Origin of the sequence: Bradyrhizobium sp. LTSP849 (assembly GCF_000938255.1) — a bacterium.
Lineage (GTDB): Bacteria > Pseudomonadota > Alphaproteobacteria > Rhizobiales > Xanthobacteraceae > Bradyrhizobium.
Map to the genome: position 1 here is coordinate 1 of NZ_JYMR01000055.1, position 43,994 is coordinate 43,994.

Genomic DNA, 43,994 nt, shown 5'->3' on the forward strand with positions numbered 1-43,994 from the left:
GTAAGCGCTGTTTTCAGGCCACAGCTCTGAGGTCGTGACGGCAATAGGCCCACGGAAGCAACTGATCGATCTCGCTATTCGGATGACCATTGACGATCCTGGTGAGGACGTCGGTCAGGTAGGCAAGCGGATCGAGGTCGTTCAGCTTACAGGTTTCGACCAGGGAGGCGATGGTGGCCCAGTGCTCGGCACCGCCGTCGGAGCCTGCGAACAGCGCATTTTTACGGTTCAACGTGATCGGACGGATCGAGCGCTCGACGGCGTTATTGTCGAGCTCGATACGGCCATCATCGATGAAGCGCGTCAGGCCATCCCAGCGTGAGAGCGCATAACGGATGGCGTCTGCCAGCTTGCCCTTTTGGCTGATCAACGCGAGCTTTGCGCGGAGCCACAGCTCGAAGGCTTCCGCCAGCGGCCGGCTTTTCTGTTGTCGAACGAGACGACGTTCCTCGGCGCTGCGGCCGCGGATGTCCTTCTCGATGGCATAGAACTCGGCGATATGCTTGAGCGCCTCGCTCGCAATAGGCGCAGGACCGGGGGTGGCAAGTTCGTAGAAGTTACGCCGCATGTGCGACCAGCAGAATGCAAGCTGAACGTTGCCACGCTCGGCGAGCCTGCCATAGCCGGCATAGCCGTCGACCTGCAGGATCCCCTTGAAGCCTGCCAGATGAGCGATCGGTCGGTCGGCCTTGCGGTCGGGCGCATAGACATAGGCGACGCCCGGCGGATCGGCACCGCCCCATGGCCGGTCGTCCGCCGCATAGGCCCAGAGCTGACCGGTCTTGGTGCGCCCGCGGCCGGGATCGAGCACCGGCATCGTCGTCTCGTCGGCGAACAGCTTTGGCCGCTGCCTGAGCTTGCCAAGGAGCCGCTCATGCAACGGGCGCAGATGGAAGGCTGCCTGTCCCACCCAGTCCGCCAGCGTCGAACGATCAAGCTCAATGCCCTGGCGGGCGTAAATCTGCGCCTGCCGGTAGAGTGGCAGGTGATCGGCATATTTGGAGACCAGGACCTGGGCGACGGTGGCCTCGGTCGGCAGACCACCCTCGATCAGCCGGGCCGGGGCCGGCGCCTGCATGACACCGTCCTCGCAAGCCCGGCAGGCGTATTTGGGACGCCGGGTGACGAGGATCCGGAACTGCGCCGGGACCAGGTCCAGCCGCTCACTTCTATCCTCGCCGATCCGGTGCAACTCGCCCTGGCAACAGGAGCAGATCTTATTGTCGATATCGACGACGACCTCGATCCGCCGCAAGTGCGCTGGCAAGGCGCCACGGTTGATCCGGCGCTTGCGAGCCCGAGCCTCACGGCTTTCAGGTGCGCTGACGTCCTGCGCCGTCTCGCTGTACGCTGCGACCTGCTCGACATCTTCCAGGCCCAGCAGCATCTGATCTTCAGGCAAGGTCTCTGCCCGCCGGCCGAACCGATGCCGCTGCAATTCCTTGATGATCTGACGCAGCCGTTCGCTCTCGCACCGCTCGGCAAGCAGCATCGCTTTCAGCGTCTCGGGATCGTCAGGCAGGGCGTCGCTCACACGCAATTCAGAGCATATTCGCCGCCATCTGGCGACGCGCTCGATGCCCCTGATTCACTTCGCCGCAGCGCTGCCAACAACTATCCGGCTTGCGTTGGCGCTGGCGTCTCCCGTACCTCGTGGACACGCCGCCAGTCGAGCCCTTCCAACAGCGCCGACAATTGCGCCGCCGACAGACGCATCACGCCGTCCTCGATCTTCGGCCAGCGGAAGATCCCATCCTCAAGCCGTTTGGCGAACAGGCACAGACCCGTTCCGTCCCAGAACACCAGCTTGATCCGATCCGCCCGCTTGGCACGGAACACATAGACAGCTCCCGAGAATGGGTCAGCCCCCATGCTCTCGCGCACCAGGGTCGCAAGCCCTTCCATCCCCTTGCGGAAGTCCACCGGTTTGGTCGCCACCATCACCCGGACCGCACCCGACGGACCGATCACCGGCTCGCCTTCAGCGCCTGGACGATCGACGCAATCATTGCCGTGTCCGCACCACGACCGGCCCGGATCGTGATGCCGTCGACTTCGATCTCGATGATCCCGGCATCGCAACGGCAAGTTCGGACATCCGGTTTGGGTTTGCAGCGCGCCACTTTGCGCTCCCGGCCAAGAGCAGGCGCCGGCACTGCGACATCCACCACCGCCGGCACAAACTGCACTTCTTCTATTTCGGAATGACCGCCTGCTGCCTCTCGCAACTGACGTCGCCAGCCAAACAACTGCTGCGGTGACAATCCATGCCGTCGGGCTACCGAACAGACCGAGTCGCCGCTCGCCACAATCTCCGCGACGATCCGCGCCTTGTCCTCGTCGCTCCACTTCCGCCGACGGCCGGCGCCGGTGAAGACCTCAAGCCGCCGTACCGGCTCCGTGATAGCAGTATGCACTGTGTCCATTCTAAGCCTAACGGTCCAAATCGAACCGCAGACTCGCAGATCACCCCATCATCCGGTAGGTGGCCGCTGAACAGCGCTTACCCTGCTACAGCATCGGGCATCGATTGATCGTGTGCTGGCGCTAGTGACATGAAAGAAACCTTGGCGGGTCAGCGGGCGCCATTTTCATACGGACCCAAGCTTACTCCGCGCTTATCTCGACCTCGATCGACGAGGTGCCTGAGATGCGCATCGACGTTCCCGTGATGCTCAGCTTGAAGAAGTCGCTTCCGCGCGCACCAGGATTCGACAAGTAGCGAAACGACGGTCCTTGAATGACGATCTGCCCTGATTTGGGCATCTCCGTGATGGCGACATTATCGATCATGATCGTCGACCAGCGCAAGCCCTGGATACATTGACCACCCGAGGCGATTTTGATCGACCAATGGACCGTATCGGATTGGAGCTTGAATGGTTCTGGATGCAAGAGGCACGTTCCGCCGGCCAGCGCCGACGAAGATGACAACACAAGAAGAACCGTGGTTTGAAGTCCGATACGAAACATTTTGCACCTTGAAGTAGAGATCGTGACACGCGGCACTCCAGTCTCCGTCAGCAGTGCGTTCACCGCATGCAGTCGAAAGCGACGCCACTGACCAACACTCGAGAATAGCCCGGGATTTCGCGGAATTAACGATATGGAAGCAGGCAACTGCCGGCAGGCGCAAACATACCCGATATCGGGCTGACACAGGTTAGAGGAACATCTCATGTTAGCTATGCGGGGAAAAACGTCTTGCTCGGATTTTGCGAAGACATGGCTTCAAGAGCGGGCGGTATTTCTTTACTCCGAAGACGGCAACCAGAACACCGTTGGACTCCAGGGAGTTTGCCATAGAGCTGCCTTTCGGAATGACCTCATACCGGATCTGACAGAGCTGTCCTCTTCTGCGTCGACAGCAGTGGCGGAAATTTCGAAAAAGCGAAGTCAGAAATTGCTTGAAGAACTAGAGAAATTCGCCGGAGACGAAAAGAGGGGCCGGCTGCTGCTCGGCTTCCATTTCGACCCCGTCGTGTTTTTTGGTCGAGAAGACGCTATCGATTTGCTCTGGGGGAATGCCACCCCCTCACATGAAACCCGCTTTACTCGCGGCGAGATGTGGGTTCATCCGCTTAAAGATCACTAGCGTGAATACACTCGCTTCAAACCCCGCTGTAAGCCGGCTTATAGGTGGGGCCGCCGTCATAAATGGCGCCCCTCAGATGCTTCATGGTCAAAATATCGAGATGGCCCGGGTTGTTGATGCTCTTACTCGCAGGGAGGGGACACACGCAAACGCCCGGTTGATTGTGCGGCGCAACCCGCAGTAGCCTGCGGACTTTCACGGGGCCGCTTTTATGTTTTTCAATAATTGGGACAGGAAATTCCCAGATCACGAACTCATCTGGCACGAATGCAGAGCGCCAATCATCCCGCGACGAACTGTCGATGGCGGGTGGACATCGTCAGCGCTAAATCCAAGTAAGACCTGGCGCCGGCGAGGTCACGGTGGTCGCTGGGAATATCAACAAGACCCGCAGTCCGCAGACGATTGGGCCAACGATCAGTGGTGAGGCCGAACCCTCTCAGGCAGCCTTAAACCCTGCGGCCAAAGCAGGCACGATAAAATTCGCGATGGCAGTATATCCGGCCGTATTGCAGTGCTTAGTGTCGAACATTAGCGAAGCCTGATATGTGCCGCCGAAAACGCCGTTCCACACGTCAATAAATGGAATGTTATTGCTGTAGGCCAGCGACTTCATTTGCGCGACATACTGGGCTTGAGTAGCATAGGCGATGCCGGGTTGGCCTACGGGCGGCGATACCATGATCGCACTGCCACTCAGCTTTGCTGCGGTAATTTGCGCCTGTAAATTGGAAAGGCTCGTCGCGAGAGGGATGGCCTGTAGCCAATCGTTAACGACGCCACCTTCGATCAAGGTCAAGTCTGGCGCGATGAACTTCATAGAGTTAATCGGCGAATAAGCGAGGGTCGTCGAAATCAACTGAGTGGAGTTTAGCCCGGCACAACCACTAGTTAGCACTGTCGTTTCTTTGACAGCGGAATTGTATACTCGCAAGTAGCCAAGATTGACATTGCTCCCGCTAGATAGCGTCACTGTAAACGTATGGACGCCCAAACCACCGGGCAGCGTGACGATATTTTCGCGCATTGAGTCGGCAGCGTTTTGGTTTAAGGTAGCAAGCGTATTGTTGCTCTCGTCCTTGACGACCATCACGCCGTTGGTTGCGTGGGTGCCCCAGCCAATTACCAGCGTGTCGCACTGCGTTGCTGGCGCCCAAACCAACGTGTTTGTGTTGACTACGGTCGTGTTTAGGTAATAGCCCAACGTCTTGCCGTTGGTGTTGGCTACCCACGTTCCGGTCACGGTGGGATCAAAAATGTAGACCGTCTCTCCTGCAATAGAAGAGATATAGTTGTCGCCGAACACGCTGGTTGCGCTTCCACCAGACAATAGTCCGGCCAAGATGCTAGGCCACGACCCTACTTTCCCATTCACAACCCCATTTGCCCCCGTCCCGGCGCCGACGCCAGCAACGGTGCTGTCTCCATAAGGAAGCATCACGGAATTGCGCGTTCCGGCGTTCTTCGCTGCCTGCGCAGACAACCACTGACTGAGATTCGAGCCGGTGAAATTGTTATAGTTCGGCACCACGGGTAGTGGCGTACTCGCTCTCCCAAGGACAGCGTCCACGGTCAACGCCGCCGTAAGCGGCTGCGTCAGCTCGCGGCTAATCGCTTGCGCAGCCTTAACCACTAAAAAGCCCGCAGGCATCAACGCTGGCAACGCGGCTAAACCGATATGTGCCGGCTGCGACGAGCTGCACTGCACGGCGGCGATAATCGAGCGTATCGACCGTAAAATACTGGCCGGCATCGTCCTTGAGCAGGATATCGACCCGCGCCGTCACGCCGACATCGGGACCAGCCGAATCCTTCAAGCACACTGTCAGGGTCGATCCGGCTGCAACAACTTGATCGCCGGAATTTGTGGCGGTGGTTCCGACCGCCAGAATTTCGCTCGGCATCTCAAAATCCCCTTCGTCAGATCATTGTTTCCCCGGATGTCGGCACGACATCCGGAGGACTAATTGCCATCTCCAAGGCTCCGAAGGCGCAGCGTGCGACCTGAGGGCGACTAGCCTTTTTTGAGGCACCCGTCAAGGTTGACCAGCGGCCCTCCACGGCCACGGAGCCTCGTTTGACCCTTTGTGCAGATCAGTTCGAGGCCATGACTTCGACCAGCGCTTCCGGCCGCTTGCAGATGGCGAGCGGGTTGGACTGCGGCTTCAGCTCGACGCCCTCGCCATGCTTGAGGATCTCCGGCGAAATCCAGATTTCCTGACCGGGCTGGTTGACCGCACGGATGTCGTTCGCCGGCGCATCCCAGGTCTCGAACGTGTCCATGGTGCCGGCGGGATAGGCATAGCCGTAGTCAACCGGCACGAACGGGGTCAGCGTGCGCGTGGTGCCGATCGGCGCCTGCCCGTTGTACTCGCGGAACAAGATCTGCTGGAACACGAAGGAACGTCCCAGCGCGGTCGGCTGGCCGTTGCGGTCGATCGGGCCGGTGCCGGGCGCAAAGGCCGGCTGTGCCAGCGCCTGTGCTCCCTGCCAGTTCAGCCAGAATTTCTCGACCTTGGCGTGCTGGATGAGCTTGTTGAAAAACGACGTCGAGACGATGACCTCGACCGACGACATGACCTCGCCTTTCAAATTGTTGGCGATCGAGGTGCGCAATTGCGTGCACTTGTCGATGATGTCGGTACCGGCGCCGCCGAGCAGGAAGTCGATGGTGACCTTGGTGATGCCGAAGGTGGCATAGAGGTCGACCAGCGTCGCACCATTGCCGTCCGTCACCAAGCCCTTCAGCGCACCCATGCGCAGCCACTCGCGGGTGATGGTGTGCTTGTTGCGGATGTTGAACAGGCGCTTGGCCACCTCATCACCGAGCGTCCGCACGCCCTTGGTCCCGTTGACGATGGAGATCATGTTCTGCAAATCACGCGGCGTGATCAAATCCTCGGCCGGGAAATGCGGGCACTCGATGAACGTCGACTTGCGGCCGCCACGATCGCCAGGCGTCGCCGCCGAGCCGCGCTCCTTGGCCGGCAACACGCGAATGGCGCCATCCTCGATCACGATCTCGATGATGGTCGAGATCGAGCCCTCCGACGGAAACAGATTGAGCGCATTCAGCAGCCCGTAATTGATCGGGATGCGGTTGATCGATCCCGAGAGCTGGATCGAGGTGAATGGAAAATTGACGGTATCGAGACTGTCGACCATGGGGTCAAATCCTCAGGGTTTGCGCGCCAGGCCGAGCCGGCGTCGTCGGGGTGAAGGGAAGTCGCAACAAGGAACGGCGCCCCGCGATGGCTCACGGGACGCGGGGAAAGTGCTTACGACGAGCGCGGCACGATGCCGTTCGCCATCAACTGCTCGCTTGCGGCTGCGATCTGATCCGCCGTCGCACCGGACAGCCAAATCAGGAAACGGGAATCGACGATGGAGGGGCCACGCCGCGGCGCCACAATGGTCTGATCGGCGCCGCCGTTGAGCGCGGTTTTCTTCGACAGCCACACCTCCAGGGCGTTCTGGCTGCCGTCCGTCGCGGCGAAGTTCAGCGGCCAGACCTTATAGGACACGCTGACGGCGGTCACCGGCAACGTGAAATTGTCGCCGGCGAGGAAGTCGGTGGCGCCGTCCGCGATGGTGAACTTAACCTAACCCCAGGCGGGTGAGCCAATCGCGCTGCACAATGGGGAATGATGGCAGCTCTGCCGATCAGGTGCACTTTGTCCCTGGGCGGACACGGAAGGGAGTGCGGCATGATTGAAGCGTCGCAGATAAACTTCGCGTTGCGGGGAATGATCACCTGCGCCGCACTCAAGTCCAGTTTACTGTTAAATTGAGTAGCCTCACGGCGTGGTGCGCTCTCTTCAAGGGCGGAACGCGGGTAAGGCAAGGACGTCCGCTCTCTTGGACCGTGGACGCGACGAATATCACGCTGACGTTCTCGACTGCTCCGGCCGCGGGACTTGTCAGTACGCATTGAGGTATCTGTCGTCAGCCTTTCATTGTGGTCTTCATCAAGCCGCGGTAGGCGCCGTTCAGTCCCGCATTGATGTGTCTTTCAACCAGGAGATAGACGGCGGTCCCGAGAGCGACTGCAACGATAGAAAGACCGATGAGGAGAGCATCGCCTGAAAGTGCGGCCAGCCGCGGCGTGCTTTTCACGATTATGTCTCTGAGCTGGTATACGAAGTACACGTGAAGCAAGTAAATGGAGTACGAGGCGTTTCCAATCACAAGCAGCCAATGCGGCCAACGGAGATGAGCCTTCTCGAATTGGAGGAAAGAGATCAGCAGAAGTGACGCTGGCACACCCCAGATCAAAAATCTTAGATCTTCGGGCATGCCAAACGGCAAAGAGGTGGCAAATCCAGCGACACCGAAGCCAAGCGTCACAAATCGGAGACGTGAGTGAAGCGCATCGCGTTGAAATAAGAGGCCGACTGCGCAGCCAAAAAGAAATTCGATTATGATCGTGTCACTAAGAAAAGTCAGGATTGCGCTGTCCTTTGCTCCGATTGCGCGCGTGACTATGAGGGTGGTCCCAAAGGTCGCGACTAGCGGCAGCAGCAGATGGCGTTTCGAGAACGTCAACACGATGGTAAAGCACAAATAAAAAAACATCTCGTAAAAGAGAGTCCATCCTTGCCCCAAAATCGGTTGGACTAGCCCCTTTTCGTTGAACGAAGGAATAAAGGCTAATGCATCGATGATCCTGGCCGCTGAGAAGGAAAACGCCTCGTCACGATGACGATAAAAATGTACTGCGGCCATGGCGACCAAAGACAAGGTGGTGAGTGCGTACATCGGGTAGATGCGGATGAGACGCCTTATCAGAAAATCGCGCGGTGGCTTTGCTCCGGATCTGTACGGCGACGACACGAGAACCATGATGAAGCCGCTGATCACGAAGAATATATCGACGCCCACAGCTCCTATTGCGATTAGGCTCTCGGAGCTGAATAACCACAATGACGGCTTAGGCCACTGAGTGGGCCAATGTACCGTGACGGCACGTCCGGCGTGATGCATCACCACCAAAACGGCCGCGATTCCGCGTAAAACCTGTACGGAGAGAAGGGACGCATTTTGTCGCGCGGGTTCGGCGATCAACGTTTGCATGAATAAACCCCACAAAGGGGGACCTTGCCTCGCACGCTCGCGAGAGTCGAATCTATTGTCCACTCCATCAGGGGCAGTGAGTTCGCGCGCTTCAGGACTGAGTGTTCCTGAAGGCTCGGACCCCGGCAATCGTCGATAGCAGTTTCCGTCCTCTCAGTCTGCATCTTCGCTGCGCTCTAATCGTGATGGATCGCTTGCCGGCTAAGCCCGTCAACTTTTTCTAGGGAAGATCAGTCGCCTTCGATGGCTCTCGGCACGGCCTTAGCTTCATCGACTTCGAAAGCAGCCAGGTTGGTATCGGAGGGGACAACGGCGAAAGTTTGGACGGAATCCTGCGCCTGATGTTTGGCGACTATCGCCGTGGTCAGGCAAAAAATTCCACTTGTCGTCTTGTTCAGATTTCCGGGATCGGCTCTCAACCTCGTCAACGGCCGCGGTTGCAGCCGGTCCAAATCAAGTTGCGCGCATCATACATCACCGCGAAACCAACTCGGTGGAAGCGGGGTATCCGGATAGCTGGGATCATTTTTGGCATCCAGTGGATGCGGAAAAGACTGCGAGTAACGCTTCGATTTAACTCGATCTTTCCTGATCAAGGTCATCTCAAGAACCCGCGGAATTACAATTTGACCACAACGAACATTACGGCCGTAGTTGTTTGGATGATTGTGGACGACATAAAAATTCTCAAGCAGCCTTTCAAAGACCGCCTTAATAATTTGAAAGGCCTGCTTGTCCATTAATCGCTCCATATCGTGAAATTCAATCACAATAATTCGGAATCGACGAAGCGTTTTGTTGCTTACATTAAGCAACACTGGCCATTCTGCCCCCTCAATGTCCATCTGCAGTAAAAGATCATCATCGCCCGGCCTATTTTCTTCAACCCAATTATCAAGCGTGATGGTCTCTGGAGTATTAGTCACTCCAATGAATTTCTTGACGAAGTGAACCATCGGCCCGTCAATTGGAGGCCCTGAGACCGAAGCATCCGCCATAAAACAAGGAATGCTGCGATCGATCATATCTTGTTCAAAGCTTGCCCGATCGTCTACGCCCGGAGAAAAGCAAGCCGAAATTCCTACAAAGTCATCTGGCGCAAGATAGCCACCATCACCTCGACTTCCGAGGCGAACAAGATCCCTCTCCGTCGAAAACGGATGGAGTCGCGAAATAAGATTCCTTACTGCCGATCGATCAGACTGCTTGGCGACCGAGATGCCGGCTGTAAGGCACGCGCTCACAATTGCATGCTTCATTTTCAGTGGTTCCCATTGCGCCAACAACCGGCGCGCTCCGCCAATTGAAATACTAACAATCTCACTAACACAAGCTGGCCGGACAACAAAAGCGCCCGACATAAGGTACAGATACCCTTTTAAGCGAAACGAGGGACCGAACTCAAAGCCCCTAAATTTTCTATGCGGTTCTAGAGGCCGCTAGAAACGAAACCGCTCGATCAAATAGATCACGCCGCTTAGACATGGGCAGCGGAATGGTTGACTGAATGCAAATCCCGATCATGCGCGGATCAATCGAATTAATGAAGTTCGTTTCATCATCGACACTCAAGAATGCATCAGTCCAACGAGTATGACAGAGCGATTTTGGCGCAATTGAGAGCTTTGCATCTTCAAGACCCATCACTCGCTCCGCAAATACACCGTACAAAATATATTCAGAAAAATGCTTTGTTCTGCCGAGAATCACCTGCCAATCAACTTTTGCAACGCCCTCAATGCGCTCAATCATCTTATGGACGACGGACCGCCGCCACAGGACTATCGAGTCTACGTATTCACCGTCGTGAAACTCATCCGCGGGAAGACCCAACAACTTACTAGCTGATAGATGCCATAAGCGATGGGAGTTTGCATTCGCGGACGCTTGCCGATAGAGCCTCGCACGGTCCACATGAGGAAAAAGCTCGCTAACGGACAACTGACGCACAAACAAAATATCGCTGTCGATGTGCAAGACAATCTCATTAGATGATTGTGCTGCCGCAGCTATTTTCATCATTTGCTGAGCGATCCACCCCCTGACAGGCAAACTATAGGGCGTTAGGTAAAAATTCCTCCGAGGCAACAAAAGCCGACGACGCCACTGCGAGCTAGGCAGCGGCAATTTCCAGAACCAGCGCGGAAGTAGCGCATCTTCTGAAACAATTGATCTTCTGCTATTCGCGAGAGGCTCAAACAGAGCCAAATCCGATTCGGGAACATACACTGTGTGTTTTATCGGTTCAGGAACAAACCGATCGATGCTCTCGCACAGCATAGAACATATCTCATAGTCACCACGAAACGAGCACGTAATCATGCTCGTATCAGGAAACCCTGCAACCCGCTCATCGAGCCCATTCATTCTTTTCAATCCGTTGTTTAGCCGGAGAATTCAGCGAGCACCGGCGGGTATCGTCGCACATGAGCTATTTTCACTCATGATAGCAATGCGTCAAGCGCCTCCGCCGGCGTCTTCCAGACTGGTCTGATTCTCGGTCGGGCATTGAGGGCGTCTGCCGCAGCGGATATCTCGTTGGCGCCGTGGATGCCCAGGTCTGCGCCCTTCGGGAAATAGTGGCAGCAACCGGTTGGTGTCCTTGTTAGTGCGCGCTGGCAAGGGCTTTGCGGGTCGCAGAAGTAGACCTGGATACCCGCATCGATCTTGAGACGATCGTGTTGGGCCATTTCGGCTCCCTGATCCCAGGTCAGCAGGCGACGCAGTTCTTCGGGCAAGGTGATGACGGTGCGCGTTATCGTCTCGCGCACCGCTTCGGCCCCGTGTCCCGCGAGCGCAGGCCCGTTCTTCGCGCGCGGAGCTTCGCCATATGCCCCGCCAACCGGGGAAGGTGCAATAGCATCGTGAAGCGCGTCGTGCGCTCGACCAGCGTGCCGATTGGCCCACGCTGAAAACCGGACGACGGAGCGCAAAGCCTATCGCACCAGGAACGAGGCCAGAGCAGATGTGTTCGACTACACCGAGCGGTTCTATAACGCGGTCCGGCGTCATTCGACGATCGGGTATCTCAGCCCTGTTGAGTTCAAGCGCAAGGTGGGATTAGCTTAACCCGGTGTCCATCAAACCGGCAGCAGCTCACTGCGACAACAGAGGTGTAGAAAGAACTTCGATAAAATTGGTGTAAGAATAAGAAACATCGCAAAAAAGCTTTCGATCAAACTACGCATCGAAGCGCCTCGTCAAATAGCTCCCCCAACTTCGCGGCTTCGATGTCCACGTCGTGCCGATCAAGTGATCGAGTCCGCCCTATCGCGCCCATCTCTCCGATTTTCTCGTCGGACGCCGTCAAGCAACTTCTGATAGCGTCGCAAAGCTCCTGGACTGAACCTGCAGGCACCAGCCAGCCGGTTTGTTCGTTCACGACTAACTCTGGATGCCCTGCAACATACGTTGTAATTACCGGGCGACCGAGCGCCATGGCCTCCATGAGTACCACTGGTAAACCTTCCGCAAAGCTAGGAAGCACTAACGCTCGGGAAGAAACAATCTCTTGGCGAACTGTGGTGGCGTCGGCCCATCCAAAAATCGAAACCATACTACCGAGCTCATGCGTCTGTATCAAACGCTCCAACGCTTGCCGCTGCGCTCCGTCCCCAACGAACACCAATTCGAAGTGTAGTCCTTCATCCCGAAGTGCCGCGGCAGCAGCGATGAGTAGAGCTTGCCCCTTCTGTTCAGACAAGCGGCCGACGCAAACCAGGCGATTGCAATTGGTTGCAAGTTTTGGAGCACTACCTTTGAAGACGCCATCAATACCGCAGTGGACGACTTTGATCTTTGGCCACTGTAGGTAGTCAACCGCTCTATATAGCTGACTCCTTCCGAATGAACTAATTGCAACAACAAAACTCGACTGGCGTATCTTTTCAGCGAGGTGAAGACCTACTACTTTATCAAATTCCTCAGGGCCGTGGACCGTGAAACTAAACGAAACACCGGAAATTCGGCTTGCGAGCATCGCCACCTCAGCTGGGTTTGAGCCGAAGTGAGCGTGAAGATGTCCTATTTCGCTCTTCAGCAAACGCCTGGAAAGCCAGCAAGCTTCGATAAAATATATAAGATGAAGGAGAGCAGATCGATCTGAGCGCCTGACCATTCTGAGAGCGAGCGATGCCGCTTGCGAGAATTTTGCAGGCCTTGATGCAGCTAAAACCAAAACTGACACAAACAGAGAGGCGATGCCCTGTTTCAAAACATACGTTGTTACATCACGCTCAATCAAGTCAGCCGCATCGACTAACTGATCGTTCCACCCTCGAATAGCAAAACGAACAATATTCCAACCCAGCTTCTCAAGAGCAACTATTTCTCGCCGAATGAAGCTGTGACTGATCTTAGGGTACTCACTAACGATATAGGCGATCTTTTTTCGTCCACGAGCCTTTTGGATTTTCTTAGAGGTCGAGAAATTCCACATGTGGGATTCTTTGCATCTTTTCGATGAGGTTCTTTTGCATTCTGACCACCAATCGGTCCGCCAACTCAATCGACATGCGAGCTGCCCCTACCCTATAATTGGTAAAAGGACGTAACACAAAACTTGCACTTGGACCATATCCATAAGCTCTGGACAAGATAGACTAACTTTCTAGGCTATAAAATAGAAGGTGAAGACGCATTCGTAGGGGATGGGGAAATCTTTTCTACGCAGCGCCTTCGATATTTTCGGATCGGTAGGCGGGACACCGGCCATTACCGCGATCGATGTGAAGTCGCTTCATGCCAAGATCGGAGGGCTGACGGACATGGAGAACGATTTTCTAGAATGCGCGCTCACCAAGGCGGATTGCTGAGCGCAAAGGGATGATCGACCGTGAGCACCAGCTGTCGATCGCCAAGCAGGCCGAGATTTTGAAGATCAGCCGGGGCCGCGTTTATTATCCACGGCCCGCTTCGTCCGCCGACCTCACTATCATGCGACAGCTCGATCGGCTGCACCTGGAGTTCCCTCTCGCCGGTTCGCGTTGCGCGGCCTGCTGGCTTCGCAGGGTGCACGATCGGCCGCCGTCATGTGAAGACGCTGATTCGGCAGATGGGGATAAAAGCGCTGTATCGCCGTCCGCGCACCACCAAGCCCGCGCCTGGCCACACGATCCATCCGTATCTGCTGCGCGCCTAGAGATTGCGCACCCGAACCAAGTCTGGGCCATGGACATCACGTGTATTCCAATGGCGCAAGGCATTATCTATCTCGCCGTGGTGTGCTGGACGGAACGACACGTCCTGTCCTGGTGGCTGTCGATCACGATGGAGGCGGCCTTTTGCGTCGAGACATTAGACGATGCTCTCACGCGTCATGGCAAAGGGGCATGGCGAGACAACGTGTTCGTTGAGAGGCTGTGGAAGAGCGTCAAATACGAGGAGGTCTATCGGGCGCGAAGCTCGATTGGCCGGTATCTCGACTTCTACACTTATCGACGCGGAGATTCTGTTCAAACAACCAGGATCAGCTCTAATCAAGATCTCGAGGCCTAGTCCGCCGCTCATTTTGAGCGCTGTCAGTCGCCCTTAAGGAGGCGGCCTTCCCGCCACCGCCGTTCCTGCCTACAGGGCCCTCGGTTGCTTCGGTAGGTTGTGGCAATCGCATGCTGTTCCGCGCCGCGGATGACGATTTGCTTCCGGTCCGGAGCGGTTAAGGTCTATTCTGCGAACAGCAGCGTGCCCTAATGTTGGGCGTGCGGGCAGATTTGGAAATGCAATGAGATATTCAGTGGACATCGCCGTTAACTAAGAGGACTTCTTCATGCGCATCGCCATGATCGGCACAGGCCGTTCCGGTCGGCACCGGCGACGAGGTCGAGCGCATCATCCGCGAGGCCAATCCCCTGGCTGACGTCGTCGTCGCGTCGACGCCCGAATTCTTGCGCGAGGGCGCGGCGATCCGCGACTTCATGTTCCCGGATCGTGTCGTCGTCGGCACCTCCGACGCGCGCGGCCGCAAGGTGAGTGTGCGACGTTTGTCGGCCGCTGTCGCTGAATCAGGCGCCACTGATGTTCACGGAGGGCGCACCGCGGAGATGATCAAATACGCGGCGAACGCGTTCCTGGCGACCAAGATCACGTTCATCAACGAGATTGCGGACCTTTCCGGGAAAGTTGGCGCCAATGTGCAGGAAGTCGCGCGTGGCATTGGCCTCGACAACCGCATCGGCACCAAGTTCCTGCACGCCGGTCCGGGTTTTGGCGGCTCCTGCTTCCCGAAGGACACCAACGCGCTAATCAAGATCGCGCAAAGACTACGACGTATCCTGACGCATCGTCGAATCAGTGCTTGCGGTCAAAGAGAACCGCAAGCGCGCGATGGCGCGCAAGGTGAGCCAGCCGCTCGGCGGTTCGTTGCGCGGCAAGACCATCGCCGTGCTCGGCCTCACCTTCAAGCCGGACACCACGGCAGCAACGAGTACGCAAATGTGAATGTTCGTATGACGCACAGTTCAGTTTGCAACGTTACCGCTTTCCGAAAATGCCATCGATATACTTCCGACGGCGGGACCTTCGAACGAAGGGGTCGACGAGTCGACCTTTGAGTTTCTGTCGAAGAGAACCCGGGAGGTGTGTTGCCGTCCGAACTCTGGATTTCAGGCTTTCATTTCTCTCGAAAATGCAATGGGCGTACTCCACTTCTCGCCATACAGAGATCATTCTAAAATATGTCATACTTAATCCAGCAAGCGCGGCTTCTTGAGCTAGCGTTTGCGGCGGGATTTGATTGTCAATAATTTGCAGCTCTGAGGGTTCCTCTTGCGCTTGGTACTCCAAATTGCAGGCCGTCGGAAATGTCAGCATCACTTTTAACGAGGGGCCTCCAAGAGCTGAAAGCTTTCGGAAGAGCGCGGTCCTCTGGCTTTCGGGTATGTGCTCAATTACATCGCAAAGGGTGATTATGGACGGAGGAGCGTCCAACGGGAGCTTGACGGCTTCATCAAGGACGTCGGCTGACACAAAACGGAGATTTGGCATCGAAACCGACTGTGTGGCGTACCATATATTTTGATCGCTGATGTCAACGCCAAGGACGGAACCCTGGGTCCGTGAAGCCATGGCTTCTGTCGCAATGCCTATACCGCAGCCAATATCAAGGACGCTGTCGTTCGGTTCGATTGAAGAGCAGAAGAACGCGATCGCCTTCTCAATTCGCAAGTTGCCATCCACGCGGTATCTAAGCATGCGATCGGTAGAAAAAGCATCATAGTATGCTTTGACTTGGTCTGGGGTGGGCGAGGCTGCGCGCGCATTTTCCATTATCGATGCTCCCTGATGAGTTACTGTTAAGGGATAAGCAGGGCGTGAGAGTGGCACGAAGGTAACCGCTTTGAAGCGGTACGCATCCCACGAGCGCCGCCACCGTGCCGTTCAACCACCCCCATATAATCAGCCGACTGTGACAATATCCAGCCATTCAAAAGACGGCCGATCAATTGCCGTCATTAATGCTCAAAACCATAGCAAGTCAGACGCCTTAGAGGCTTGGAAGGTTTCCCTTTTCTTCCCCGCCTACCTAATATATGTCGTCGTCAACAAGCCTTTCGAAATTCTGTTGAAAGACTCAATTGGATCGACTCCCCAATCACCAAACAGGTGCCGCAACCCAGACCGTTCTAATCTACCGGAACGAACTGCTTGCGACTTCTGAGACATTTATCCGTGAGCAAGCGCTGGCCCTCAGAGATTGGCGGCCGGTACTCGTCGGGCGCAAGCTGCTGAACCAACTACCGCTAGACGATTTAAGTGTGCACTGTCTCACGCCCCACGCGCGGACTTTAAGCAGCCGCCTGCTCTGGAGGGCCAGCAGCATGTTTGACACGGTGCCGCCTAATGTCAAAGCTGCGCTACGTAAAGAGAGGGCATCCCTTATTCATGTCCATTTCGGGACTGACGCCCTTGACGCTTGGCCCCTCGCTCGCGCCTTGAATCTGCCTCTGCTGATAACGTTGCATGGTTTTGACATAACCGTCCATCGGGACTGGTGGGAAGCAGGGAACGCCGGATCCCATCTTCGATCCTATCCCCGTCGGCTTCTACAGCTAGCCCAACTACCTCAGACTAGCTTTATCGCAGTGTCGGAAGCAATTCGTAATCGGGCTATCGAGTTCGGAATCCCCGCAAGAAAAGTCGAAGTCAAGTATATAGGCATTGATCCGAAAAAGTTTACACCTGGCTCAGTGGGCGTTGCAGATCGTGCCCCGCGCGTCCTTTTCGTGGGGAGATTAGTCGAAAAAAAAGGCTGCCTCTATCTGATCGACGCGATGGCGGAAGTTCGAAAGAGCGTTCCCGACGCCCAACTCATTGTCATCGGGGACGGACCACTTCGGCAAGATCTTGAGCACCGCGCTCGCGCGTTATGCATAGAAGCGGACTTTCTCGGAATGCAGCCCAGCGCTGAAGTCAAACGGCAACTCGAATCAGCCCGTGTCTTCTGCTTGCCCAGCGTCATGGCATCCAATGGCGACGCAGAAGGCCTACCCATTTCTATTTTGGAGGCACAAACGTCCGGCGTTCCCGTGGTTACTTCAGCAAACGGCGCCGTCGGCGAAGCAGTCAAAGAGGGACATACTGGGCTGCTATTTCCGGAGCGCGATGTCGTCACGCTGGCGACAAAATTGACCGCCCTCCTAAGCGACGACGCTCTCGCAAGCAAGATCGCAGCCCAGTCAGTCGCCCAAATAGCAAAAAGCTTTAACATAGCAGACCTGACGCGGAGTTTGGAAGCTGCGTACGGAGCTGCCGCTCGTCGAACAAACCTAATCCCTCTGGAGCGCCGCCTTTGAACCTTTGCTACAGCCAAACGAGCGGGCCAGAAGTTGCGCTGCAATCGCGCCATGTCACTGTAATTGGCACTGCCTTTGATACTGTTCTTCCGGATGACATCGAGCTGTGCTTGAAGGATGGGATTTGTATCGACCGTAGAAACAACACCCCGATGGAGATGGATGCCTACAGCATTTATCTCGCACTGAAGGCAATCGAACTCTCAACGGGCTCAAGTCTCGAGGCTCGGAAGAAGCTACTAGCTGACGCCGTCGTCAAAAGGATGAACCAGTGTGGTGGGTTCTGGCGCCACGGCGCATGGACGGGATCGGAATTAGAAGTTCATATGCGGTTTACAGCCGCCGCCATACGGCTTTTGGTTGAGGCGATCCAAGACAATCTGATCGCTGAACCCAGCATTGTTATCGACGCGTTGAAGCGTCACCTATCGTTTGCAGAGAAACTCGAGAATGGGCTTTGGTTTCTGCACGACTCTCTGGAGTCAAAGGACGTAAATGTCTCACATCCAGGGCGCCTGACACACAACTATGCATTTGGATCTTCAGATCGAAATTGCTTAGTTTTGAATACCCATCTCGACACATTGCTCACAATAATGCACGTGATGCGCCGGATTGATCTCACTGCGGGAGACCAAGATTATTTTCGGTCAGCCCTATCCGCGGGTGTCGATGCGTTGCGAACGGTCTTGAGACCCAACACTGGATTCGCTTGGAGCACATTCGAAAAGCTCGACTCCTTAGTCCGAAGTGTGCTGTTTCGGAGCTTTGAGATCCGCAACTTTCGCTCCTTTCGCTCCAAAGCCATCCGGTACGGCATTACAAAATTCTATTTTCCTATGAGGCGGCATGTCCGCAGCTGGATGCCCGGCTTCCTGTTTACAGACGGCTACACCGAGAGAGATATCCGACTCGACGGAATAAGCTTCGAGTACCACGTCGCAAACCTTTACGATCTCACCCGATTTGCACTTGAAGCTCGAACTTCGCGCCTAGTCGCCGATGAGGAATTGCTCAATTACTGCGATGAAATAGTCCACGCGGGCATCAATTATGTCGTCTTGACCAATTATTGGCATTGTCTTGTCGCGGGCTTCGCATGGAATGGCAAGGCAATCGTTCTTTGCGAAGCAATCGTCGCTTGGCTATCCTCGCACAATCGCTCCGTGCCTGCTGCATGGGTCAAGGCTTATTGCGCGGTTCGGAGAGTTATACCTCCGTCGCCGGCGCTGCTCGGCTATGACCCCAATTCAGTTGGCGAAAGGCCTGCTCATGGCGCTTATTCTCCTGCGATAGACGTGATGGAATTGCGCGATGGACGGCAGCTGGTCGTAGATATTGCGAATGAAACGTTTACTTTCAACACGATGTAGACGTTACGTTTCTCCTTCTGGTCACGAGATGCACGGTACAAATGAGCCTACGAGATAGCGTTCTTGGCGGACTGTCTTGGAGCTTGGCTTCCCGCGTCGGCACTCAAGCGTTTCAATTTGTTTTCCAAATCATACTTGCGCGCCTGCTCACTCCTCAGGAGTTTGGCGTCGTTGGAATGCTACTGATATTCATTGGCTTTGCGCAGACCTTGGCCGACTGCGGTCTGAGCTCGGCACTCGTCTACGATCAGAACGCAACAGACTCTCAGTTCTCTACCGTATTTTGGCTTCAAGTCGCTGCGGGAGCCATTCTTTCGGCAACGTTCTTTGCAGGCGCCCCCCTGTTTGCCTCGTTTTACGATACCCCTGCGTTGGAGCCCCTGTCGCAACTCGTTGCCCCGATTTTTCTGCTCCAGGCGCTCGGACAAACCCATTCCGCACTACTCTCGAAGAACTTTCGCTTCAAGCAAATGGCCGTTGTAAGCGTGTCATCGACTTTTGGCTCCGGCGCGATCGCGGTCATTCTCGCGAAACTTGATTACGGCGTTTGGGCTCTTGCGTGGCAGGCATTGATCACCACAATCATCACAACAGGCCTTTTGTGGTTCCAATCCCGATGGGTTCCCAGCCTTCTGTTCAATCGCGCTGACGCGATTCGTCTTGGAAAGTACGGAATCTATTTACTCGGACATGCATCACTGAACTACTGGCTGAGAAATGCGGACAAACTAGCGATCGGTAGATTTTTGGGAGCTCACGACCTTGGAATCTACTCGCGGGCCTACAGTCTCATGCTGCTTCCGCTGAATAATATTTCGGCGGTGATGGGGCAGGTGATGTTCCCGGCACTTGCGCGTTTACAAAGCGATGCGGACCGTTTTCGTTCGGCCTATGTTTCCGCCACTCGCATGATCGCGCTGGTGTCATTCCCACTAATGATTGGTGTTGCTTCGTTGTGTGAGCCTCTGATCTTGTTCCTGCTTGGCGACAAATGGAGCGAAGTTATTCCGGTACTCCAAATTTTGAGCTTCGTTGGGCTCATACAGTCGGTGGTTTTCCCTGTAGGATGGATCTTCACCGCTTTGGGGAAGACCAAGGATCAATTCTACCTCAGTATCTTCTTGTCGCTCATATTCATCCTGCTCGTAGGCGCTGGTATTTTTTACGGAATCGTCGGTATCGCTTTAGGTTATGCTTGTTGGACTGTCATCTCGGGTTGGCTAAATTTGTACATTGCAGGCCGCTACGTGGCACTGCCAGTGACGACCGTCGTTGTGAGTTTAGTCCGAATATTGGGAATGGCGCTCGTGATGGGCGCCCTTGTTTTTGGTGTCGATCAAACTGTATTTGCAGGCTCGCCAACGCTCCTTCGGCTTTCCTGTGGAGCGTTTATCGGCGCGACGTCGTATGTGGCCATGTGCCTTTTGTCGAAGGACGCCACGTTTTATGAACTATCAGGCTATCTTTCTGCCCGGCTTAACCTTCTCAAGCGCATTTCCCGATAAAGTTGGGGTCCGGACTCACGACGGTCCGCGCAATTTGTAACCCGCTCGCCATATTTGCCAGCGCAATCTGGCTGATCGCGTTTCTTTTGCAAGCTCGGGCATATCGTTTCCATAGATTGGCACCCATCTTCCGTGCCGTAGTCTCGCGCGCTTCGGCCCGCCTCTTATGAGTCAAGTCCTGGTAAATCAGATAGCCGAGCCTATAGCAGCACTCGCCCGCAAGCGCCTTTCAGCCTCGATCGTCGCGGGCAGGATTCTCGTCCGCAAAGCCAAATCAGCACCGATGAAAGCCCAAATATACCAATTGACGATGAGGTAATATGGCAAGTTGTCCGAATAGTTTATTATTAGATTGGCCGCAATAAAACCTAAAGCAATTACTCCAAGATAAAAACTGCGACGCATCGCGAAAACGATCGCGACTGCACAACCAATGTATGTCCAAATATAAGAAAACAGCCCCAAGTAACCTGTCTCATACAATGCCTGAACATAAGCGCTGTGCGCGCCGATGGATTCATCGTCTCCCCCCGCCCCTCCTGCAAAAAACCTTCTCGCATTTTTAGCAAAATCGCCAAATCCCTTGCCGAGCACGCGATCGTCCTGCGAATCGATCAGCCCCCGAGCCCAGACCATCTCTCGCCAAACGAAGGAATTCGCCTGGACCTGACCGCGTTGAAGTTCCTCAAATGTGACAGGTTGCGTGCTGTCGACGTTATTTATTCGATCGGCAACTGTGGGGATCAGCAGGACGAGGGGCACCAAAGGCACCATCAGCAATAGCTTACGATTGACCACCAAAGCATAGAGCAAGCCGAACGCAGCAACCGCAAGCCACGCGGAGCGCGTCTGTGTAGCTACCAGAATGAAGCCCAATAAGGCCAGGTAGGCATTGAGTGCTACGTGTAAAACGCCAAGCCGCAAACCGAACGATTTGTAGTACAGCGTCGCGCAAATCACACTCAGCATATAAAAAGCCAACTCATTCGGATGAGGAAACGTCGACATCACAAGATAACGATTGCTCAACCCGTAGAGCGCAAGTTGCACGAAGAAAATGAGGCTTGGAATTAGCGAGGATAGAATGATGCAGAGGAGCAGGTCTGCAACGTCCTCTCGCGTTCGGAGTAACAAGAAACTAGCGAGAAATATTGCTGGAAAAGTCAATGTGCTGAGAAAGAGTCGGATCCCCTCCGGAGAGGCCGAGACAAATACAAAAGATAAAATGAGGACTACATAGTACGGAACCCAAATCACGACCGGAATTGCGATTGAAGTTCTGCGGAGGTAGGGAAACGATGCTAAAGCGAGACCAAGGGCCATAAGGTTGAACAAAGCGCCGAGAGTCACCCCGCTATCCGCTCTCCCGAGCAGCCCTACCAAAAGCTCGTCAGTTGTTCGGGTTGCAATCAATAATAAGAAGGCTCCTTTCACTAAGTTCATGCGCGCTGCCTAACTTTCTGCACCACCATCTATCGCTCGGTAGTTATCATGACAAGGTGACTACGGATCCACTTGGCGTCACGTGACAAGTTGGATAGCTGCGCATCATTCCAGTCGCCAAGCATCGCAATCGATGTCGTACGATAGGCCATGTCGACCACATACCCACCATAGCGCTGGTAGGCTTTCGCGACCGCGAGGCCTTCGGGAGTGAGCCCTGCATGATCCAGATCTATATTGGGCGGCAGAGCAAAGCGAGCGCCCATTGGAATCGAACCCTTGTAGCTTTTGACGCTTCCGGCATCAGTTGAAACCGCAGGAAACACAAACTGCTCACTGGGATTTGCCCCCGATTTGAGCTGAGCCGGATCGAGTTCCATTGCCATCGCGTGGTCGATTTGCAGCCCGTTCAACTCGTTACTGGTGATGAGTCCTCCTAAAAGAGATGAGCCGGCAGCACGTATACCTGCCCCTACACCAATTGCTGTTCCCCATCCCGTTCCCTGGAGGGTGCCCTGGACAAGATACGATGCACTCCAGCTATCGCTTGAAGCGTCATAACGCGCCTGCCAAGCCTCCCAGTAATATAACTCCTCTGGATCCGTGAAGACTACCCAACCATCGCGGCCATGCGTAGGAAGCAGGTTTGTCGGCGTAGGAATTGCCAGACTTCCATGCGACGAGAATCCACGACCGACTGCGGTTTTGTTCAGCGTATTAAATGTCCATTTGGCGGGCGGTGCATCCTTTGGCGTCTGAAAATAAAGTCTTTCGCGCTGGACCCATGTGTTGCCAAGTTTCAGATCATAGAACTGCCTATTTTCGAGCGTCGTGGGCAAAGAGTAGACAACATGAGCCGGGTCTATCGCGGCATTCCAGGGACTACTAGTGGAGAAAAAGTGACGTTTACCGCCCGCGCTGGCCGCGCCAACGCGCTCTTGGATCTGCACCTTAAATACTTCCGCACGCATTTTGCCAATTGGGACCGCCGGGCTGACTGCAGCAACCGGATGTGCAGCATCAAGCCCAGCACTGTTTAGCAAGTTGAAGGAATGAGCCGCGGAAACCGTTGCAAGAGTCCCCAGAGAGATTGTCAGAAGCGTCTTGATAGGAGGCACGACCAACTTCCCTTCGGCGATGGCTTGTTGCAACGTTGGATGCGATAGCAATGCTTGCGACCTAAAAGAAACCCAAATTGCGACCGTTCGGTGCAATTTCTGTGAAACGGTCCGGATAGCCCTTTCCCGAAGTCCATAACAGGCAATGAACTCCCATCGAGATATCCGGGACTCGAACTTAAGGGTTTCGGTGCAGATTACGTCTGGTTCAGTGTTCCCAGCGAGCTGGCTCTGCTATAAGCAAATGCGAAGAGATCTTAGGTTTTTCGTCGCAATGCGTCCACTTGAACGAACCGAGTAAATCATGAGCCGCCCTTCTTTTCACTTGCCCGTTTTAGATGGCTGGCGGGCAATCAGCATTTTGTGCGTGCTGGCCGGCCATATGCTGCCGTTAGGCCCAAAATGGCTCGAGTTGAATGCCGCGGTAGCCGCGACGGGCATGAGCTTATTTTTTATCTTATCTGGCTTCCTAATTGTTTCGATGTTAGCTCGTGACGACAGCGTCGTTCCATTCTTGGTTCGTCGCACATTCCGGATCATTCCGCTGGCTTGGGCCTATTTAGCTGTAGTCTTATTGACTCACAGTGCGGACTGGGAGATTTGGAAAGCGAACCTGCTATTTTATGCGAATTCTTCTGAGTACTATCTGCAATACGCTCCTCACTTCTGGAGCCTCTGCGTTGAAATGCAATTCTACGCGGCGATCGCTCTCGCAGTGGGATTTTTTGGGCGTCGTGGACTATCCCTAGTACCAATCGGTTGCATCGCAGTTACGGTTGCTCGTGTCATTTCCGGTCAAGAAATCTCCATCGAAACTTGGTTTAGAGTTGATGAGATTCTAGCAGGGGGCTGTCTCGCGCTGGTCGTTCACTCCCGGCGTGCAGACTCAATATTGGCCTATTTTCCAAGCGCCTCGCCTTTTTTTCTTGCGCCTGTGCTTTTTCTGTCAAGCCACCCCGCCATAGGCGCGCTCAATTATGGCCGACCTTACTTTGCTGCGTTGCTGATAGGATCGACCATTGCGAGTTCACATGGCCTCCTTCAAAATCTACTGCGCGGAAAGCCACTAGCGTATCTCGCACGAGTGTCATTCGCCGTTTACGTCATACATCCCTTGACGTATTCAGGCTGGATGGGCACAGGCGACGTTTTTGTCCGGTACACGAAGCGGCTCGGCAGCTTCTTTTTGACCATTCTTTTTGCTCACTTCTCTACCATTTACTATGAACGATATTGGAATGATTTGGGCCATCGGCTTGCAGGCAACATTGCAGGTCGCCGATCATCCAAATCCCGAGAAATCCGAGTTTGAAATGCTGATCGAGTATCCGCTCGCCAAAATTAAACCGTGAGGCTCGGGCGAAGGCAGGCGACCAGCGAACCCCGCGGCAGAGATGTTTTCAAGGCCAAGGGGACTGAAAGGCCGCATTTCTTCCGTACGAGCGCGCCGCCTAAGCCGTTTCTCGATCATCCGTCGTTAATAGGTCGTGGTCGCAGCACTGGAGAGCTGTTCCTACTGCTTGCCGGAAGCGACATTGCATAGTGCTGGCAAAGATCAACGCGGGTAGGTCTAGAAAGCCCCAGGTTCACCCGTGACAAGAAAAGATATTTGCGTGCTGGAAGGGAAGGGCCGCCGCTCTCCGACTTCTTCCTAAGGGGTCGAGCTGCTCACGCTTATAATCGTCGTCGTTGATGTTGTAGTCGTGGTCGACGCGCTCAGACCCGAGGCACCGCCGCCACTGAAAAAATTATTGTTTGGATTGGTGACGCTATTTGCAAGGAACGTCTGCAAAGTACTCGACCCGCCAAACTGATTGGTCAACGGGCTCGTTTGGCCACCACTCGCACCGCTGGAGAGGCCGCCAGCGCCGCCGCCAACGCTACCGATCAGTATGTTCCCGGTGATGGCTGCGTATTGCTGCTTGGCATCGGGCGAGTTCGTACCTGCGATCTGAGTTTGGATGTCGCTGGCAAAGTTCGGATCGGGGCGAATGCACTGGTTTGCCGCAAGCCCGAGTCCCGTCCCAATGGCCTTCTGCAGGTCAGAACTCGGAAGCGGATCGGTCTTCAACAGGCCGATGACTAAAGGCAGCATGGCCGGATCGCTTATGACGAGATCGCGAACATCAGCCGTCACGTCTCCGGACGAGCGCGACGAACCGGCACTTCCCAAAAGCGACGAAGGATTTGCGGTGAAATCGGCAATCTTCTGAGGAGACGCGGCTCCCGGACTGCAAGCAGCGGAGGCTTGTTCAGCCCCCCCGACCACGACCAGCAGGAACACTGCTGACATCACTCCCCTCAAACCAACTCTAAAATCCCCAAGACGCGCTGCGATTGTCATTGGTCACCAAACTGCCAGACGGCGTTAACCGGAATTATTAATAACCTATTGAGATCGATAGCACAATTTGAACATCCCGTCCAGAGATCATGGAGCAGACAGCCGATTGCGCTCTGTAGACGACTGGGCCAATCCGATTCCGAGCAACACCATGATACTTATGGAAAATCCCGGAATTTGTAGGGAAAAGTCCAACAGCGAATGAAATAGTCCAAGCATCCCGGCCCAAAAGGCCATCACGGGAAAGATACGGTCGCGGCGGCGGCGGGCCATGGCACGCGCCAGACAGGTCATTACGACTGCCCACACGGCAGCGATCAGTCCGGCGAATGGCAGGCCCATTTCGGCTGCGAGCTCCAGCGGAGTGCTGTGGGCGCGATCCCAGACCCCTCCGATCGGGACGTCGCGGCTATGATACTCTGGAAAAACCCACCGGAATGTGCCGAGCCCGGTCCCGAAGAGGGGATACTCCCGGATGATCTCCAGCGTCGATCGATAGGCCTCCACCCGTCCGCCACCGGAAAAGCCCCCCGTATCGAAGCGCGCGTTCACGGATCCGCCTAAGACTGAACTCAGCAAGACAGCAGCGCCGATAATGGCCACGACGGCCATCACTGCGGCCCGCCAGCTGCGCAGCCAGACTCGGTAGTATGAAAGCGCGCCTCCGGCGACTGCCAGAAGAGTGGTGCTAGTACCAAGCCGAGAGCCCGTCATGAAGCTCGCAGACAGCGTCAAGAAGAAAGCGATGAAACAGATCAACGTTCGGCGCGACGGACGTTCGAACAATGCCCGAATGACGTGACGTCGCGAGACCTCGCGCAGCCGCAGGCTTTTGGCGCAAAGCAGCAACCACGCCAAAGCGCTTGCCCCCAGATACACAGCAGCGGTATTGGCGTTAATGAACGTCGTCGTCAGCACGTTCCGATAAGCCACCTTCTCAAGCCAGAGCACGTGATCGGGCGCAGCGAGAAAACTGACAATTCCGTACACTGCATAGAAGAGGCCGGACCAGGCGAAAATCTCGAGAAGCAACGCCGCTGACCACCGATTTCGACCGAGGCAGATCCCGCAGAACACCGCAAGAACATTGGCGATCTGCGCTCCGGCAGCAATGCTCGGCAGATCGCGTACGGCACTGATACGAGGGACCAACTCGGTGCCGAGCAACGCGGAACTATCGCGCCAAATCGGATTGGCAAGCGTGACAAGAGGCGGCGGCAACGGCATGAGTTGCAACGTGATCACCAGCAGCCAACAGCAGATCACGAGAGCAAAGCCCGCAAGCGCAGCGACGCCGCAGATGTTCCGCCACACACAATGCAAAGCGATTGCCGCCAGCAGAGCGACCCAAACCGCGAGCACGTTGTTTTGTACCGAGCCGAATGTGAACGGTACCGCAGCGACCACGAGGCCAAGAGCGTAGGTCGCGAATCTTTCACTCAAGGGTGTCTCGATTGCAACAGCCGTCCGCTCTTCAGCTTCAAGCTCTTGCCGGCCTGCGCGGATTTGCGAACGTCCAGACATCGCTAGTCGACCTGAATTGATCGCGACTGCCTGCGATAAACGTCGGGCACGAGCGAAAAATCAATCGCCGCTCGCAGGTCGACAGGGTCTGAAATCACGCGCTGTTGCAGCAAGAGCTTCTGGAATTCCTGCCATCGCGCCAGATCGAGTTCAGCCATTCGCGCTCCAAACGGCCTGATCAGGTCGCGCTGTTGCTCGAGCATAATCGTCGTGTCTTCTGGTCTCGCGCCGCGGCCAATCGCAGCGGCGACGATCGCGGCCGTTCGCTTTGGGTCAAGATCGGCACGCGACCAGGATGTAAGAAGCGCGGAGATGAAGGCTTCGGCCGAACTGGAAGACCTTGCGAGCATCTGCGTCGACGCGATGTAGACAGTTCCCGGAATGTGGATCTTGAAGGCACCGGGATCGAGAGCACGATACGGAATCTTGAGCCGGCGTAACTCTGCTCCCTCAACTTCCAGGTAACCAGGCAGAACATCGATGGCACCCGCAATAAGCTGTTGTACCGTGCCGACGGCATCGGTCACCCTGACCAAGCTGCGCTGCACCGCGTTCCGGCTAATGAGCGCTTCGACGACAAACCCGACCTCGCTTGACGACCTGTAAGCCAGAGTCTTGCCGACCAAATCAGACGGGCTCTGCAAGCCGGTAGCCTCGAGCGCGAACAAGCGGATTGAATTCGCGACATAGGAGCCAGCGATCGCGACAACCGGCTGACCTGCGGCGCGCGCTCTCAGAAATGCCATCGCGGAAACATGCCCAATGATGCGATCGCTTGCAGCTACTGCCTTGGCTGCGTCGCCGTCGTCGACGCCGACTTCGAGACGTGAAGACAATCCAGCTTTCTGAAAGACGCCATCGTTGACGCCGAGTACTACGCCGGCGGCAGCCTCGGTTAGGGAACCATTCCACTTAATGATCAGCGCTTGCGAAGCCGATTTCCCTTCCTTGATTGCGATCGGCGACCATCCTCCGATGAAGAGAGAGACCGCGATCAAGGACACGATTCCAACAGCCAGGCTCAACAGCATCCCGCGCGCGAGCAACCTCCTTGAGACGGATCGTGACGGCCTGCCACGCGCATGCCGCGCCCCGTCACGCCTCAACCTTCCGCCATGGCGCTTAGTTGACATATTCCCGAAACGAATACTGAAAATCGGAATACGAGAAAATTCCGAGGATGTGTTGTTGACGCCGATAACCGCCGACCGACATGGTCGTGCAGCTATCGGTCTTGTAATAGCAGGCTCGAATCCGAATCTCCTTACCGCAACGATTATCGAGAATGAGGATGTGGTTGAAGACGTTCTTATTGAGCGCCTGACTTTCCGCCATCGGCGAGACGACGAGACATGGTTTGCCCGTCGGGTCAAGGCTGCGGGGTCGAGAGACCGTGAAGCCCTTTGGCTGCGTCAACGGAGAATTCACTGCGAACTTGCCCGAGCCTCCGACCGTTTCGTCGGACAGAGGTTGATTCGCAAGACTTGCCTGCCCGAACGCCGGTCCGCCTCCAAGGCAAACCGTACCTAGCACAAATGCCAGGAAGATATTGCGCCCGTGAATCGCACCATCGGCCCGAGATCGGACCTGCCATACCGCTCGCACCATCATCCTTTCAAGCATTGCCGCGCGCATCTTCCGCATCGCGCCCCGCACTATTGGTGCCATCCCAATGGGTCACGTAACTTCACTCCGGGGACCGCTAGATCCGCCCCTTCAGCGCGAACCATGCGCGCAAATTGGTAGCGCATGGTCTGATCCGTCCATTCTAGTTCCGAGAGTAGTTGATCGCGAATAGGCCAGCCCGCACCCAATACGTTGCGCACGGCTGTTGCGAGAAGGCCCGAGTTCACCAACGTGGCAAATTCGGTTCGTACGGCACGTTTTTGATCTTCTGCCAATAGGTCATAAACCGCAAGGGAATAGACATTACGGCGGACAGCAATCCATCCCTCGACCGGGGCCAGCCGGTAAGACATCGCAAGATTGGCAAGCTCCGGTTCGGCCTGAGCTCCCTGGTTGATCCGCACCCAGTATCGCATGAACCAGAGGAAGCCTTCGCTCGGAGCGCACGTCATCGCCTTGTCTAGCGCTTCGCGCACGCCCTTGAGCTGTTGATCTGCCCGCTTTGGATCGGCCGCGGCCACCGCCTCCTCGTGTAGACGAGTGCGGATGATCACATCACTGCGGAGCTCAATCGGGTTGCACGGGAACCGCAATTCAGCCGCTTCGAGTTCGGGCGATAACCATTCAAGCCGATCAAAGCGATCCGAGGCTAGGATTCGGGTGGCGAAACCATTCAGCCGAGTCTCGTGATCGGGGTGGATGAGGAAGAACACGCCCCAACTGCCCGCCAGGAGGCAAATGCACGTCGCTAGCAACCTAACGGTAAACAGCAGGCGCGAAGATCCTTTTAATCGACATAGCCGTACCGATGGTAATAGCGATTTCGATAGTAATCACCGCGGTGGGAGTCGTAGCGGCCAAGCGCTCCAATATCGACCTTGTTCAACACTACTCCCATCAGCTTTTTTTGCACCCCCGGCGCTTCGTCTAGGGATCGCTTGACGATATCGATCTTGGTCTGAGCCCATTCCACCACCAGGGTATAATGGTCCACGATACGCGACGTACCGCGCACGTCGATGACCGGCGCGAGCGGGGACATGTCGACGATGATGAGATCGTAGTGGCTTCGGAGCGCCTTGAATAATCTCTCCATCGGAGCCGACGCCAGCAAATCGGCAGAGTTCGACGATCGCGATGCGAGCACGCAGGGCAGGAAGTGAAGGGCGGACTGACTGTCCGTCCAGATGAGGTCCTTTAGCTCCGCTTGACCGAGAACAAGTTCGACTATGCCCGCTTGCGCATCCGGCGAGAAGCGCCGGGTCAAGGATGGATTGCGGATATCGCAGTCCACCAGGAGCGTCCGCGTGCCACTCATGGAACTCGCCTGCGCTATGGCGCCCGCAATCGTCGATTTACCTTCATTGGGCAATGACGACGTGATGCCGATGACCTTGCAGGTCGCCTCATCCCTGCTCAGATCGATTGCCATCTTGACCGCTCTCATCGCTTCAGCAAATCGAGAGAACGGCGCGCGGGTCACAACACCGGACATCGTGTCAGTGATGTTCATCTGCCGGCTCGGAAGCTGAGCACCGGCCGGATACTCCGAACCGATCGAAGCGACGACCTGTTGCTCGGGTTCGTTCTTGCCCCTCAGATGGCGCCAACCAGAGATCCGAGCCAGTTTGGCCACCGTCCTCGCCTTGCTCCAGCCCGACTGAGGCAACTCGTCCGGCAGCACGCGCGGCACGACCGCGAGACAACTCACACCCAGCATCGCTTCAACTTGCGGAGCCGTGCGGAATACGCGATCCATCATGTCCCTGACGAACCCGCTTGCCGCAGCGAACAAGCCGCCGACAAGCAGGCTGCCAAGGAGCACGAGCAGAGTCTTCGGCGACGACGGACTCAAGGACATTGCCGCCGGCGTAATCACGCGGGCTTCGGTAATCGGAAAGGATTGCTGCTGTACGGACACCATGTACATCTGCAGAAAATTGTCGGAGAGAGCACGCGCGCTCTGCGCATTGCTTTCCAGATCGCGTAGCACGATCTGGGCCTGGCTGGTGTCGTTGGACTGATTGATCGCGTCGCTGAGGCTCTTTTGGCTAGCCTCCTCGCGCGATTTCGCAATTTCCAGATCACTTTTGAAGCTTTCGGCCGTTCGCTTCAACTCATCCTTAATCGACCGCCTGATCTCACGCATCTGATTGCGCAGATTGATCACTGCAAGATGGTTCGCTCCGTAGCGATTCGACCAGTCCGATTCTTTCGCTGCGTAATCGAGATAAGTCTGACGCAGCTTCACGATGACCGGATTCTGCATCGTGTCAGCCACGGTCGCGAGGTCATTGAGAATGACGTTGCGATCCTCATCGTCTGCCTTCAAAATGGTGGTGATACGCTCGAGCCGAGCTTGTGCTTCCGCCCGCTGCGCTCGTGCGACGGTAAGCGCACTGTTTATTTCGGCCAGTTGCTGCTCGCTAAGCAGTCGACCGCCCGCGTCAACGATATTGTTTTTGGCCTTGTAATCGGCAACGCCGCGCTCGGCAGCCGAGGCCTGCACCCGCAGTTCCTTCATGCGATCCTGGAGCCAAACCGCGGCACGGCGAGACGCGTTGTACTTGGCCTCGAGAGAGTCGACGATATAGGCCTCAGCCACCGCGTTGGAGATCTGCGCCGCGCGGTCCGCGGAATTCGATCGATAGGATATCTCGATGACGTAGCTCAATCCCACGCGCTTGACCGTAAGGTTCTTCGCAAAGCGACTAAGCGCCTTGCGCAACTGCTGATACTCGGACGGCGGTGTGGGGCTCGAGATCAGGGAGAAAACGGCGCCGACAACGTTGCCGATGAGTCCGCCGCTATCGCCGGTAAATTCCGGCTCATCGACCAGGCGCAGGTCCTTGATGACCGAAAGGGCGATCGTATCTGACTTGATGATCTCGACTTGGCTATCGATCATCGCCGATTCGATCGGCGCATCGCTTCCAGCAGACTGTTGCTGCTGCATCAGGCTGATCTTGCGGCTGTCGATGATCAGACTCGCAGTGCTCGTATACATCCGCTGCGCGGTGATCACGTAGAGCAGTGCGAGAGACACGCACGCCAGGAAAACAAAAATCATCAAGGGAAGCTGACGCGAGACCAGCCCCTTCAACGCCAAGATGGCATCGCTGATTGACAGAAGCTCCGGCTCCGGAGCCTCGACGTTTACTGAAGGCAATCGGCTATGAAGCATGCGCGGAGTACTTTGTTATTTGAGGAAGCGATGTTGCGCTGCGGTAAAATAGCCTGAGCATCACGACGAATGTGAGGCGTTCGGCAAGGGCAAGCACCTCAACAATCACACCAGATAGATATTTCTCGAATATAATCAATCTCTTGGCCGAGGTCAATTGTCACGTGGGCCAATCAAATAGTCAGCACAATGCAGATGGACGAGGAATCGGACCCCAGACCGCCGGGGCGAACGAATCCAGACAGGAAGCCCCTTTTCGAGACGCCCCCCCCTCGCAACGATCAGGAGACCCAGCAAAGCAGCATCGACGTAGCTGACCTCTCTCAAGCATACGACCAGTTCACCTGGAAATTCCTGATACTGATCGAGCGTATTGCGCAGCCCTTCGAGATGGAGGGCGCTCGCGCTTCCTTTCAGCTCGATCACGGCACTACCGTCTTGGGCCGTGACGGCCACATCCAACGACCTCGCGCTCGAGCCGGCCAGCTTGAGGGCAGGACCGAACAGCAAGAGCGGAAATGCCTTTGTTGCCAAAAGCTTCGCTAGGTCGATGAAATCCCTGGCGTACCGGGATGCCAGGTATGGCTCCTCCCAAATCCGCCATAGCCATTCCATGCCTGTCTTCTGCAGAAACTCCGGCGAGCGTCGTATCGTCCCCGCGACAAAGTTAATGACGGACCCGAGATGCGCGATGACAGGCACGTTGAGATGGGGAGAATTCAGGCTGATCCAGCTATGGCCACGCTTGGCATTGAGCGCCAGAATGAGCAGGTCGGCACCGGACCTATTGATGTCTTCGAGAATGTCCTTTCGGCTCATGCTTTCAATCGGGCCATAACCCGGCGAAAAACTACCCGCACTTCGCAGAGAGGGCGACAATTCCGGTAACCGCTCGCTAGCGCGTGCTGCGGCCCCCTCAGGCCCTCCAAAGAAGTACACCTTCATTGGTCCGGCCGCACCCGACATCATTTTGTCAAACACCGTCGATCCTGGGACCCTTTCCGGAATGGGGATCCCAAGCATCCGCGATAGAATCAAGAGGGGCATTCCGTCGACGGTGGAGAGCTGACTCTTGCCGAGAATGTCTCGAAATTCTGGGCTCTTCAGACACGACGTCAGATGGTTCAGGTTTGGCGTGGACCAAACACACCGATCTCCCCTCGCCACAGCCTGCTGCAACTCGGCAACCGCCTCCTGGAAGGAAAGCGCATCGACCGGAATGCCAAAAAGGCAATAAACCTGACGGCCGAAGTCAACGCGCACCGGATTGAGGTCGCGCTCCGACGCATCGGCGATTTTAAGATTATCTTGAGTCACGATTGGTTCTTACCCAGACGCGCTGACGATTCTGAATGAACTTCAGATATAGCGGAATCTTGGCCAAGACGTAGAGCGGCACTTTCAGCAAATCCGCAGCAGAGCAGAAATCCCGCCCAAAGCGGAACCACAGAACCAGGACAGCGAGCACGAACACGGCTGCCGCGACAAAGCTGACAGCGAATGGGGCAGCAGTGCCGGTCCAGAGGGAGACCAACGTCCCCTGGATCAATGATACCAGGGTCAAGACTATCAGGAGCGACAGCGGCGGCACGATGAGGTCCAGGACCAAACCAAGCAGGTTCAAGTCCAAACGCTTGATCGACTCACTAAACAGCCGAGGCGCATGCGTTATGATCGAATGAAGGTACCCATGCTCCCAGCGAGTACGCTGTGACTTTTCTGCACCCACGTCGTCCGGAAACTGGCTTGTCACAACGGCTTCCGGACAGAACAAAGGCGCGCGTCCTCGCAACGCAAGCTTGAGGCCCAATGTGAGATCTTCTACAAGTTCGTCGGTTGCCAGCCTGACCGATCCAAGTAGGTGCGTCGGGAATGCCATACCGGACCCTGTCAGCTGAGTTGGCAAGCCGAGTTTCAACCAGCCGAGTGGCCTCACATAATTCTTTGTAAACCAAGCGAGATTCCGAATAGGAGAAAGATCTCCGCTCCGGGAGGGCGTCATCAGATAGGCCGCTTGCACGGGTCGTCCTGTTGACGCCGCAAGACCTGTGATGCGCGAAAGCGCTCCCTGCGCTACCTGACAATCCGCATCAACAATGATCACCACCTCGGGAGCTCCAGTGCCAATCAGAAACTGTAGACCGTGATCCAGAGCAAATCCCTTGCCACGATGCGTCGGGTCATCACGAGAAGTGACCTCGGCGCCCGCCGCCGCCGCGATCTCGGCCGTTCGATCAGAGCAGTTATCCGCGACAACGACCAAGCGATCCGAGCCCGTCAGCTCTCGACGGATCGACTGCAAGGTTGATGCGATTCCTTGTTCTTCGTCGTGTGCTGGAACGATGACGCCGAAACCCGGGCGGCCTGCTGCTTGCGGAGACAACTGCCGGGTCGGAGCGGCAACGAGAATCTGGATCGCAAAAACGAGAATCGGAACGGCGACCGCGACCGCGACCGCGACGCTCGCACAGACGATGAGGAAGACCATCATGGCTCCAAAGCGTGAGCGAACAGCGCGCTCAGCTTCCCTGCCTCTGTTTGCACGTTGTGCTGCTCGGCAACAGCGCGCGCGCCTCGCTCACCCATAGCCTGAAGAACCGAGAGCGGTGCATTCAGACAGCGATGCATGGCATCGGCCAGTTCGTCTTCGCTACCGGCAGGGAACAGCCAACCATTTTCTTCGTGGACAACAAGTTCGGGGTTACCAGCAATATATGTCGTCAAAACAGGGCGACCGAGCGCCATCGCTTCCATCAGAACAACCGCAAGCCCCTCCGCAAAGCTCGGCAGAACGAACGCGCGGGCATCGAGTATCTCGCGACGAACTGTCTCACCATCCGACCAGCCCGTGATGCGAACCTTGCCCTGCAACTGGTGGCCTCTGATCAACTGCTCGACGATCGGGCGATTCTCCCCATCGCCAACAAGCACGAGCTCAAAACTCGCATCTCTGCCCACCAATTGTGCAGCCGCGGACACCAGCAGCGCCTGCCCCTTCTGCTCGCAGAGGCGTCCCACGCACACCAACTTATTCGCGCCATTGGCCTGCACAGAGTCGATCAAAAAGCGCTCGTCAACCCCGCAGTGAACTACCTTGATCTTGCTCCACCCACTCGGGTGAATGAGACGCATCAGCTGGCCGCGCCCGAACGAACTGATTGCAACAACGAATTTCGCCCGTTCGACCTTCGTCTTCAGGTTGATCCCCACGATCCGATCGAATTCCTCCGGGCCATGCACGGTGAAACTGTAAGAGATCCCTGTGAGGCAATTGATGAGCAACGCGACATCAGTGGGATTCGTGCCAAAATGGGCATGGAGATGCGACAGCTGCAGCCTAGCAAGTTCCCGCGCCAACCAGCACGCCTCAGCTAAATATATGGCGTGCAAAATGAACGGGCGATCGCTTCGACGCGTCAAGGCCAGGGCAGTTACCAAAGATCGCCAAAATCCGCCGGGCGCGGCAAACATCATCACCAGAACCGCCCAAGCAATGGACAATCCGCCCTTGTTCACAACGTGGACCGTTCGCTCCAGTTCCGCGCGGTCGTCAACGTCCGGCAGTTCCGCATCCCAGCCGCGCAACGCAAATCGATGGACCTCCCAGCCCAGCCGTTCAAGCGCCAAAATCTCGCGCCGGATGAAACTGTGACTGACTTTGGGATACTCGTTTATCAGATAGGCCACACGCTTCCGGAGCGGCGACTTCAGTTCAGGCACGCTTCAAATCCCTTCGTCGACCTAGGCTTATCGCACTGCGATAACAATACCAAAACATTGCGGGATCAAGGCGAATTCCTTAGAAATTGGTTATCGCCGCGGCTTGCGCGAGCGAGCAACTCGTTGCGGTGTCTGAAGATGGTAAAAGTTAGCATTTATATCCCGACTCACAATCGCAGATTGCTCGTCGAGCGCGCGCTGCGATCTGTCATGCAACAGACACATAGCGATCTGGACATCATCGTGGTGAACGATGCCTCCACCGACGATACTCGCGCCTATCTGGACGATCTTCAAGTCCGGGAACCTCGCCTCACTGTGATCCATGCCGATCAGGCAAAGGGAGCGCCTGCCGCACGAAACCGCGCGATAAGTGTCGCTACCGGACAATTTATCACCGGTTTGGACGATGACGACGAATTCACGCCGACTCGGATCGAGACTCTTCTGAGCTACTGGAACAATCTCGGCGACGATGTGAATCGCATTTCAGGATTATTCACGCAAAGCGTAATGACTGACGGCAAACGGTCTTCTCCAACCACTGACCGCAAGGACAAGGTCGGCTATGAGGATCTTTTCCATCACAATTTCATTGGCAACCAGATTTTTTGCCCCTCGCGGTACCTCGCGGAAGTCGGTGGTTTTGACGAAAACATGCCCGCCTTGCAGGACCTCGAGCTTTTTATGCGTATGGTGAGAAGATTCGGGCCCGCACGACTGGTTCCTGACTACAGTTACGTCTGTTACGTCGATGATGGTCGCGAACGCATTTCCAAGAATGCCAAGAGGCGATACGAGGCCTTCGAAAAAATAATGCTGAAGAACGATGAAGCTGCCGCCTATCTGAGACCTCACCTTTTCATGCAGCTTTTTTCGCCCTTTTACGGGACTGTGCCGAGCTTGAGCGATTGGCGGCACATGGTTCAATGGGGCGCGCCCCCCGCGCTTCTCGCCAAGATGTTACGCCTGACAATCCGCAATGCCTTGGTCTTGGCACGCGGTTATGCGCGAAAGAGCGCTACATAGGCCAGTGTCGAGGCGAAGCACGCGACGCGTTACCGGATTTATCTTGAGTGCACTCCTGCTGGCGTAGGGCTTTTTAGGCCGCCCTCCTCAACAGGAAGCTCCGAGCCGGGAAACGCTAGCAATCCTGTTGTGCGTTGGAAATACAGGCGCGCTCGACCACTGGTCCCTAGTTCATCACCCGGTCGCTGGAATTCGAGACTCTTGATATCCGGCTTCTGGGAGAGACCGACCAACTTACTACTATGACCACCGAAGATCGGCTGCAGGTATGCGATTTTCGACGAGCTTATTGTCGTCAACAATTTACGTTGCGAAAAGGACCTCAATCCCTGTCTCACGGAGTTCAGACCAGACTACATTCGAAGGGATCACAGTCCCCTCGAATTGATCCTCAGAATCTGAACGTTATTCGCTGCAACAACCGAGTCGTTTGCGGTAGCCACGATCACGCGCACGAACTGAAGGAATTTCGCGGTATCGTAGGTCGCGGCATTTGCCGCAAACAACACGTCCTTGTCCCGCATGTCGAACTTGGTCGCCAGAAAGAAGCCGGCAGGGTCCCGGAAATCGACATTATAGACGACCGGGACCAACGGCCCCACATATTTGGAGCAATCTACGCCGAGGCGCTCGGCGAGCTCTCGCGGCTCACGACGGTAGACGAAAACACCTGCGGGCTCCGCCTGCGCGTCAAGCAAACCGCCGGCCTTGGCGATGGCCTGCGTCATGGTGATCTTCCACATGTCAAACGGGAATTGCCCCTGCTGTCCCGACGCGCCGAACGCTAGGAATATCTGAGGTTCACGGTAGACATAGATCGTATCGCCCGGATGGACCCATACGTTGTTGTCGGGCTGGTACACGAGAGCACCGAACGGCACCGTAGCGCGCTTGCCTTTGCGCTCGAGTGTGACCCAGGTCTCCCATCCCTGCCCCTTCGGACCGCCGGCGCGGCTGATCACATCCAGCACTCGTTCACCGGCTGCGTTCGCTTGCAGGCGAGCTGGTGTGTTAACCTCTCCAAGAACACTGATGAGCGAAGTGTTTTGAGTAATCAGGGCCACGACGACCTGCGGCTCGATAGCTCGATTACCAATCGCCCTGACAACGTCCTGTTGAATCTCGCTGGGCGTACGATCGGCTGCCTTGACGGCGCCGGCATAGGGCACAGTGATGTTGCCTGCCGTATCGACGTTCTGGTTCGGGATCTGGACAAAGTTGCCGGGCCTGACACCCGCTTCAGCAGGGATGAAGAGGCCACCGGCGGCGGCTTCAAAGATCGTCACAGAAACAACGTCGCCGATGCCGAACTTGATGCTCCGCGGGGGCGACTTGTCTGGGAAAGTACCCGCGAGTGCACCCGGGCCGTATTCCTTCAGGATGTCAACAACCGTCGGAGTGAGCTTGACGAGCCCATATTCCGGCCCCGCCTTCGTCATCTCGCCCTTGATCACGTGATCTTCGGGACCCGAGCTGGGCATAATTGCGCACCCTGCCGTACACAGCAGGATCACCGAGAGCAATGCCGACAAAGTAATGGTGGATCTCACGCCCAACCCCAATGGTATCCTGGGTCGAGGATTGGGTTGAATCCTCAACGGAGTCAACGTAATCCCTATCGAATTGCTCGAATTGGCTGGAGGTTGTTGCGCCGCAGCTACAGGAGTCTCCCCCTGCTCCGGGGGACCCGTCACCATTTCCGGGCAGAGACGGCCCAAAGGCAGCCCAGTTTTCGCCCGTTCCGTGGTCAGTAGGCGTTACCCCGGCGAGTAAGCTCTAAGCAAGTGAGCACCAAAATCTTCAGGTCGAGCGCGAGACTCCAGTTGTTGATGTACCAGAGGTCGCAATCCACTCGGCCCTTCATTTGCTCGACCCTCGCGGTCTCGCCGCGATAGCCCCTCACTTGTGCCCAGCCGGTGATTCCGGGCTTCACGTGGTGCCTGAATGCGTACTCCGCCAGCAGATCCCCGTAGTGATTGTCATGCGCCAAGGCGTGCGGCCGAGGTCCGACCAGTGACATTTCGCCGGTGAGCACGTTCAAGAGCTGCGGCACCTCGTCGATGCTCGAACGCCGCAGGACACGCCCGACGCGGGTCACGCGAGGATCGAAGCGCTTGGCCTGAACCACCGCAGCCCCGTCTTCCATCACGGACATCGTGCGAAACTTGAAGATCGAAAACTGGTTGGCGTTGAAGCCATTGCGGCGCTGGCGGAAAAAGATAGGTCCGACAGAATCGACCTTGATGGCAATGGCGCTCAGAATCATGAGCGGAGCTAGAATGATCAGGCCGAGCGATGCGCCCACGATGTCGACCACCCGTTTCGAAAACTGTTCCGCGCGCGACAAGGGTCCACGCTGGATTTCGATCGATAGCGACCGACGCAGGCGATACGATGGATTCTCAGCGAGCGCACGAATTCGTCTATCGGGAACCAACTGCACGGGAAGCGGCGAAACTCTCAGGCGATCCCGCACCAATTCGAGCTTGCGCGTATCGGTCCATGGAAATGCCAGCACGATTTCGTCGACCACACGCTCGCGACCAATTGCCAGAGCACGGTCAAGCGACGAGGATTCCTCCTCCGTCATCGCAAAACCGCTATTGCGATCCGTTGAAAAGACAACCCGCTCAACCTCCGTCAGACCAAAGCGCTCAAGCAATTCCTCGACGCCGAGGGCGGCAAGCTCCTCGCGCGTCCCGATCACAATGGCACGCCTGCCCTGCACCTGGCCGTCGGCGACAGCCGCTGCGACGAACCTTTTCGAATAGCGGCGGCACACCAGCAACAGCACCAGCGCAAGCAGGCCGAAGCAGATCACCGAGCCACGCGAGAAGACGGCTCCAGTCTTCATCAGAAAGGCCAGCAGGGTGAGCAGCAAGCTGACCATGGACCACTGCGCAAAAATGCGGCCGGCATCCCGCCTTTGCTTCGAAAATGCGACGCGCAAATCGTAAAAGCCGCTGGACTGACCGATCAGGACGTATAGCAGCGCCGCAGTAAGGCCCGCGCCAAACAGTTGATCGACGTTTCTAAAATCCCCGATTGTGATGACCTGATACAGGCCACCGCCGACAACCCCTGCGAACGTGATCAGGCAAGCATCCGCCAAGGCCAGCAGGTATTGCAATGCGGCGTACGGGATCTTTACGCCAACGCCTCCGGCGCCCGTGCCCGGCGAAACTTGCTGTTGCGCTGCGGGGGTCTCTGGAGCCGGCTGGCCCATCGGCACACGCTCACGCGCATCCCGCTCGATCGGACTGTGGGGGATCAAGATCGCCTCCCGCAACAAGGAAGTAACGTCAGATTAACCAACTGCTAGAAACAACATTTCGTGCTGCAACGCAACAAAATTGCGTAGCGCAATGCATCAAGATTTAATGATACCTCTAGTGCCAAATTAATCAGCATCTCGTCAAGACCGAACGCCCCAAAAGGGCGAATGACCGTTGGAAGCCGGATACGATGTACCGCATCTTTTTTCTTATCGTCGCGATAGGGCTCCCGCGCTCTGCGTCCGCTGAACCAATGCGACTGCCGCAGGGTTGCGTGCCCGGTGCCGGTCCTGAACAACGTCAGCGGTGCGACGACGTCGTATCCCGGCAATTGAACTCGTCGAGCCAGTCGACGCCTCTCGATGGAGGCTGGCGGTTGGTCAAGACACGCGATCCGAATGGGGACGCGAATATCGTCGCGGTAATGCGCACGGCCGACACATCAAGGTCCGATCTCAATTTGGCCGGATTGAGCCTGCGTTGCAGCGGAAATGGGACGGAAGTGGTGTTGACTTTGTTGGAGCAGCAGCCTCGCGCGAGCCATCCCATGGTCACGCTAACCGTCGGATCCGATCGCGTTCAACTTGAGGCGTCGGTCAATCAAAGCGCAGAGTCGCTTGTGCTGCCACAAGCCGCCTCCGCGCTCGCTGCTGGCCCTTGGCTGACCGCCCCAGAGCTCACCGTGGAGATCGCGACAACGCCAGTGCCAACCCGCGGGACCATTCCCCTCACAGGATTGGCCAATAGCATGCGAGCGCTGCGGTCGAGTTGCGCACTTCGCTAGATCGCTCCTTCATTAGATTTCATGGATTTTTAAGGAACCTGTTGAACGGATTCTTAGGGAACCGGGTGAAATGGTGGTCGCCAGGAGACAAAAATGGTCCCGGTCGGCATCTTTTCATTTCTGGTCGGTGCGGTGCTCGCATGGCGCTTTCGCGTCTGGATACTCGTGCCAGTTAGTCTGCTCGCAGCCGCGGCGGCTATACTGCTCGGCCTGTCGCATGGCGAGGGCTTCGCATCGACGGTGGGGCAAGCCTTTTTGATTGGAGCGCTCACGCAGCTCGGTTATGGCTTCGGCTTGATCGGCCGCCACACCCTTGCACTGTTGAGAACGCCGTCCACCTCAAGACAGCGCACCGCGGCCGTCGCCCTGTTGTACAAACAGCGGCCAGGCCACTAAGCCAGAGAAATTCATTCGGGCGGCGCGGCTTCCGCCCAGGCTCGCAACGGACATCGACGCAACGCGGGATCTGAGCGGCGCATTTGGCACACCTCGCGCGATGTGCGATAAGCACTCGCCCATAGCGTCTGCCCGCCTCTTGCACGAAGAATTTCCGCTTGCAGATTACCGTCCGTCTTCTGATCGTCGTGCTGGCCGCGTGCCCCGCGCTGGCAACCATTCACATCCTTCTGATCGAACAGCTGGCGTCTATTGTGGCTGCAATAGTCCTCGTATCCGCAGCCACGAGAGAACAACCGGATGTATCCAACGCGGCGCGGCTCCTGACTCCGCTGACGCTGTGTCTTGCATTTCCCGCGCTGTGGATGATCTTGCAGATCACGCCACTGCCTTTTCCAGCGCTCGTCAACCCGATCTGGAGGATGACAACAACAGCCCTTGGCGAGCCTGTCGCAGGAAGAGTCAGCATTTCACCTGACGCCACACTACGAAGCCTCGTGATCTACTTGGCCATGCTGTCGCTTTTGGTTTCTACCGTGGTCGTCGCGCGAGACCGACGCAGGGCCGAAACGCTGTTCTATGCGTTGAGCACAGTGACGACCTTTATGTCAGCGATGGTGCTCATCTCGCGTTTCAGCGGCCTCGCCGGTCTCACCGCATCAACCGACGGCGAAGCTTCCACCTTCGCCGCGGCGGCTACACTGTCAATCCTCATGAACGCAGCAACGATTATCATGATGGTCGGAAGAAATTGGGGCGGCGGCAGCGCCGCGCAAGGCTCCCCAACGCAATTGCTGATCCAACTCGCGCTCGTTCTCGTCGGGCTCGGCGTCTCATTGGCAGCCTTGGCCGGTCTCGCCTCCACCGGCCTGACGGCCGCGGTGGCACTAGGGCTCCTCTGCCTCATCTTCGTCGCCGCGACTCGCTACCTCGAGATCGGATGGTGGCTCGCACTAACTCTATACGCAATCATCGCGGCGATCGTGGCCGCAGTAGCGATAACGCGCCTTCTGGGAACAGCTTCATGGACGGTTGTCGACCTAGCGTCGGCGAAGGCAGGGCAACTTTCGATGGCGCAACGCGCGATAGCCGACGCGCCGCAGCTCGGCAACGGCGTTGGAACGTTTCAGTTGCTCGAGCCGGTCTATCGCGATTTCGAAGCAACGCCCGTTCTCGAATTGCCGTCGACCGCGATCACTATGGCAATCGAGTGGGGTAAGCCGGCATTGGCCTTTGTCGTCCTGACGGTTGCCTATGTCTTTGTCTTCATGTTCCGAGGCGCCGTTCGACGCGGGCGCGACTCACGTTACGCGGCCGCGGCCGCGGCCGGCGCGATCGTCCTGTTCTGCGAAGCGTTCCTCGACAACAGCCTCCTGGATACCGCCATTCAGATCCTTGCCACCGTCACGCTCGGCGTCGGGATAGCGCAAAGCATGGGCCGCACTAGCGCCGTCAAATGACACTTACACCCGGCGCGACGCGATCGTGGCCCACAGTCTGTTATGATCCGGCATCTGAATTCGGACCCAGCGATAGGGTGCGCGCGACCAGGGCTTGATACTCGGAGTCAGATTGTCGAGGACGAGATCGGCGTTATTCGTGCGAACGACGAGCACAAGGTGATGCTCCCCGGAATTGGTGACAACCTCGCTCAGGAGCAGGGCACGGGCTGGCCAGCCCTGAGCCAGGAGTTGATGCCGCTTCGTGACCGCATAGTCGTTGCAATCGCCACGATCCGGACCGATCAGCCAGGTTTCTCCGGCCAGACCAAGTTCGTTGCGCTCGGGGGCGATGTCCCTGTTCACCGTTCTGTTGACCTCGTTGAGCTGGTCCCATCGCTCAGCCGTCAACTTCACGGGACCGCCGCGGAACATTGTGCGCTTGCGGCATTCGTCGGCGTATCGAGCGCAGAATTGCGTGTATGCGAACGGCGCCAGCGCGTTCGCTTCAAATTTGATGTGCTGGATGGCCGACCGCAATCCCATCGGCATTCCCAACAGGCCAGCTTGAACCGGCTGAAAGCCGAGGATGACCGCGGCGGCACCCATGGCCACCCAAGTTGAAATCTTACGCATGCTTGACTCCCCACAAGACTCTTGGGGAGCACGCTAGATGGAGCGATTTGAGATTCTGCGCCGCGCGATCGATCAAATAGAATCAAACGGTCTCGTTGTTCAACACGAGGCATTTACCATCCTCCAGCCAACGATCGAGACGGAGGGGAATCGCGCCAATATTGGTGCTCAACCCCTATCAAAGCCTAGCCGCCGACGCGCTTGGGCTTTGGAAAGCGGTAACCCTGTCGAATTTCTGTGGGCCGCTTTCCGAGACGAACCAATGATCCCGTCAGCGGGCCTCTATGCAACTCGCGGAGCGCGCCCGGGCGGAAGCCTTCATCCGTCCCAGGAGGAGAATGAGGCAATTGGCAAGTACGCGTTAACAATGCCACCAGACGAAGAAGAGTGTGGAGCGCAATTCTTTTCAATGCGCGCAGCAGTTCGTCGCCCAAAAAAACGACATTCGCGCCAGCTCGACGTTACGCGGACACGGCTACTGAGCATGTCAAGACTACGGCTGCCGGGAAAAATACGGGGCTGATCGTTTCCGATTAATGTCTGGTTTTTTCTACCGATCAGAACCAATCGATAGACTTCGCGCGATAGAGACGTTTCGGCCCTACACATCCATCAGTTTCGACACATGGGTGGGTTCCAATGGCCTCGACTACTCCTACGGTGACATCGACAACGACCCAGCTCGCAGACGGCTCCACGCAGACCCAGACATACACGAACGGAATTCTCTCCAGCAGCGTGATCAAATATCCGGTCGGCGCCACCAACGTATCCGATACGAAGGTGTACACGGCGGTCAATGGACAGGCGGTCCTCACCAGCGAGACCGTCGTGCACGCCGACAAGAGCAAAGACATCTATCTCTCCAATGTCACCGGCAAGACCTATGTCGCCGAGCACGACGTCTACAACGCCGCGGGCACCCTCACCAACATGGTCCGCACCCACGCCGACGGCACCCGCGATTTCACCTACACCCTGGCCGCAGACGGCACAAAGACGTCCCTTCAATACAACGCCAGTGGCAGTCTGCTGGCGTCCAGCGTCGTCGTGAAGGCAGACGGTTCCTCGGATACACTCGCTTATACCAACGGCGTTCTCACCAACGAGACGGCCGTGCACGCCGACAAGAGCAAAGACA

The 43,994-nt window shown here is 56.4% G+C and carries 35 protein-coding genes and 5 pseudogenes; 12 read left to right on the forward strand and 28 right to left on the reverse strand.

The genetic code is table 11. The features are described 5' to 3' along the window. Positions 1–13: 13 nt before the first annotated feature. The 4 genes from tnpC to UB31_RS36045 form a co-directional block, all read right to left on the reverse strand. Entirely contained in the window at positions 14–1,492 is a 1,479-nt protein-coding gene (gene tnpC, locus UB31_RS36030; RefSeq protein WP_045010987.1) for an IS66 family transposase, read from the reverse strand. A 122-nt stretch (positions 1,493–1,614) separates the two neighbouring features. Further along, positions 1,615–1,971: an IS66 family insertion sequence element accessory protein TnpB gene (tnpB, locus tag UB31_RS36035; RefSeq protein ID WP_045004130.1), complete on the reverse strand. Its 357-nt coding sequence runs from the start codon at positions 1,969–1,971 to the stop codon at positions 1,615–1,617. Then, positions 1,968–2,426: an IS66-like element accessory protein TnpA gene (gene tnpA / locus UB31_RS36040; RefSeq protein ID WP_045005335.1), complete on the reverse strand. Its 459-nt coding sequence runs from the start codon at positions 2,424–2,426 to the stop codon at positions 1,968–1,970. Before tnpA ends, tnpB begins: the two co-directional genes overlap by 4 nt. A 181-nt stretch (positions 2,427–2,607) precedes the next feature. Further along, positions 2,608–2,973 (reverse strand): hypothetical protein, encoded by a 366-nt coding sequence (locus tag UB31_RS36045; RefSeq protein ID WP_045014298.1) that lies wholly within the window; start codon positions 2,971–2,973, stop codon positions 2,608–2,610. 205 nt (positions 2,974–3,178) lie between these two features. Between UB31_RS36045 and UB31_RS36050 the strand changes: the two genes are divergently transcribed. Next, entirely contained in the window at positions 3,179–3,595 is a 417-nt protein-coding gene (locus tag UB31_RS36050; protein ID WP_045014299.1) for a hypothetical protein, read from the forward strand. A 439-nt stretch (positions 3,596–4,034) separates the two neighbouring features. Here UB31_RS36050 and UB31_RS36055 read toward each other — a convergent pair whose 3' ends face one another. The 8 genes and pseudogenes from UB31_RS36055 to UB31_RS36090 all read right to left on the reverse strand — a co-directional run. Continuing rightward, positions 4,035–5,246 (reverse strand): SGNH/GDSL hydrolase family protein, encoded by a 1,212-nt coding sequence (locus tag UB31_RS36055; protein ID WP_349643883.1) that lies wholly within the window; start codon positions 5,244–5,246, stop codon positions 4,035–4,037. Continuing rightward, on the reverse strand, positions 5,221–5,499 hold the full coding sequence (locus UB31_RS42345) for a hypothetical protein (protein WP_045014301.1): 279 nt from the start codon (positions 5,497–5,499) through the stop codon (positions 5,221–5,223). The genes UB31_RS36055 and UB31_RS42345 overlap by 26 nt, the downstream gene beginning before the upstream one ends. A gap of 190 nt (positions 5,500–5,689) precedes the next feature. Further along, positions 5,690–6,760 carry a major capsid protein gene (locus UB31_RS36065; protein WP_045014302.1) on the reverse strand — a complete coding sequence of 357 codons (1,071 nt, stop codon included), beginning with the start codon at positions 6,758–6,760 and terminating at the stop codon, positions 5,690–5,692. A gap of 113 nt (positions 6,761–6,873) precedes the next feature. Continuing rightward, entirely contained in the window at positions 6,874–7,134 is a 261-nt protein-coding gene (locus UB31_RS36070; protein WP_245306131.1) for a head decoration protein, read from the reverse strand. Positions 7,135–7,540: 406 nt separating this feature from the next. Continuing rightward, the gene (locus UB31_RS36075) at positions 7,541–8,668 is read right to left on the reverse strand and encodes an acyltransferase family protein (protein ID WP_045014304.1); all 1,128 of its coding nucleotides are present in this window, start codon (positions 8,666–8,668) and stop codon (positions 7,541–7,543) included. A 467-nt stretch (positions 8,669–9,135) separates the two neighbouring features. Beyond that, positions 9,136–9,927, reverse strand: a complete 792-nt coding sequence (locus UB31_RS40970) for an FkbM family methyltransferase (RefSeq protein WP_197090899.1) — start codon at positions 9,925–9,927, stop codon at positions 9,136–9,138. A 160-nt stretch (positions 9,928–10,087) separates the two neighbouring features. Continuing rightward, positions 10,088–11,035 carry a DUF6492 family protein gene (locus UB31_RS36085; RefSeq protein WP_045014306.1) on the reverse strand — a complete coding sequence of 316 codons (948 nt, stop codon included), beginning with the start codon at positions 11,033–11,035 and terminating at the stop codon, positions 10,088–10,090. A gap of 74 nt (positions 11,036–11,109) precedes the next feature. Beyond that, positions 11,110–11,585 (reverse strand): annotated as a pseudogene (locus UB31_RS36090) (transposase); the annotation flags it as partial. 5 nt (positions 11,586–11,590) lie between these two features. Between UB31_RS36090 and UB31_RS40975 the strand changes: the two are divergent. After that, a pseudogene (locus tag UB31_RS40975) lies at positions 11,591–11,737 on the forward strand (IS3 family transposase); the annotation flags it as partial. A 106-nt stretch (positions 11,738–11,843) separates the two neighbouring features. Here the strand turns inward: UB31_RS40975 and UB31_RS36095 are convergent. Continuing rightward, a complete protein-coding gene (locus UB31_RS36095) occupies positions 11,844–13,106 on the reverse strand; it encodes a glycosyltransferase family 4 protein (protein ID WP_045014307.1) in 1,263 nt (420 codons plus the stop codon). A gap of 232 nt (positions 13,107–13,338) precedes the next feature. Between UB31_RS36095 and UB31_RS41890 the strand changes: the two are divergent. Then, positions 13,339–14,119: pseudogene (locus UB31_RS41890) on the forward strand (transposase family protein); the annotation flags it as partial. A 341-nt stretch (positions 14,120–14,460) separates the two neighbouring features. Continuing rightward, a pseudogene (locus UB31_RS36105) lies at positions 14,461–15,076 on the forward strand (nucleotide sugar dehydrogenase); the annotation flags it as partial. A gap of 60 nt (positions 15,077–15,136) precedes the next feature. Here the strand turns inward: UB31_RS36105 and UB31_RS36110 are convergent. Further along, positions 15,137–15,931 (reverse strand): class I SAM-dependent methyltransferase, encoded by a 795-nt coding sequence (locus UB31_RS36110; RefSeq protein WP_082078748.1) that lies wholly within the window; start codon positions 15,929–15,931, stop codon positions 15,137–15,139. 308 nt (positions 15,932–16,239) lie between these two features. Here UB31_RS36110 and UB31_RS36115 point away from each other — a divergent pair, with 308 nt between their 5' ends. Genes UB31_RS36115 through UB31_RS36125 form a run of 3 tightly spaced genes read left to right on the forward strand, consistent with a single transcriptional unit; the run spans position 16,240 to position 20,335 of the window. Then, positions 16,240–17,457: a glycosyltransferase gene (locus UB31_RS36115; protein WP_045014309.1), complete on the forward strand. Its 1,218-nt coding sequence runs from the start codon at positions 16,240–16,242 to the stop codon at positions 17,455–17,457. Further along, positions 17,454–18,830 (forward strand): hypothetical protein, encoded by a 1,377-nt coding sequence (locus tag UB31_RS36120; protein ID WP_156175720.1) that lies wholly within the window; start codon positions 17,454–17,456, stop codon positions 18,828–18,830. The genes UB31_RS36115 and UB31_RS36120 overlap by 4 nt, the downstream gene beginning before the upstream one ends. A 41-nt stretch (positions 18,831–18,871) precedes the next feature. Beyond that, entirely contained in the window at positions 18,872–20,335 is a 1,464-nt protein-coding gene (locus tag UB31_RS36125) for an MOP flippase family protein (protein WP_045014311.1), read from the forward strand. Between the two features lie 186 nt (positions 20,336–20,521). Here UB31_RS36125 and UB31_RS36130 read toward each other — a convergent pair whose 3' ends face one another. After that, the gene (locus UB31_RS36130; protein ID WP_045014312.1) at positions 20,522–21,778 is read right to left on the reverse strand and encodes an O-antigen ligase family protein; all 1,257 of its coding nucleotides are present in this window, start codon (positions 21,776–21,778) and stop codon (positions 20,522–20,524) included. 29 nt (positions 21,779–21,807) lie between these two features. Further along, positions 21,808–22,929, reverse strand: coding sequence for a hypothetical protein (locus tag UB31_RS41895; protein WP_156175721.1), 1,122 nt, complete (start codon positions 22,927–22,929; stop codon positions 21,808–21,810). A 271-nt stretch (positions 22,930–23,200) separates the two neighbouring features. Here UB31_RS41895 and UB31_RS40990 point away from each other — a divergent pair, with 271 nt between their 5' ends. Then, the gene (locus tag UB31_RS40990; protein WP_082078749.1) at positions 23,201–24,208 is read left to right on the forward strand and encodes an acyltransferase family protein; all 1,008 of its coding nucleotides are present in this window, start codon (positions 23,201–23,203) and stop codon (positions 24,206–24,208) included. 339 nt (positions 24,209–24,547) lie between these two features. Here the strand turns inward: UB31_RS40990 and UB31_RS40000 are convergent, their stop codons facing one another. The 9 genes from UB31_RS40000 to UB31_RS36180 form a co-directional block, all read right to left on the reverse strand. Then, positions 24,548–25,189 (reverse strand): hypothetical protein, encoded by a 642-nt coding sequence (locus tag UB31_RS40000; RefSeq protein ID WP_050044922.1) that lies wholly within the window; start codon positions 25,187–25,189, stop codon positions 24,548–24,550. 138 nt (positions 25,190–25,327) lie between these two features. Further along, positions 25,328–26,764 carry an O-antigen ligase family protein gene (locus UB31_RS36145; RefSeq protein ID WP_050044923.1) on the reverse strand — a complete coding sequence of 479 codons (1,437 nt, stop codon included), beginning with the start codon at positions 26,762–26,764 and terminating at the stop codon, positions 25,328–25,330. Between the two features lie 2 nt (positions 26,765–26,766). Further along, the gene (locus tag UB31_RS36150) at positions 26,767–27,762 is read right to left on the reverse strand and encodes an ABC transporter substrate-binding protein (RefSeq protein ID WP_197090900.1); all 996 of its coding nucleotides are present in this window, start codon (positions 27,760–27,762) and stop codon (positions 26,767–26,769) included. 124 nt (positions 27,763–27,886) lie between these two features. Beyond that, positions 27,887–28,399: a hypothetical protein gene (locus UB31_RS40005; protein ID WP_156175722.1), complete on the reverse strand. Its 513-nt coding sequence runs from the start codon at positions 28,397–28,399 to the stop codon at positions 27,887–27,889. 20 nt (positions 28,400–28,419) lie between these two features. After that, on the reverse strand, positions 28,420–29,103 hold the full coding sequence (locus UB31_RS36160) for a hypothetical protein (RefSeq protein ID WP_156175723.1): 684 nt from the start codon (positions 29,101–29,103) through the stop codon (positions 28,420–28,422). Between the two features lie 74 nt (positions 29,104–29,177). Beyond that, positions 29,178–31,499 carry a polysaccharide biosynthesis tyrosine autokinase gene (locus UB31_RS36165; RefSeq protein WP_245306125.1) on the reverse strand — a complete coding sequence of 774 codons (2,322 nt, stop codon included), beginning with the start codon at positions 31,497–31,499 and terminating at the stop codon, positions 29,178–29,180. Positions 31,500–31,727: 228 nt separating this feature from the next. Next, entirely contained in the window at positions 31,728–32,891 is a 1,164-nt protein-coding gene (locus UB31_RS36170) for a WecB/TagA/CpsF family glycosyltransferase (RefSeq protein WP_050044925.1), read from the reverse strand. Beyond that, positions 32,878–34,065: a glycosyltransferase family 2 protein gene (locus UB31_RS36175; RefSeq protein ID WP_045014316.1), complete on the reverse strand. Its 1,188-nt coding sequence runs from the start codon at positions 34,063–34,065 to the stop codon at positions 32,878–32,880. Before UB31_RS36175 ends, UB31_RS36170 begins: the two co-directional genes overlap by 14 nt. Further along, positions 34,062–35,294, reverse strand: coding sequence for a glycosyltransferase (locus UB31_RS36180; RefSeq protein ID WP_245306126.1), 1,233 nt, complete (start codon positions 35,292–35,294; stop codon positions 34,062–34,064). The genes UB31_RS36175 and UB31_RS36180 overlap by 4 nt, the downstream gene beginning before the upstream one ends. A gap of 138 nt (positions 35,295–35,432) precedes the next feature. Between UB31_RS36180 and UB31_RS36185 the strand changes: the two genes are divergently transcribed. Beyond that, positions 35,433–36,323: a glycosyltransferase gene (locus UB31_RS36185; protein WP_197090901.1), complete on the forward strand. Its 891-nt coding sequence runs from the start codon at positions 35,433–35,435 to the stop codon at positions 36,321–36,323. A gap of 368 nt (positions 36,324–36,691) precedes the next feature. Here UB31_RS36185 and UB31_RS36190 read toward each other — a convergent pair whose 3' ends face one another. Then, on the reverse strand, positions 36,692–37,873 hold the full coding sequence (locus UB31_RS36190) for a polysaccharide biosynthesis/export family protein (RefSeq protein WP_045014430.1): 1,182 nt from the start codon (positions 37,871–37,873) through the stop codon (positions 36,692–36,694). A gap of 197 nt (positions 37,874–38,070) precedes the next feature. After that, on the reverse strand, positions 38,071–39,597 hold the full coding sequence (locus tag UB31_RS36195; RefSeq protein WP_156175724.1) for an undecaprenyl-phosphate glucose phosphotransferase: 1,527 nt from the start codon (positions 39,595–39,597) through the stop codon (positions 38,071–38,073). 878 nt (positions 39,598–40,475) lie between these two features. On the opposite strand from UB31_RS36195, the gene UB31_RS36205 reads away from it, so the two are divergent. Both UB31_RS36205 and UB31_RS36210 read left to right on the forward strand, forming a co-directional pair. Continuing rightward, positions 40,476–40,778, forward strand: coding sequence for a hypothetical protein (locus tag UB31_RS36205; RefSeq protein ID WP_045014319.1), 303 nt, complete (start codon positions 40,476–40,478; stop codon positions 40,776–40,778). Between the two features lie 158 nt (positions 40,779–40,936). Beyond that, positions 40,937–42,238, forward strand: a complete 1,302-nt coding sequence (locus tag UB31_RS36210) for a hypothetical protein (protein WP_045014320.1) — start codon at positions 40,937–40,939, stop codon at positions 42,236–42,238. A 3-nt stretch (positions 42,239–42,241) separates the two neighbouring features. Here UB31_RS36210 and UB31_RS36215 read toward each other — a convergent pair whose 3' ends face one another. After that, entirely contained in the window at positions 42,242–42,853 is a 612-nt protein-coding gene (locus tag UB31_RS36215; protein WP_045014321.1) for a transglutaminase-like cysteine peptidase, read from the reverse strand. A 639-nt stretch (positions 42,854–43,492) separates the two neighbouring features. Here UB31_RS36215 and UB31_RS42350 point away from each other — a divergent pair. Next, positions 43,493–43,994, forward strand: a pseudogene (locus tag UB31_RS42350) (hypothetical protein); the annotation flags it as partial.

Bases quoted from the DNA above. Each gene is read 5' to 3' on its own strand.
- UB31_RS36065 (WP_045014302.1), bottom strand. From the start codon at position 6,760: ATGGTCGACAGTCTCGATACCGTCAATTTTCCATTCACCTCGATCCAG.
- UB31_RS36095 (WP_045014307.1), bottom strand. From the start codon at position 13,106: ATGTGGAATTTCTCGACCTCTAAGAAAATCCAAAAGGCTCGTGGACGA.
- UB31_RS36215 (WP_045014321.1), bottom strand. From the start codon at position 42,853: ATGCGTAAGATTTCAACTTGGGTGGCCATGGGTGCCGCCGCGGTCATC.
- tnpA (WP_045005335.1), bottom strand. From the start codon at position 2,426: ATGGACACAGTGCATACTGCTATCACGGAGCCGGTACGGCGGCTTGAG.
- UB31_RS40005 (WP_156175722.1), bottom strand. From the start codon at position 28,399: ATGCGCGCGGCAATGCTTGAAAGGATGATGGTGCGAGCGGTATGGCAG.
- UB31_RS36055 (WP_349643883.1), bottom strand. From the start codon at position 5,246: ATGCCTGCGGGCTTTTTAGTGGTTAAGGCTGCGCAAGCGATTAGCCGC.
- UB31_RS36205 (WP_045014319.1), top strand. From the start codon at position 40,476: ATGGTCCCGGTCGGCATCTTTTCATTTCTGGTCGGTGCGGTGCTCGCA.
- UB31_RS36075 (WP_045014304.1), bottom strand. From the start codon at position 8,668: ATGCAAACGTTGATCGCCGAACCCGCGCGACAAAATGCGTCCCTTCTC.
- UB31_RS36130 (WP_045014312.1), bottom strand. From the start codon at position 21,778: ATGAACTTAGTGAAAGGAGCCTTCTTATTATTGATTGCAACCCGAACA.
- UB31_RS40990 (WP_082078749.1), top strand. From the start codon at position 23,201: ATGAGCCGCCCTTCTTTTCACTTGCCCGTTTTAGATGGCTGGCGGGCA.
- tnpC (WP_045010987.1), bottom strand. From the start codon at position 1,492: ATGCTGCTTGCCGAGCGGTGCGAGAGCGAACGGCTGCGTCAGATCATC.
- UB31_RS36110 (WP_082078748.1), bottom strand. From the start codon at position 15,931: ATGGAAAATGCGCGCGCAGCCTCGCCCACCCCAGACCAAGTCAAAGCA.
- UB31_RS40970 (WP_197090899.1), bottom strand. From the start codon at position 9,927: ATGAAGCATGCAATTGTGAGCGCGTGCCTTACAGCCGGCATCTCGGTC.
- UB31_RS36045 (WP_045014298.1), bottom strand. From the start codon at position 2,973: ATGTTTCGTATCGGACTTCAAACCACGGTTCTTCTTGTGTTGTCATCT.
- UB31_RS40000 (WP_050044922.1), bottom strand. From the start codon at position 25,189: ATGTCAGCAGTGTTCCTGCTGGTCGTGGTCGGGGGGGCTGAACAAGCC.
- UB31_RS36085 (WP_045014306.1), bottom strand. From the start codon at position 11,035: ATGAATGGGCTCGATGAGCGGGTTGCAGGGTTTCCTGATACGAGCATG.
- UB31_RS36125 (WP_045014311.1), top strand. From the start codon at position 18,872: ATGAGCCTACGAGATAGCGTTCTTGGCGGACTGTCTTGGAGCTTGGCT.
- UB31_RS36145 (WP_050044923.1), bottom strand. From the start codon at position 26,764: ATGTCTGGACGTTCGCAAATCCGCGCAGGCCGGCAAGAGCTTGAAGCT.
- UB31_RS36175 (WP_045014316.1), bottom strand. From the start codon at position 34,065: ATGATGGTCTTCCTCATCGTCTGTGCGAGCGTCGCGGTCGCGGTCGCG.
- UB31_RS42345 (WP_045014301.1), bottom strand. From the start codon at position 5,499: ATGCCGAGCGAAATTCTGGCGGTCGGAACCACCGCCACAAATTCCGGC.
- UB31_RS36185 (WP_197090901.1), top strand. From the start codon at position 35,433: ATGGTAAAAGTTAGCATTTATATCCCGACTCACAATCGCAGATTGCTC.
- UB31_RS36050 (WP_045014299.1), top strand. From the start codon at position 3,179: ATGTTAGCTATGCGGGGAAAAACGTCTTGCTCGGATTTTGCGAAGACA.